Consider the following 57671-nt stretch of genomic DNA (forward strand, 5'->3'; position numbering starts at 1 on the left):
CCTGATCCATCTCGATCAGGAACAACTCCTTGCGGGTCTGCTTGCGCTTGCCGGCGTACTCGGCATCGGCGAAGGTCATCTGTTTCATCATTGAAAAGCTCGGCGACTGGTGTCCGGTGATTTTGCCAAATCAGGAAGTCTTTTTCAGAGTTTCCCTAGGGGCACTAAGGCCTCTAGGGGCAGAACGGATTGCGAGTGTTCTGACCAAATATGCAAATCAACCAATGGCAGTTGATGCGCCCCGCTCAGCGGGTGCGAACGAGGCAAAAGTTTTTAACGTCGTTACCAGGGCGACGTGGCGGACCGTTGCAGATCGATAGGGATCGCTTGGGACGAGCGATTTTTAACATGCGAGCATGTCCGATAGCAACTCGCATGCTCCTCTCCTTGCTTGGGTAGGTATTGACCCGACCAAGGGCAAAGCTGGCAGAGCATTTAGCTCTTTATCGAGTCCAAATAGTTGGCCCATGTCTGCATCATTTCGCGCCGCTCTGGCAGAAATGAGGTTCGGTCGTAAGCACGTCCTAGTGGGTTTTTTACCGTGTGAGCAAGCTGATGCTCTAGGAGGTCGGGGCGAAACCCCAGCACCTCAGCGCCTATGGTTCTCGCGGTCGCACGAAAGCCGTGCCCAGTCATTTCGTCTCCGCTGATGTCCATGCGGCGTAACGCGCTGAGGACGGCATTGTTCGACATCGGTCGGTCGCCTCCTCGGGCTGAGGGGAATGCATATCGATGTCTGCCTGTGAGTGGTTTCAGCTCGCGCAGAACAGCGATTGCTTGCTGGCTTAGGGGAACCAAATGATCCGGGCGATCCTGCTTGGTGACAGTGAGCCCTTTCATCTTGTGGCCGGGAATCAGCCATTCGCCAGCATCCAGATTAACCTCCGACCACTCCATGTGTCGAAGGTCTCCGGGTCGGCAGAACAGCAACGGAGCCAGTTTTAACGCACAACAAACAGGCATCGTTCCGCTGTAGCTATCCAGTGCTTTAAGCAGAGCGCCGAGCTTTTCCGGGTTGGTCACGGCAGCAAAGTGTTTCACCCGCTTGGCTGGGAGCGTACGTGAGAGATTCCCGATCTGGTTGGGTGGGGTGATGCCGGCAGCTTCGGCGAACTCGAAAATCTGTTTGTAGATCTGGGCAACACGACGCGCCGTCTCGCGAGCGCCGCGCTTGATGATGCGCTGCAGGTTTTCGACCAGCATGGGCGTGCTGATGCTGCTGATCGGGAGTTTTCCCAGCCAGGGGTAGGCATTGAGCTCAAGGCGCTGCCGCACCGTGCGGGTGTATTCCGGATCCCAGGATGACTCGCGAACACTGAGCCACTGCGTGGCAACCGACTCAAAGGTGTGCTGGTGATCAAGCTGGCTGACCACCTTGGCCATACGCCGTTGCAGCAAAGGGTCTTGGCCGCCAGCAAGCTGAACACGAGCGTCATCACGTTTGCGCCGGGCCTCCTGCAGGCCGACCTCAGGATAAACACCCAGCGCCAGGCGCTTTTCCTTTCCCAGAAAACGGTATTTCAAGCGCCAGTAACGGCCTCCGTTGGGCTGCACTTCAAGGTACAGACCCTGTTCGTCGTATAGCCGATAGGGCTTGTCCTGGGGCTTAGCGTTGCGGCAGTTGGTGTCTTTCAGGGGCATTGGGGGCACATCCTCTCCGAGCGAGCTGATGAGCGTTTTATGCCCCCATATATGCCCCCGTCAACCGTGGGATGCCCTGGGATTAGGTGGGAAAACGCGGGCAAGAAAAAAGCCGTAAAGCTTTGATTTCTCTAGGCTTTACGGCTTTTCTGGGTCTTCCTGGGAAGACTAAATGGTGGAGCCGGGGGGATTTGAACCCCCGTCCGCCAGTACTCCGCTGTCGGTACTACATGCGTAGCCGTGTCTATTAAGTTAACCCTCAGCGACCCGACGGGCAGGGTGCTTTGGGCGAGTTGTGTAAGTTTTAGCCGATTCGTCCACAACGTACTGCACGGCGATTCCGTTCTATATGACAATCACTTTGGGTTTACGGACATCCCCTCATGATTGCTGGACCCGAAGGTACCAGAAGCTCAGGGTCTAAGGCTGCTTACGCAGCGATAGCGAATTCCTGGCCGTAGTTTTCGTCATTGGCAACTATAGAAGTTGCAACAGTGGATTTACGAGTTCTGTTACCAACTCGGCATGCACCTAAAGTTTCGCAACCGGCGTCGAATCCTAAACGGCCCCGAACCTGCCGCTCCGTGAAGCTGGAGGAGCAGCAGGCATTCGCAGTGTACGCCAATCCGCGTCTGAGGCCAACCCGAAGGTTGGCCGCACGCGACAATTACTGTTGATCGCCTTTGGTGTTGTTCTGCAATTTCTGAAGAGCCTGGGTGGTCAGCGAGATGCAATTCTTGCTGCCTTCCTCGGTGCCTTTGGCTTGTTCGGTCGTGGCCTGCTTGACGGTGGCGTCGATGTCGTTTTCCATGCTTTTGCTCATCTGCTCGGTGCTGACTTTCGCATCCTTGATTTTTTGCAGATTGACCTGGCAAAGGTCTGGCTGGCTATCTGCAAACACCGGAGAGGCCAACATCGCAGCGGAAATGAACAAGCCAGCAAGTGCGGTGCGCTTCATGTGTATCTCCTTGAACGTAGGGTCTCGGTGCCGCTGGACAGTCGCGGCCAGGCCGAGTCGGTGGATGGCCCAGCGGAGCCGGGCCTATTCAAGTGACTATAGCGATGCGCAGGAATTCGATTTTTCTTCGAGTCCCGCGGCAAGGCCCTCTCCCTCAGCGGGTTTGGGGCGGGTGACACGGTCAACCAGATAGACCAGTCCGTGGTAGTCGATTGCGCCGTGTTGTGTAAGACCTATCTCGCAGGTGCGGCTGGTGGAAATCCCTTCGCTGCAATGCTGTACCGCGTCCTTCAGTGAGCGCAGCGAGTGGGCGTTCAGCTCTGGCGTGGAGAAGCCTTTGTCGCCGGCGAAACCGCAACAATGGATGCCTTCCGGGATGACCACGTTTTTACTGCATTGGCGCGCCAGGTCGATCAGCGCCTGGCTTTCGCCAAGGTGCTGCGTGCTGCACGTGACGTGCACGGCGATGGGCGCCTCTTGGGGAGTGAAGTCGAGTCGATCCATCAAGTGGGTGCGGATGAAACGCACCGGGTCATACAGGTCCAGGCGCACGTCGCCAAGGTCCTGGACCAGCCGCAATGTGCAGGGGCTGGTGTCACAGTAGATGGGGTCGAGCCCGCCGCGACTGGCGTGCAGCAAGGCGCCGATCAGTTCCTGGCGCTTATGCTCGGCCTGTTCTGTGTAGCCTTTGGACGCAAAGGGCTGGCCGCAGCAGAGGCTGTCCACATTGTCTGGAAAGACCACTTGATAACCGGCCTTTTCCAGCAGGCCGCGGGTCTTGTCGTACAGCGACATCTGCTCTTTGTCCTTCGCCGTTGGGCCCATGACCCGCGACACGCATGCCGCCAGGTACACGACTCTCGGGCGCTCGTCCGACACGGTGACGCTTACGCGGATGGCCTTTTCCGGCTGGGGCATGGCGTTGGTCCACTGTGGCACCTGGCCCTTGGACAGGTGCGTCAACGAGGCCGACAGTTTCGCCAGGCGAGGCGCGCCCAGCAGCATGCGTGCGCCGTTGGCGACGTGCAGGGCGAAGCGTGCGCCTTGCAGTGTGGTGGCGAAATTTCCTTCAATCCAGTTGGCGGTTTTCGTCTTCGTCGCGTCACGGCTGCGCAGTTTTTTCACCAGTTCGCCGGTATTGATGCCGACCGGGCAACGTTGTGCACACAGGCCCGTGGCGGCGCAGGTATCGATGCCCTGGTATTGGTAGGCACGTTCCAGTTCGGTGGTGTCGGTGCCTGCGCGTTTCTTCGCTTGGATATCCCGCCAGATCACGATGCGCTGGCGCGGGCTCAAGGTCAGGTCCTTGGACGGGCACACCGGCTCGCAAAAACCGCACTCGATGCACTTATCCACAATCTCATCGGCGGCCGGCAGCGGTTTGAGGTGCTTGAGGTGGATTTGCGGATCTTCGCTGAGCACCACGTCCGGGTTGAGGATGCCGTTGGGATCGAGCAGGCGTTTGAGCTGCCACATCAATTGGTAGGCGTCGCTGCCCCACTCCAGCTCGACGAACGGCGCCATGTTGCGCCCAGTGCCGTGTTCGGCTTTCAGCGAGCCGCCGAACTCCACCGCCACCAACTGCGCCACCTCATCCATGAACGCCTGGTAGCGTGCGACTTCTTCAGGGTTGTTGAAGCCTTGGGTGAAGACGAAGTGCAGATTGCCTTCCAGTGCGTGTCCGAAAAGGATCGCTTCGTCGTAGTGATGTTTGTCGAACAGTTCGATCAGGCGGTTCACGCCCAGGGCCAGTTGTTCCACCGGGAAGGTCACGTCTTCGATGATTACCGTGGTCCCGGTTTTACGTACCGCACCCACGGCTGGAAAGGTGTCTTTGCGGATCGCCCAGAGCCGGGCGTTTTCCCGTGGGTCTTCGGTAAAATCAACCTGTTTTTCCACCGGGAAACCGGCCAGGGCGGCCATGATCCGGGCCAGCTGTTCTTGCAGTAGCGATGAGGACGCGGCGCGGGATTCGATCAGCAAGGCGCAGGCATTGGTCGACAGATGCTGTACGAAATCTGGCATGCCCGGTTTCTCCTGCACCGAGCGCAGGCTGCGACGGTCCAGCAGTTCCACGGCCGAGACGGGCTGGCTTTTTAGCACGCTGACGGCGTTGCAGCAGGTTTCCACATTGGGGAATACGATCAGGGCCGAGGCTTTGTTCGGATGGTCGATGACGGTGTTGTAGGTCACCGCACTGATGAAGCCGAGGGTGCCTTCGGAGCCGACCAGCAGGTGGCTCAAGATATCCACAGGCTCGTCAAAATCCACCAGGGCATTGAGTGATAGGCCGGTGGTATTTTTCAGACGATATTTATGCCGAATTCGCGCAGCCAATTCAGTGTTGGCGCGGGTCTCGCGGCCCAGAGTCGCCAGGCGTTCCAGCAGTTCGCCATGGCTCGTACGAAAAGCCGCCACGCTGCTGTCGTCTTCGGTATCCAGGCGTGTGCCATCGGCCAGTACCAGGCGGATGCCGGCCAGGGTGTGATAGGTGTTCTGCGCCGTTCCGCAGCACATGCCGCTGGCGTTGTTGGCGACGATGCCGCCGATTTTGCAGGCGTTGATCGACGCCGGATCAGGGCCGATCTTGCGCCCGAAGGGGGCCAGCCAGGCGTTGGCCTGGGCGCCGATCACGCCGGGCTGCAAGCGGATCTGCGTGCCTTGTTCACGAATCTCGCGCCCGTTCCAGTTATCCCCCAGCACAATCAGCACCGAGTCGCTGATGGCCTGCCCGGACAGGCTGGTGCCGGCGGCGCGGAAGGTGACCGGCACCTGGTCGCGCTGGGCCAGTTTCAGCAGGGCAATCACTTCATCTTCGGATTCGACGCGTACCACCAGTTTCGGAATCAACCGATAGAAACTGGCGTCGGTACCGAAGGCCAAGGTCGACAGCGGATCGTCGAAACGTCGTTTTTGCGGAATCAGTTGCTGTACATCACGCAGGAAAGGGGCCGGAAGGGTCATTGGTCCTCCAGAATCAAAACCACCAGATCCTTCGGACCATGGGCGCCGTAGGCCAGGACTTGTTCGATGTCGGCGGTTTTCGACGGGCCCGATACCAGCAAGGCGTTGCTGGGCATGCCCTGGGCCCATGCGAATTCCTGCTGCACTTCATAGAAGTTGTCACGGATTTGGCTGGCTTTGAGCAGGGCGAAATGTACCGGTGGCACCAGGCTCATCAGCCGCGGTTCTTCCCGCGTTGGCCAGAGAATCAAGCTGCCGGTGGCGGCGATGGCGCCGAGGGTGCCGGTGAGGCTGGCGGGGGTGTCGTTGAACAACTCGGCCTTCCACTCTTCTACCGGGCGGTCGTAGGCCTTGAGGGTTGGCAGGTCCGGATGGTTCGCCCAGAACTGTGTGATTTTTTTCCCGTGCGCGGTGGTCGGGGCGATGAGCAGGCTCGGTAATTGTCGGTCGCGCAGCAATTGCGCGAGCAGGGCCGGCCAGCCTTCGTCGGATGTGAGGTGGATTTCGGTGTGCACCGCTTCCATCAGCTTGCGCAATTGCGGGATGCGCTCCTCGGGCGCATAGCGATAGGTTTGCGTCACCAGCTCGACGTCGAAGTTGTCGGCAACCGGCGTGGCGCCGGTCAGGCTTTTGCGCAGTTTGGCGAGGATATTGTCCTTGGCGCTCATCGGCGGTCTCCCGGCGGGTTCAGGTGTTCACGGGCCAGGTCATGCAATGAGCGGGCGGCGGGTTTGGGGGCGCTGTGGTTCTGGGTCCATGGGCCGACGTTTTTGGGCGTCAGGGCGCGCAGGCGCGTGGCGAGGAACCCGAACAGCCGATACAACCGTGGCGAGCTGTTGAGCCGAGCCCAGGCATTCCAGGTGAAGCGTTCCTTGGGTGAGTACTTGCTGCCCTGGCCGCGCATCACTTGATGGGGGCTGTCCGGCGCCTTGACGTTTTCTTCGCGCAGCCGTCGCAGCAAAGCCGGGATCGGAATTTTCACCGGACACACTTCACCGCAGGCGCCGCACAGTGAAGAGGCGCTCGGGTGGTCCGGCACCTTGGCCAGGCCGACCATGTGCGGCGTGATGATTTTTCCGATAGGCCCCGGGTAAACCTCGCCGTAGGCATGACCGCCGATTCGGGTATAGACCGGGCAATGATTCATACAGGCGCCGCAGCGAATGCAGTTCAGCGTCTGGCGCAATTCGCTGTCGGCAAACGCCTGGCTGCGACCGTTGTCGAGCAGGACCAGGTGGACTTCCTGGGGACCGTCCAGTTCGTCAGCCTTGCGCGGGCCGGAGATCATGTTGACGTAGGTGGTGATCGGCTGGCCGAGGGCCGAACGGGTCAGTAGCGAGAGCAGTGGCACGACGTCGCGCAGGTTCTCGACGACTTTTTCGATGCCAGTCACGGCAATATGCACCGGCGGCACGGTGGTGGACATCCGCCCGTTGCCTTCGTTTTCCACCAGCAACAGCGTGCCGGTTTCGGCGACGGCGAAGTTGACGCCGGAGACGCCGATGTCGGCCTCGAAGAATTTCTGCCGCAATACCTTGCGACCGATCTGAATGAGTTGGTCAACGTCCTTGGTGTACTCCACGCCGAGTTTGTCGTGGAACAAGGACGCGACCTGACCGGCATTCTTGTGGATCGCCGGCATAATGATGTGTGAAGGCTTCTCGTGGTCGAGCTGGACGATGTATTCCCCCATGTCGGACTCGAGACATTCAATGTCCCGAGCCTCGAGGAAATGGTTCATTTCCATCTCTTCGCTGACCATCGATTTGCCCTTGATCACTTGCCGCGCCTCGTGAGCGCGGATGATCGAGAGGACGATGCCGTTGGCTTCGTCCACCGTTTCCGCCCAGTGCACGTTCACACCGTTGCGGGTCAGGTTGCTTTCAAGTTGCTCGAGCAGGTCGGGCAACTTCGATAACGCACGGGCGCGGACAGCATTGCCCAGCACGCGCAGGTGTTCTCTTTCGTGGGCATCGCTGAAGGACGTTGCCCGTTTGGTCATCAGTGAATCCATCGCGCTGCGAAAGTTGTTTCGCAGTTGCGTGTCGTCCAGGGCCTTGTGGGCTCGGGCGCGAAAATCTTCCTGCACCTCAACGGTCGGAATCAGCGTCGGTGTGCTCATGCGACACCTCCGCTACGCTGCCAGAGGAAGCTCGCCAGGTGCTGGCCGCGTAGCGCCTCCTGCTGTTTTTCCAGGGCGCCGTTGATGTTCATCAAGCAGCCGCAGTCGGCGCTGACGACCTGATGCGCGCCGGATTCCTTCAGCGCTCGGGTCTTGTCGGCCACCATCGCGCCGGAAATATCCGGCATACGGACGCTGAACGTCCCACCAAAGCCACAACATTCGCTTTCGTGGCTGTGTTCGACTCGTTCCACATTGCGCAACTGCGCCAATAAGGCACGGCCGTGCAGGTGGGTATTCATTTCACGCCGTGCCGAGCAGGACGTGTGCAGCGCAACCTTCACCGGCTTGCCGCTGTCGTTCAACTGCACCTTGCAGACAAACAGCAGGAATTCGGCCAGTTCATAGGTCCGGGCGGCCAGGGCCTGGACCTGTTTGAGCGTGTCGGGCTCGTCCTTGAACAGGTCGGCGTAATGCTCGCGCAGCATGCCGGCGCAGGAGCCCGAGGGCACGACCACCGGATAGTCTTCGGCGAACAAGGCCAACTGCGCCCGTGCCACCGTCCGCGCTTGCTCGGTGTAGCCCGAGGTGTAGGCCGGTTGGCCGCAGCAACTTTGCCCTTGCGGGTAGTCCACCCGGATCCCTTCGCGCTCCAGCAGATGAATCGCATCCATCCCGGCTTCGGGATAGAACAAGTCCACCACGCACGTGCCGAACAGGTAGACCCGTTGCGGTTTCTCGCTGGGGTACTGCCGCGGTTCGGGCACTGGCGGGGCGACACGGGTCGCGTTCGGCACGGCGTTGTAAAAAAGCTCGCTCATCAGGCGTGTCTCCGGGTGGTCCCGGTTCTCCGTCCGCTGAGGCTGCTGAATATAGACAGGAAATCTTTCAGCAGCCTTGCAGACCCGGTGGTGATTGGCAGACGCCGAGTCACGGTTCGGCGTCGGTTTTCCAGTGTTATGTGTAGGACTTAATGAACCAGCATGCCGGTAAACCAGTAGGCCTGGGCCAGCGTGATCAGGCCGACAATCGTTGCAAAGAATAGGCTGTGTTTGAGGGTGAAACGGAACAGATCCGATTCCTTGCCCACCAGCCCGGTCGCGGCGCACGCCACCGCGATCGATTGTGGCGAGATCATTTTGCCGGTCACGCCGCCGCTGGTATTGGCCGCGACGAGCAAGGTGTCGTGGACGCCGATCTGGTGCGCGGTGGTGGCTTGCAGCGAGCTGAACAGCGCGTTGGACGACGTATCGGAACCGGTCAGGAATACACCCAGCCAACCCAGGAACGGCGAGAAGAACGGGAACGCCGCGCCCGTGCCGGCCAGCACCAGGGCCATGGTCGACGACATGCCCGAGTAGTTGGTGACGAAGGCGAACGCCAGCACCATGCCGATGGACAGGATCGGCCAGCGCAGCTCGAACAGTGTCTCTTTAAAAGTGGTAAGACCAGTTCTGATGTTGATGTTCAGCACCAGCATCGAGATCAGTGCGGAGAAGAAAATCGCCGTGCCGGTGGCGGAAATCGGATCAAGCTTGAACACGGCCGGAAGGGCGGTGGGGTTGAGCACGATGGGCGCGACCTTGATCACCATCTGGTCCAGATGCGGGATGGCGAAGTTGAACACCCAGCCGTACATCGAGCCGCCAGCGGCGAACATCGCCTTGAACGGCTTGAGGGTCCAGATCGTCACCAATACGGTCAGGATCAGGAACGGCGACCAGGCCTTGATGATTTTCCCCAGGCTGTAGGGCGAAGCCACGGTGCTGCGCGGTTGGCCGAAACCGCCGACGTTGGCGGTGACCGTTGCGCTGGAGGTGGCGCCGGCAATCTGGGCGCCAGCGGTGCGCTTGGGCTGCCAGACTTTCAGGAACAGCGTCAGGGAAATCAGGCTGGCCAGGGCGGAGGTGATGTCCGGCAGTTCCGGGCCAATGAAGTTGGAGGTGAAGTACTGGGTGATGGCGAAGCTCAAGCCTGCTACCAGCGCAGCTGGCCAGGTTTCCCGCACGCCGCGCAGACCGTCCATCATGAACACCAGCCAGAACGGCACGAACAACGACAGCAAGGGCAACTGGCGACCGGTCATGGCGCCGATCTTGAAGGCGTCGATCCCGGTGACCTGACCGGCCACGATGATCGGAATGCCCAGCGCACCGAACGCTACCGGTGCGGTGTTGGCGATCAGGCACAGGCCCGCGGCGTACAGGGGGTTGAAGCCCAGGCCGACTAGCAGGGCGGCAGTGATCGCCACCGGAGCACCGAAACCGGCGGCACCTTCCAGAAATGCGCCGAAGCAAAAGCCGATCAGCAGCACTTGCAAGCGTTGGTCATCGGTAATCGACAGCACCGAGCTGCGAATCACCTCGAACTGGCCGCTCTTGACCGTCAGTTTGTAGAGGAATACGGCGGCGACGATGATCCAGGCGATGGGCCATAGACCGTAGGCAAAGCCATAGCCGGCGGCGGCAAAGGCCATGTCGGCGGGCATATTGAACGCGAAAATCGCCACGGCAATCGCCAGGGCCAGGGTGACGCCGCCGGCCACATGCCCCTTGAGGCGAAACACCGCCAGGGCCAGGAAGAAAAAGACGATGGGAATGACGGCCGCGAGTGCGGACAAGCCGAGACTGCCGAGCGGATTGTAGAGCTGTTGCCAGGTTTGCATGGTGGGTGGGCCCCTAATTGTTGTTGGTCAGGCACTGATCAGCGCTTTGGATAATTGGTAATACCAATTTACAAGCGCTGTTGGCTAGGGTAAAAGCCTTGGTTGTCGTGTGTCAATTTGCCGCCCTGAAACTTTCGTCGAATAAGCGGTGCAGAGGGCATCTGATCCGGTGGTGAAAACGGCTTTTGATGGGTGTGGATAAGCCCCGGATGGGCCAGAATAGAGAGCCCGGCGAGCCGTCGGGATCGTGGAGAATTGAGTTATGGGGTTTGATCAGATTCGTCAGCGCCGTTTGTCTGACGATATTGTCGAGCGGCTTGAAGGCATGATCCTTGAGGGCACGCTCAAGTCGGGTGAGCGGCTGCCGGCCGAACGGACCCTGGCTGAGCAGTTCGGTGTGTCACGCCCTTCGTTGCGCGAGGCGATCCAGAAACTGGCGGCCAAAGGCTTGTTGGTCAGTCGCCAGGGCGGCGGCAACTATGTGGTGGAGTCGCTGGGCTCGACGTTCAGTGATCCGCTGCTGCAGCTTTTGGAAAGCAATCCCGAAGCGCAGCGTGACTTGCTGGAGTTCCGTCACACCTTGGAAGCGTCCTGTGCTTATTACGCGGCGCAGCGGGCCACGGAGGTGGACCGCGAGCGGCTGACGGCGGCATTCGACGAACTGCAGGACTGTTACTCGCGTCACGAGGAGGTGAGCCGGGTGGAGGAGGGCGCGGCGGATGCCCGGTTTCACCTGGCGATTGCCGAGGCCAGTCATAACGCGGTGTTGCTGCACACCATCCGCGGCCTGTTCGACCTGCTCAAGCGCAACGTGGTGACCAACATCGGCGGTATGTACAAGCAGCGCAGTGAAACCCGCGACATGTTGATCAGCCAGCACCGGGAGTTGTACCAGGCGATTATGGCCGGGCACGCCGAACAAGCGCGGGAAGTGTCCAGCCGGCATATCTTGTATGTGCAGGAGGTTTTGGAAGAGGTGCGTCAGGAAGTGCAGCGCGTGGCGCGGGCGGAGCGGCGTAAAGGCATGTAGTCAGTTAGTGCTGTGGTGGTTGGGTGATCGCATTCGCGAGCAAGCCCGCTCCCACATGGGATTTATGCTCGATCATCATTGTGTGATCGGCGCAGGATCCATGTGGGAGCGAGCTTGTCTGACACATCAATGTCGCCGGTGTCGTCATCGCGAGCAAGCTCGGTTCCCGCTGTCGATCCCGGGCTAGTCTTCCTTGCCCTTGTTGCGCACCGCGCGCTGCAGCTCGCGGCCGGCATCGCGTTCGCGTTCGGTGTCGCGCTTGTCGTATTCCTTCTTGCCCTTGCCCAGGGCAATTTCGCACTTGATCAAGTGCTTGCTCCAGTACAGCGACGTGCAGACGCAGGTGTAGCCCTTCTGCTGCACGGAGGCGAAGAGCTTTTCCAGCTCGCGCTTGTTGAGCAGCAGCTTGCGTGAGCGTGTCGGGTCGGCGATCACGTGGGTGCTGGCGGTGGTCAGCGGCGTGAAATGGCTGCCCAGCAGCCAGGCCTCGCCGTCCTTGAGCAGCACGTAGCTGTCGACCAGTTGCGCCTTGCCGGCACGCAGGCTCTTTACTTCCCAGCCGGCCAGGACCATGCCAGCCTCGAAACGCTGTTCGATGAAGTAATCGTGTCGCGCCTTTTTATTTTGCGCGATGGTCCCTGTGGGGTGTTTCTTCTGTTTAGCCATAGGGGCGGCATTATAGGCAGTTGCGTGCGTGTCGGCTACGGTGAAGCAGCGTGCTTGAGCACGTTGAGTGAATCCCGGACAATGCGGCCTCTTTTTTGAATGCTTGGGCGTGATCACGATGTCGACAGACAAGGTTTCTGTCCACGGCAGTTGGGCTAGCCGCTGGGTCTTTATATTCGCTGCAACCGGTTCGGCGGTGGGGCTGGGCAGTATCTGGAAATTCCCCTACATGGTCGGCGTCTACGGTGGCGGTGCCTTCGTACTGATGTTCCTGGCGTGCATTGCGTTGATCGGCGCGCCGGTCATGCTGGCCGAAACCCTGATCGGTCGTCGGGCCCGGCAAAGCCCGGCCAATGCCCTGAAGGTGCTGGCGGTGGAAGCAGGGCATTCGGCCAAGTGGTCGTGGGGTGCCTTCGCCGGGATGATCACGGCGCTGTTGATCCTGTCTTTCTATAGCGTGGTCGGTGGTTGGTCGCTGGATTACATCATCGACATGGGGCGTGGGGATTTTCAGGGTGTGACGCCTGATCAGGTAGGCGCCTACTTTGGCAATGTGATTGCCGATCCCTGGAGGCTGACCCTCTGGCACACGATTTTCATGGTGCTCTCGGCGGTGGTGATTGCCCGGGGCGTGGTGGCCGGGCTTGAACGCAGCCTGCGGATCATGATGCCGTTGCTGTTCGTGATGATCCTGGTGCTGCTGGGTTACAGCATGACCACTGGGCATTTCATGGAAGGCGTGCATTTCATGTTCGACTTCCAGCCGGAGAAAGTCATGGAGGGCCTGCTGCCGGCCATGGGGCATGCGTTTTTCTCCCTGAGCGTCGGGGTCGGTTCGATCATGATCTATGGCGCCTACATGCCCAAGAATGCGTCCCTGACCCGGACCGTTGTCGGTGTCGCGCTGTTGGATACCTTCGTATCGTTGTTGGCGGGAGTGGCGTTGTTTCCGATTGTGTTCGCCTCCGGCCTGAACCCCAGTGAGGGGCCGGGGCTGATGTTTGTCAGCCTGCCTTTTGCCTTTGGCAACATGGCCTTCGGCCAAGTGATGGGCGTGGTATTTTTCCTCCTGGTAGCCATTGCGGCCTGGAGCTCGGCCATTTCCCTGTTGGAGCCCATGGTGGCTTACCTGGTTGAACGGACTCGGCTCAGTCGTGCCTGGGTGACCTTTTGGCTGGCCTTTACCTGCTGGTTTGTCGGTCTGGGTACGGTGTTTTCCTTCAATATATGGAAGCAGGCGAAGTTTTTCGTGAGCGAAGACGGGCTCTTCCACCTCTACCGGTGGGGCGCAGCCGGAGGGCTGGATTTCTTCGGCGTGATTGATTTCTTCACCTCACGGATCATGCTGCCATTGGGTGGTTTGTGTTTCGTCGTATTTGCAGGGTGGATCATGGGGCGTGAAGCGGTGCGTGATGAATTGTCGCTGCGTAGTCCAGTATTGTTTGGTTTGAGCCTGTTCTTGATGCGCTACGTGGCGCCCATCGGCATTCTTGTAGTGTTTGCCGCCCAGCTGTGGAAGTGACGCTTACATGACGACACATATTCAACGCTCGGCCTTGCTGCCCTACCCGGCGCAGGCGCTGTATGACCTGGTCAACGATGTGGCGAGCTACCCGGAGTTCCTGCCGTGGTGCTCATCGGCCGAGGTGCTGGAGAGCTCTGAAACGCATATGCGCGCCAGCCTCAACATTGCCAAGAGCGGCTTGAGCCAGCGCTTTGTCACGCGCAATACGCTGGTACCAGGGCAGTCCATCGAGATGAATCTGGAAGAAGGGCCTTTCAATCAGCTCCACGGTGTCTGGGTGTTCAAGCCTCTGGGCGAAAAGGCCTGCAAGATCAGCCTGGACCTGTCGTTCGACTACGCCGGCCCTCTGGTGCGGGCGACGCTGGGGCCGCTGTTCAATCAGGCCGCCAATACCCTGGTCGATGCGTTCTGCCAGCGGGCCAAGCAGAATGCAGAGCTCAGGCGTTGATTGAGGTAGAAGTGGTGTATGCCTCGGCGGAGCGCCAGGTCTTGCATGCATGCCTGGTGCAGGAAGGCTCGAGTGTTCGTGCAGCACTGCTGGCATCAGGCATTGGCGATGTGTTTCCGGAGCTGGACCTGGTGACTTGCCCGGTGGGGATTTTTGGCAAAGTGGTTGCCGATCCGGAGCGCCAGGTGGTGCAGGCGGCTGATCGACTAGAGATTTATCGACCGTTGTTGGCCGATCCGAAAGAAGTTCGTCGCTTGCGCGCGGCTAAGGCTGCCCAGGCGCGTCAATCGGAGCAATAACCTGGCTTGAATGACAGGCAATAAAAAAACCCGGCATGCCGGGTTTTTTTATTGCCGCAATTTATTGCGGCGAGGTGTCCAGGGGCTCTGGCGTCGGGACTGGTACAGTCTCGACCTGGTCCACGTCCTTCTGGATCTGGTCCAGCAACGAACCTGGCTTGGCCGGTTTTTCCGGTTTCGGCTGTTCGGCATTCTGGGCCGGGTCGGTCATGGTGTTGTCGCTATCCTTGCCCAGGATGGCCTCGTCACGGCTCACGCCAGGCATGAAATCGCCTGACAGGCTGACGAGTTGGTCGTTGGGGCTAAAGATAACGCTGATGCGTTCCTGTTGGCGCTCACCGCCGCCTGGCTGCAAGCTGTACAGGTAATCCCAGCGATCGGCATGGAACGTGTCGGTCAGCAGGGGGTTACCCATGATAAACCGTACTTGCCGGCGGGTCATTCCCGGGCGTAACTGGTCTATCATGTCCTGCGTGACGACATTGCCCTGCTGGATGTCGATTTTGTAAACCCCGGGGAATGAACAACCGGCGAGTGCGAGCAGTCCCACAAAGGTGAAACTGGTTAGCAAGAGCTTGGTGTTTTGCATCGGTGGGCGACTTCCACTATCTTGGCTGGGACAACGTAAACGCCGATCATACCCGCATTAAGAGAAGCTGCGAAGCAGCATCGCGAGAAAGCTGACCATGGTTGAAAATAGCGAACTACGCAAAGCCGGCCTCAAAGTGACCCTGCCACGGGTCAAAATTCTACAAATGCTCGATTCCGCCGAGCAACGCCACATGAGTGCTGAAGATGTCTATAAGGCGCTTATGGAGGCTGGTGAGGACGTCGGTCTGGCCACGGTTTACCGTGTTCTGACTCAGTTCGAGGCTGCGGGTCTTGTGGCTCGTCATAATTTCGATGGCGGTCATGCGGTCTTTGAATTGGCTGACGGGGAGCACCACGATCACATGGTGGACGTGGATACCCGTGAGGTCATCGAGTTCATCAGTCCGGAAATCGAAGCGCTGCAAAAAGAAATTGCTGAAAAGTATGGCTTCGAGCTGATCGATCACCATCTCGTCTTGCATGTGCGCAAGAGGAAGTAAGCTCGTTGTGTGAGCCCACAGCTCCCAAACGAAAGAAGGCGACCCTAGGGTCGCCTTCTTGCTGTGCGGTTTTTGTCAGGTTTTTACGGTAACGACCATTTTTTTCGCGTGGGCCAGGGATTCCTTAGTGAGGTCGATACCTCCGAGCATTCGCGCCACCTCTTCCACACGCTCGTTTTTGTTGAGCTTGGACACGGCGGTACGCGTGGCGTCTTCGCCACGTACCTTGTGCACAAATAAATGCTGGTGTCCCTGGGCGGCGACCTGGGGTAGGTGAGTCACCGTCAGCACCTGGCCGCGTTCCCCCAGCCGCCGAAGCAACTGGCCGACAATTTCCGCGGTTGGGCCACCGATGCCCACGTCCACTTCGTCGAATACCAGCGTCGGCACGCGAGAGGTCTGCGCGGTGATCACCTGGATGGCCAGGCTGATTCGTGACAGCTCGCCGCCGGAGGCGACTTTGGCCAGGGCCTTGAGCGGTTGCCCGGGGTTGGCGCTGACCAGCAGTTCCACTTGCTCCAGGCCATTGGGCTGGAGCTCGGCACCAGCGTTGGGGCGCAATTCTATGGTGAAGCGACCGCCCGGCATGCCCAGGCGCTGGATTTCCTGCTCCACGGCGCTGGCCAGCCCTGTTGCGGCGCGCTGCCGCAGTTCACTGAGCTCCTTGGCCTTTTCCTGGTAATGACGGGCATAAGAAGCCAGTTCGTCCCCCAGGCGCTCGATGGATTCATCGTTGGCGTTCAGGGTTTCCAGCTCTTCCAGCAGCCGCTGCTGGAGTTCGGCAACATCGGTCGGCTGGATGCGGTGCTTGCGCGCCAGTGTATAGATGGAGTCCAGGCGCTCTTCCAGGTATTGCAGGCGGGCCGGGTCGGCATCGAAATGATCGAGGAACCGATTCAGCTCCCCGACGGCTTCTTCGACCTGGATCTGCGCACTCGTCAGCAGGTTGGTCGCTTCGTTCAGGGTGCCCACCGAATTGTTCACGCTGGAGAGCCGGTTCAAGCTCGCTGTCAGTGCGTTGAGCACATTGCCTGAATCGCTCTCGCTGCATTGTTCGACCACTTGCCGGCAAATGCTCAGCAGGGTTTCGGCGTTGGTCAGGTTCTTGTGTTCCTGCTCCAGTTCTTCCAGTTCATTTTCACCCAGGGCCAGGTTCTCCAGCTCTTCGAGCTGGTAGCTCAACAACTGGTGACGGGCACGCTGTTCGTCACCGGAGTTGGAAAGACGATCCAGTTCCTGCCGGGTCTGGCGCCAGCGTTGGGCCGCCAGTTGGACCTGGCGGGCCAGGTCCGTGGCGCCGGCGTATTCATCCAGCAGGCGTCGATGGGTATCGGTCTTGAGCAGGGATTGGTGTTCGTGCTGGCTGTGAATGTCGATCAGCAGCTCGCCGAGGGCCTTGAGGTCGCCCAGGGGGCAGGGCGTGCCGTTGATGTAGCCTCGGGAGCGGCCTTCGGCGGTGATGACCCGGCGCAGGATGCACAGGCCGTCGGTGTCCAGGTCGCGTTCGGCCAGCCAGGCACTGGCCTCGGGGATGTCGAGCAAGTCGAACGTCGCCAGGATGTCGGCTTTATCCGCTCCGGGGCGAACCACGCCGCTGTCGGCGCGGTCGCCCAGCGTCAGGCCCAGGGCATCGAGCATGATCGACTTGCCAGCGCCGGTTTCACCGGTGATCACACTCATGCCTCGATCAAGTTCGAGGTCGAGGTGTTCGACGATGGCGTAGTTGTGTACGGACAGGTGCACCAGCATAAGGCCGCTCCCAGGCTTTAGGTCTGGTTATTTATACAGTGTTTTGTTTTGGCCTGACAATGCCCCTGCTTAGCTCGATTTGCGTGGACAGATGATTTTCTTAGCGCTAAGGGGAATGGTTATGCAGCGGTTTTTTGTAAGGTCAATTCGTCAGATGGCCCTTGAAGCTGCAAAACCCGGCCCCATATACCGGGGCAGAAGCGCGAGTTGAGCTCGCGGACGAAGTTGAGAGGAGAAATCTATGGCTGACGAACAGACGCAGGACACGCAAAATCTAGACGCCAATCAGGCTTCCCAGGATTCCGGTGAAGACCTGGCGGCACGTGTACAAGTGCTCGAGGAGCAACTGGCCGGTGCGCAGGATCAGGCGTTGCGTGTCGCCGCCGACCTGCAGAATGTCCGCCGTCGCGCCGAGCAGGATGTAGAGAAGGCTCATAAATTCGCCCTGGAGCGTTTTGCAGGCGACCTGCTGCCGATCATCGACAGCCTGGAGCGTGGCCTGGAGCTGTCCAACCCGGATGACGAAAACATTCGTCCGATGCGTGAAGGCATCGAGCTGACCCTGAAAATGTTCCAGGACACTCTCAAGCGTTATCAGCTCGAAACCCTTGATCCGCATGGTGAGCCCTTCAACGCCGAGCACCACCAGGCCATGGCGATGCAGGAAAGTGCTGATGTCGAGCCAAACAGTGTGCTGAAGGTTTTCCAGAAGGGCTATCTGCTTAACGGTCGTCTGCTGCGCCCGGCCATGGTCGTGGTCAGCAAGACGCCAGCGCCGGTTTCGCCTTCGATTGATGAGCAGGCTTGAAATCGGTCTTGGCGGCCCCATCTATAAGTCAAGCGTTTAAGTGCTACCGCAGTTAGCCACCACTGCTGCGGCAACAAAATCCAAGTTTCGGGAGAGTTAAGAACATGGGCAAGATTATCGGTATCGACCTGGGGACCACCAACTCGTGCGTCTCCGTGCTGGAAAACGGCAAGGCCAAAGTCATCGAAAACGCTGAGGGCGCGCGTACTACGCCGTCGATCATCGCTTACGCCAATGATGGCGAGATTCTGGTTGGCCAGTCGGCCAAGCGTCAGGCAGTGACCAATCCGCATAACACCCTGTACGCGGTGAAGCGTCTGATCGGTCGCAAGTTCGACGAAGAAGTCGTTCAGAAAGACATCAAGATGGTGCCTTACAAAATCGCCAAGGCTGACAACGGCGACGCCTGGGTTGAAGTGAACGGCCAGAAAATGGCGCCGCCACAGATTTCGGCTGAAATCCTCAAGAAAATGAAGAAAACCGCCGAAGATTACCTCGGCGAAGCGGTGACTGAGGCGGTCATTACTGTTCCTGCCTATTTCAACGACAGCCAGCGCCAGGCGACCAAAGACGCCGGCCGCATCGCGGGCCTCGACGTAAAACGTATCATCAACGAACCGACCGCGGCCGCTCTGGCCTACGGTATGGACAAGGCCAAGGGCGATCACACCGTGATCGTTTATGACCTGGGTGGCGGTACCTTCGACGTTTCCGTGATCGAAATCGCTGAAGTCGACGGCGAGCACCAGTTCGAAGTACTGGCAACCAACGGTGACACGTTCCTCGGTGGTGAAGACTTCGACATCCGCCTGATCGACTACCTCGTCGACGAGTTCAAGAAAGAAAGCGGCATGAACCTCAAGGGTGACCCGCTGGCCATGCAGCGCCTGAAAGAAGCCGCTGAAAAAGCCAAGATCGAACTGTCCTCGAGCCAGTCGACCGACGTGAACCTGCCGTATATCACGGCAGACGCCACCGGTCCTAAGCACCTGAACGTAAAAATCTCCCGTTCCAAGCTCGAAGCGTTGGTGGAAGACCTGGTTCAGCGCACCATCGAACCTTGCCGCATTGCGATGAAGGATGCCGGTATCGACGTTGGCGCCATCAACGACGTGATCCTGGTCGGCGGTCAGACCCGTATGCCGCTGGTTCAGAAACTGGTCACCGATTTCTTCGGCAAAGAAGCGCGTAAGGACGTGAACCCGGACGAAGCCGTTGCCATGGGTGCTGCTATCCAGGGCGCTGTTCTGGCCGGCGACGTGAAGGACGTTTTGCTGCTCGACGTCAGCCCGCTGACCCTGGGTATCGAAACCATGGGTGGCGTGATGACCGCGCTGATCGAGAAAAACACCACGATTCCTACCAAGAAATCCCAAGTGTTCTCGACGGCCGACGACAACCAGGGCGCCGTGACCATCCACGTGCTGCAGGGTGAGCGCAAGCAGGCTGCCCAGAACAAGTCCCTGGGCAAGTTCGACCTGGCTGAGATTCCACCGGCGCCACGTGGCGTGCCGCAAATCGAAGTGACCTTCGACATCGACGCCAACGGCATCCTGCACGTCGGCGCGAAAGACAAGGCCACTGGCAAGACCCAGTCGATCGTGATCAAGGCCAACTCCGGTCTGTCCGAGGAAGAAATTCAGCAGATGGTTCGCGATGCTGAAGTCAACGCCGAGGAAGACCGCAAGTTCGAAGAGCTGGCCAGCGCCCGCAACCAGGGCGATGCCCTGGTGCACTCGACTCGCAAAATGATCGCTGATGCTGGCGAGAAAGTGACCGCGGAAGAGAAAACCGCCATCGAAGCGGCTGTGGTTGCCCTTGAAGCTGCCGTCAAAGGCGACGACAAGGCGGCCATCGAGGCCAAGATCGAAGAGCTGTCCAAGGTCTCCGCGCCAGTGGCTCAGAAGATGTACGCCGAACAGGGTCAACCTGCCGAAGGCGCGGCTGCGCAGGACGAATCGGCCGAGAAAGCCGACGACGTCGTTGACGCCGAGTTCGAAGAAGTGAAAGACCACAAGTAATCGCTTGTTGGTCGACCGGTTGACTGCATTTGTGCGGTGGCTGGTAGGATGTCGCCGCGCGGGAGCTTGCTCCCGCGTTGGCGTGTCTGGAACCAGTGAATTTTTACAGCATGCGACAGTGTTCGGGTGTTGGCGGTGTGTTCGGGAATGCTCCTGCTTTCCGACGATGGACGCCGCGTTTTGGCCGGGGCCCTGGCTGAAAGATATATGACCAGGATCGTTGAATTGACGTGAGTTGGGTCCGGGCCTGTATTGGGGCTCAACGAGTTTGGCAAGGTTCAGGAGAGGTTTGCCAGACGTCCTATAAGAGTGCAAAGACTAATGGCAAAGCGTGACTTTTACGAAGTGTTGGGTGTCGAGCGGGGGGCCAGCGAGGCAGACCTGAAGAAGGCTTATCGTCGCCTGGCGATGAAGCACCACCCGGACCGTAATCCCGGCGACAAAGCGTCGGAAGAGATGTTCAAGGAGGCCAACGAGGCCTACGAAGTACTGTCCGATTCGAGCAAGCGCGCGGCTTACGACCAGTACGGTCATGCCGGCGTCGATCCAAGTATGGGTGGCGGTGGTGCCGGTTTCGGCGGTCAGAACTTTTCCGATATTTTCGGTGATGTGTTCAGCGATTTTTTCGGTGGCGGTCGCGGCGGTGCCCGTGGCGGCGCCCAGCGTGGCAGTGATCTGCGCTACACGCTGGAGCTGAACCTGGAAGAGGCGGTGCGCGGTACCACCGTCAATATCCGTGTTCCGACACTGGTCAATTGCAAGCCGTGCGATGGCTCGGGCGCCAAGAAGGGTTCTTCGCCCGTGACATGCCCAACCTGCGGCGGGATCGGCCAGGTTCGCATGCAGCAGGGCTTCTTCTCGGTGCAGCAGACCTGCCCGCGTTGCCATGGCCAAGGCAAGATCATTTCCGATCCGTGCGACTCCTGCCATGGCGAAGGGCGTGTCGAAGAGTACAAGACGCTGTCGGTCAAAGTGCCGGCGGGTGTTGACACCGGTGACCGCATTCGCCTGTCCGGCGAAGGCGAGGCGGGCGCCCTGGGCGGCCCGACTGGCGACCTGTATGTGGTCATCAACGTGCGCGAGCATGCGATTTTCCAGCGCGACGGCAAGCACCTGTTCTGCGAAGTGCCGATCAGCTTCGTCGATGCGGCCTTGGGTGGTGAGCTTGAGATCCCGACCCTCGACGGTCGCGTCAAGCTGAAAATTCCCGAGGGCACGCAAACCGGCAAACAGTTCCGGATCCGTGGCAAAGGCGTCGCGCCAGTGCGTGGCGGTGGTGCGGGTGATCTGATGTGCCGCGTGGCGGTGGAGACGCCGGTCAACCTGGGTCGGCGTCAGCGTGAGCTGTTGGAGGAGTTTCGCAGCTCGCTGGCGGATGACAACAGCCACTCCCCGAAAACCACCGGTTGGTTCGAAGGCGTGAAACGCTTCTTCGGCGACCTGTAAGGAGTTCGCATGCGACGTATAGCTGTGATGGGCGCTGCGGGGCGCATGGGGAAGGCGCTGGTCGAGGCGGTGCAGCAGCGCTCGCCGCTTTCCGGCCTGACGGCGGCCATCGTTCGGCCCGACAGCACGCTGGTGGGTGCTGATGCGGGTGAGCTGGCCTCCCTGGGGCGTATCGGCGTGCCGATGTCTGGCGGCCTGGAGAAAGTGCTCGACGAGTTCGATGTCCTGATCGATTTCACCCTGCCGGAAGTGATGCTGAAAAACCTTGCGATCTGCCGCAAGCACGGCAAGGCCATGGTGATCGGCACGACGGGGTTGGATGCCGCGCAAAAGCAGTTGCTGGCCGATGCGGGCAAAGATATTCCGATCGTGTTCGCCGCGAACTTCAGCGTAGGCGTGAACCTGTCGCTGAAGCTGCTGGACATGGCGGCTCGGGTCTTGGGTGACGATGCGGATATTGAAATCATCGAGGCGCATCATCGGCACAAGATCGACGCGCCTTCGGGAACGGCTTTGCGCATGGGTGAGGTGATTGCCGATGCGCTGGGGCGTGACCTGCAGGAAGTGGCCGTGTATGGGCGTCAGGGGCACACCGGTGCTCGTGAGCGCAGCACCATCGGTTTCGCCACTGTGCGCGGTGGTGATGTGGTGGGCGACCACACCGTGCTGTTCGCCACTGAAGGCGAGCGCCTGGAGATCACCCACAAGGCGTCGAGCCGGATGACTTTCGCCAAGGGTGCCGTTCGTGCCGCGCTGTGGCTGGATGGCCGCGAGCCTGGTTTGTACGACATGCAGGACGTTCTCGACCTGCGTTGATGCCCTTAAGTATGGGGTTCAGGTTATACTGAGCCCCCGTTTTACACCGCCTCGCGACGCCCTGTCGCATTCCCCTGCCTTTAAGGCTCATTAGCGGTGGACCAAAAAAGCCTTTTTCTGTAAGCTACAGCTTTAGTGTGTCCACTAAAAGCGCGCAGAATAATTCAGTGAACAAGCGGGGTGACGTGTCCATACGTCACTCCGCTTTTTTACAACCTGCGATCGCCCTTTCAGGCTTTATTTACGGGAGGTCTTCTTGACTAAGCCAGCCATACTCGCCCTTGCTGATGGCAGCATTTTTCGCGGCGAAGCCATTGGAGCCGACGGTCAGACCGTTGGTGAGGTGGTGTTTAACACCGCAATGACCGGCTATCAGGAAATTCTTACCGATCCTTCCTACGCCCAACAAATCGTTACCCTGACTTACCCGCACATCGGCAACACCGGCACCACGCCGGAAGACGCCGAGTCTGATCGTGTCTGGTCCGCCGGCCTGGTCATCCGTGACTTGCCGCTGGTAGCGAGCAACTGGCGTAACACGATGTCCCTGTCCGATTACCTGAAAGCCAACAATGTCGTGGCGATCGCCGGTATCGACACCCGTCGCCTGACCCGCATCCTTCGGGAAAAAGGCGCGCAGAACGGCTGTATCATGGCCGGCGACAACATTTCCGAAGAGGCGGCCATCGCCGCTGCCCAGGGCTTCCCTGGCCTCAAGGGCATGGACCTGGCAAAGGTCGTCAGCACCAAGAAGCAGTACGAATGGCGCTCCACGGTCTGGGACCTGAAGACCGACAGTCACGCGACGATCGAGGCTTGCGAGCTGCCTTACCACGTGGTGGCCTACGACTACGGCGTCAAGCTGAACATCCTGCGCATGTTGGTCGAGCGTGGTTGCCGCGTCACCGTAGTGCCGGCCCAAACCCCGGCTGCCGACGTCCTGGCCCTCAAGCCCGATGGTGTGTTCCTGTCCAACGGCCCGGGTGATCCGGAGCCTTGCGACTACGCGATCCAGGCGATCAAGGACGTGCTGGAGACCGAGATCCCGGTATTCGGTATCTGCCTCGGTCACCAGCTGCTGGCCCTCGCTTCGGGCGCCCAGACCTTGAAGATGGGTCATGGCCACCACGGTGCCAACCACCCCGTGCAGGACCTGGACACCGGCGTGGTGATGATCACCAGCCAGAACCACGGTTTTGCGGTGGACGAAGCCACCCTGCCGGCCAACGTGCGCGCGATTCACAAGTCGCTGTTCGACGGCACGCTGCAAGGTATCGAGCGTACCGACAAGAGCGCGTTCAGCTTCCAGGGCCACCCTGAAGCGAGCCCGGGCCCGAACGATGTGGCTCCGCTGTTCGATCGCTTCATCAACGAGATGGCCAAGCGACGCTGACCGCGAGAAGCCCGAGGGCGGCCCCGAGCGCGGCGGCCCCTTCGGGCGCTTCAAAGATTGTTCGACGGCCTAGCCGACTGACCTGCGGATTTGAGTGACAAACCCATGCCAAAACGTACAGACATAAAAAGCATCCTGATTCTCGGCGCTGGCCCGATCGTGATCGGCCAGGCCTGCGAATTCGACTACTCCGGCGCCCAGGCCTGTAAAGCCCTGCGCGAAGAGGGCTACCGCGTCATCCTGGTGAACTCCAACCCGGCCACCATCATGACCGACCCGGCCATGGCCGACGCCACCTACATCGAGCCGATCAAGTGGCAGACCGTTGCCAAGATCATCGAGAAGGAGCGCCCGGACGCGCTGCTGCCGACCATGGGTGGCCAGACTGCGCTGAACTGCGCCCTGGACCTGGAGCGCGAAGGCGTCCTGGAGAAGTTCGGTGTGGAAATGATCGGCGCCAACGCCGACACCATCGACAAGGCCGAAGACCGTTCGCGCTTTGACAAGGCGATGAAATCCATCGGCCTGGACTGCCCGCGTTCGGGCATCGCCCACAGCATGGAAGAGGCCAACGCCGTCCTGGAGCGCCTCGGCTTCCCGTGCATCATCCGTCCGTCCTTCACCATGGGCGGCACCGGTGGCGGTATCGCCTACAACCGTGAAGAATTCGAAGAAATCTGCGCCCGTGGTCTCGACTTGTCGCCGACCAAGGAACTGCTGATCGACGAATCCCTGATCGGCTGGAAAGAATATGAAATGGAAGTTGTCCGCGACAAAAAGGACAACTGCATCATCGTCTGCTCCATCGAGAACTTCGATCCGATGGGCGTGCACACGGGTGACTCGATCACCGTCGCACCAGCCCAGACCCTGACCGACAAGGAATACCAGATCCTGCGTAACGCCTCCCTGGCGGTCCTGCGTGAGATCGGCGTGGAAACCGGCGGTTCCAACGTCCAGTTCGGCATCTGCCCGAACACGGGTCGCATGGTGGTCATCGAGATGAACCCGCGGGTATCCCGTTCGTCGGCCCTGGCTTCCAAGGCCACCGGTTTCCCGATTGCCAAGGTCGCTGCCAAGCTGGCCGTGGGGTACACCCTGGACGAATTGTCGAACGACATCACCGGCGGCAAGACCCCGGCGTCCTTCGAACCGTCCATCGACTATGTCGTTACCAAGCTGCCACGTTTTGCCTTCGAGAAGTTCGCCAAGGCCGATGCCCGCCTGACTACCCAAATGAAGTCGGTCGGTGAAGTCATGGCCATCGGCCGGACCTTCCAGGAATCCCTGCAGAAAGCTCTTCGCGGTCTGGAAGTGGGCGTCTGCGGTCTCGATCCGAAGCTGGACCTAGCCGACCCGGAAAGCATGGGCGTGCTCAAGCGCGAGCTGACCGTGCCGGGCGCCGAGCGTATCTGGTACGTGGCCGATGCCTTCCGTGCCGGCATGACCGTCGAGCAGATCTTCGGCATGAACATGATCGACCCTTGGTTCCTGGTACAGATCGAAGATCTGATCAAGGACGAAGAGCGGGTCAAGACCCTGGGCATGTCCAGCATCGACCGCGACATGATGTTCCGCCTCAAGCGCAAAGGCTTCTCCGACATGCGCCTGGCCAAGTTGCTGGGTGTGACCGAGAAGAGCTTGCGCGCGCATCGCCACAAGCTGGAAGTGTTCCCGGTCTACAAGCGCGTCGACACTTGCGCGGCCGAGTTCGCCACCGACACCGCGTACCTGTACTCCACGTACGAGGAAGAGTGCGAAGCTGCGCCATCGACTCGCGACAAGATCATGATCCTGGGTGGCGGTCCTAACCGGATCGGCCAGGGCATCGAGTTCGACTACTGCTGCGTACACGCGGCACTGGCCCTGCGCGATGACGGTTACGAGACCATCATGGTCAACTGCAACCCGGAGACCGTCTCCACCGACTACGACACTTCCGATCGGCTGTACTTCGAGCCAGTGACCTTGGAAGACGTGCTGGAAATCGTTCGTGTCGAGAAGCCAAAAGGCGTGATCGTCCAGTACGGCGGCCAGACCCCGCTGAAACTGGCGCGCGCCCTTGAAGCCGCCGGCGTGCCGATCATCGGCACCAGTCCGGATGCGATCGACCGCGCCGAAGACCGTGAGCGCTTCCAGCAGATGGTCGAGCGCCTGAACCTGCGCCAGCCGCCAAACGCTACCGTGCGCAGCGAAGACGAAGCGATTCGTGCCGCCGCCAAGATCGGTTACCCGCTGGTGGTGCGTCCGTCCTATGTGCTGGGCGGCCGTGCGATGGAAATCGTCTATCAAGAAGACGAGCTCAAGCGCTACCTGCGCGAAGCGGTCCAGGTCTCCAATGACAGCCCGGTGCTGCTGGATCACTTCCTCAACTGCGCCATCGAAATGGACGTGGACGCGGTCAGCGACGGCAAGGACGTGGTGATTGGCGCGATCATGCAGCACATCGAACAGGCGGGCGTTCACTCCGGTGACTCCGCTTGCTCGCTACCGCCTTACTCGCTGCCGGCGCACATCCAGGACGAGATGCGCGATCAGGTCAAGAAAATGGCCCTGGAGCTGGGCGTCATCGGCCTGATGAACGTGCAACTGGCCCTGCAGGGTGAAGACATTTACGTCATCGAGGTCAACCCGCGCGCTTCCCGGACCGTGCCGTTCGTCTCCAAGTGCATCGGTGTTTCCCTGGCGATGATCGCTGCACGGGTCATGGCTGGCAAAACCCTGAAGGAACTGAATTTCACCAAGGAAATCATTCCGAACTTCTACAGTGTGAAAGAGGCGGTCTTCCCGTTCGCCAAGTTCCCTGGCGTCGACCCGATCCTCGGCCCGGAGATGAAGTCCACCGGTGAAGTGATGGGTGTGGGCGATACCTTCGGTGAAGCCTTCGCCAAGGCTCAGATGGGCGCCAGCGAAGTGTTGCCGACTGGCGGCACGGCGTTCATCAGCGTGCGTGATGACGACAAGCCACTGGTTGCAGGCGTGGCCCGTGATCTGATCAACTTGGGCTTCGAAGTGGTCGCCACTGCCGGTACTGCCAGGCTGATCGAAGAGGCAGGCCTGAAAGTGCGTCGTGTGAACAAGGTGACCGAGGGGCGTCCGCACGTGGTCGACATGATCAAGAATGACGAAGTCACGCTGATCATCAACACCACCGAAGGTCGTCAGTCGATTGCTGACTCCTATTCCATTCGTCGCAATGCACTGCAGCACAAGATCTACTGCACCACGACCATTGCTGCGGGCGAAGCGATCTGCGAAGCGCTCAAGTTCGGTCCCGAGAAGACTGTGCGTCGCTTGCAGGATCTACATGCAGGATTAAAGGCATGAGCATAACCAAGTACCCGATGACTGTTCAGGGCGCGAAGGCCCTGGAAGAAGAGCACGCTTTGCTGACCAAGGTCGAGCGCCCGCGCTTGAGCCAGGCTATTGGTGAGGCGCGCGAGCTCGGCGATCTCAAGGAAAACGCCGAATACCACGCAGCCCGAGAGGAGCAGGGGATGGTCGAGGCGCGCGTCCGTGATATCGAAGGTCGCATGCAGAATGCGGTGATCATCGATGTCACGACGATCCCGCACACCGGCAAGGTGATCTTTGGCACTACCGTGGAAATCGCCAACGTCGAGACCGATGAAAGCGTCACTTACCAGATCGTTGGTGAGGACGAGGCAGACATCAAGCTCGGCAAGATATCCGTTGGTTCGCCCATCGCTCGCGCCTTGATTGCCAAGGAAGAGGGCGATGTGGTGGCGGTGAAGACGCCTGGTGGTGTCATTGAGTATGAGATTGTCGAAGTCCGTCACATCTGAACGAAGACGCCCGCTGCGAGCGGGCGCCATGATCTGGCAGCTCACCCAGATGTTGTGGGTGGGCGGCGTCTGGTTATTGCACGTCGGTTTGCTGCCGGTGCTGGGTCGAGTAGGCCTGGCACCGCTGCTCATCGATGAAATCGCAGGCATGCTGACGGCGCTGCTGGTGGGTTTTTCCGCGGCGTGCGTAATGTTTCAGGCTTTGGTGCTGGTTCAGGCTGAGGGCCTTGCCAGTCTATGGCGCGACATTCGCGGGCAAGTGTTGCTCATGTCGTTGTACGCGTGCGGGATGTTCTTTGCGGTGCATCTGGGCTGGCCGGAGGCGAGCCAGTGGCAGGTATTCAGTTACCTGGTGCTGGGTTTTTCCGGATTAGTGCTGGTGTTGCAGCCGGTTCCCGGGTGGAGCGGCGGGGTGTGCGAGGCACACCCTTGACCCTTTGGCATCACTTGAAGCGGTGAACGTTCGACAGTTGCTTGTTGACGCTGAAGTTCTTGCGGTAAATCAGCGCCATCTTGCCGATGACCTGCACCAGGTCTGCCTTGCCGGTCTTGCACAGTTCGGCAACGGCAGCCAGGCGGGCTTCGCGGTCGAGGATGTTGAGCTTGATCTTGATCAGCTCATGATCGCTCAAGGCGCGTTCCAGTTCGGCGAGTACACCTTCCGTCAAACCGTTGTCAGCCACAGTCAAAACCGGTTTCAGATGGTGGCCAATGGATTTGTATTGTTTCTTCTGCTCTTGAGTGAGCGGCATAATCTGACCTCTGCGTCTGATCTTGTAAAAAGCGGCGGCCAGTTTACCCGAGCAAGTCCGGGACCGCCCACTTAATCACGACCCGTTTTATTTTTTAGAGGTGGCCCGTGGCCCGTTCCAAGACTAGCCAGAACTGGCTCAGAGAGCATTTCAACGATCCGTACGTCAAAATGGCGCAAAAAGATGGTTATCGCTCTCGCGCCAGCTATAAATTGCTGGAGATCCAGGAAAAGGATCGCCTGATCCGTCCAGGCATGACCGTGATCGACCTCGGCGCGGCGCCGGGCGGTTGGTCCCAGGTGACCAGTCGTCTGATTGGCGGTCAGGGTCGCTTGATCGCTTCCGACATCCTGGAAATGGACAGCATCCCTGATGTGACCTTTATCCAGGGCGATTTCACGGAAGACGCTGTGTTGGCAAAAATCCTGGAGGCTGTCGGAAATACGCAGGTTGACCTTGTGATTTCCGATATGGCCCCCAATATGAGTGGATTGGCGGCTGTCGACATGCCTCGTGCAATGTTCCTCAGCGAACTGGCTCTGGATCTTGCCGGGCGGGTTTTGCGTCCTGGTGGTGACTTTTTGATCAAGGTCTTCCAAGGAGAAGGCTTCGACGAATACCACAAGGGCATCCGTAAATTGTTCGACAAGGTGCAGATGCGCAAGCCATTGTCGTCCCGTGACCGTTCTCGCGAGCAGTATCTGCTGGCGCGGGGGTTTCGCGGTGTTGAAGGCGCAGCCAGTGATGAGCGTCTTTGACGGGGGCGATAGTTTTTTTTGTCTCGCATTGAAAAAGTCGCGTAACGAAAATTACGCGGTCAAAGTTTCACAAAGGGTTACAGACGGCGCCTGCCAGAGTCGTAGGTAATGTAGTAAGTTAGGCCGGTGAATATCATGCGAAGCGCGCGCCAGTAGCGGAGCTTGCTTCAGAGGGTAGTTAATTGAACGATATGGCAAAGAATCTGATCCTGTGGTTGATCATCGCCGCTGTCCTTGTGACCGTGATGAACAACTTCTCCAGCCCTAACGAGCCGCAGACCCTCAACTATTCCGACTTCATCCAGCAGGTCAAGGATGGCAAGGTCGAGCGCGTAGCCGTTGATGGCTATGTGATTACCGGTAAGCGCACCGATGGCGACAGCTTCAAGACCATTCGTCCGGCAATTCAGGACAATGGTTTGATCGGCGACCTGGTGAACAATCATGTGGCGGTCGAAGGCAAGCAGCCTGAGCAGCAAAGCATCTGGACCCAACTCCTGGTCGCCAGCTTCCCGATTCTGGTGATTATTGCCGTGTTCATGTTCTTCATGCGCCAAATGCAGGGCGGCGGTGGAGGCAAGGGCGGGCCGATGAGCTTTGGTAAGAGCAAGGCCCGTCTGCTTTCCGAAGATCAGGTGAAAACCACCCTGGCCGACGTCGCGGGTTGCGACGAAGCCAAGGAAGAAGTGGGCGAGCTGGTCGAGTTCCTGCGTGATCCGGGCAAGTTCCAGCGCCTGGGTGGTCGTATTCCGCGCGGCGTGCTGATGGTGGGTCCACCGGGTACCGGTAAAACCTTGCTGGCCAAGGCGATTGCCGGTGAAGCCAAGGTGCCGTTCTTCACGATTTCCGGTTCCGACTTCGTCGAAATGTTCGTCGGTGTGGGCGCCAGCCGTGTTCGCGACATGTTCGAGCAGGCCAAGAAACACGCGCCATGCATCATCTTCATCGACGAAATCGACGCCGTCGGTCGCCACCGTGGTGCCGGCATGGGGGGTGGTCACGATGAGCGTGAGCAGACCCTCAACCAGTTACTGGTGGAGATGGACGGTTTCGAAATGAACGACGGCATCATCGTGATTGCCGCCACCAACCGTCCTGACGTGCTCGACCCCGCGCTGTTGCGCCCAGGTCGTTTCGACCGCCAGGTCGTGGTGGGGCTGCCGGATATTCGCGGCCGCGAACAGATTCTCAAGGTTCATATGCGCAAGGTGCCAATGGGTGACGACGTCGCACCGGCTGTCATCGCGCGTGGTACGCCGGGCTTTTCCGGTGCCGACCTTGCGAACCTGGTCAACGAGGCGTCGCTGTTTGCTGCTCGCACCGGCAAGCGTGTTGTGGAAATGAAGGAATTCGAGTTGGCCAAGGACAAGATCATGATGGGCGCAGAGCGCAAATCCATGGTCATGTCGGAGAAAGAAAAGCAGAACACTGCGTATCACGAGGCAGGTCACGCGATCGTCGGTCGTGTCGTGCCTGAGCATGATCCGGTCTACAAGGTCTCGATCATCCCGCGCGGCCGTGCCCTGGGCGTGACCATGTTCCTACCGGAAGAGGATCGCTACAGCCTGTCCAAGCGTGCATTGATCAGCCAGATCTGTTCATTGTACGGCGGCCGTATCGCTGAAGAGATGACGCTGGGCTTTGATGGTGTGACCACTGGCGCGTCCAACGACATCATGCGTGCCAGCCAGATCGCCCGGAATATGGTTACCAAGTGGGGGCTGTCCGAGAAGTTGGGGCCGCTTATGTATGCCGAAGAAGAAGGGGAAGTGTTCCTCGGTCGTGGTGGCGGTGGCCAGCATGCAAGCTTCTCCGGCGAGACGGCCAAACTGATCGATTCTGAAGTGCGCAGCATCATCGATCAGTGCTACGGCACTGCCCGGCAGATTCTCACGGACAACCGTGACAAGCTCGATGCCATGGCCGATGCCCTGATGAAGTACGAAACCATTGATGCCGAGCAGATCGATGACATCATGGCCGGTCGCGTACCTCGCGAGCCTCGTGACTGGACAGGTGGTACTGGTACCTCCGGTACACCTCCAGCTGTACAGGGTGAGCGTCCGGAAACACCGATTGGCGGTCCGGCCGCTGATGTCTAAGGCTTGAAATGACTTCTGTTCAGTCCTCGACCCGGTTGCCTTGCGGCAACCGGGTTCTTGATTTGGCCCATGCGCATGTCATGGGCATTCTCAATGTCACGCCTGATTCCTTTTCTGATGGTGGTCGATTCAGTCAGCTCGATGCTGCGCTGCGGCATGCCGAGGCCATGGTGGTCGCGGGCGCAACGCTGATCGATGTGGGTGGCGAATCGACCCGGCCGGGCGCGCGTGCGGTCTCGCCTACCGAAGAGCTGGAGCGAGTGGCGCCGATTGTCGAACGCATCCATCGTGAACTTGATGTCATTATCTCGGTCGATACGTCCACGCCTGCGGTCATGCGTGAGACTGCGCGGCTGGGGGCGGGCTTGATCAATGATGTTCGGTCCTTGCAGCGCGATGGTGCCCTGGATGCTGCAGCGGCCACCGGGTTGCCGGTGTGCCTGATGCATATGCTCGGCGAGCCGGGGACCATGCAGAATGACCCGCACTATGATGATGTGACCAGGGAAGTGGGGGAGTTCCTGATGGAGCGTTTGGACCAGTGTGCTGCCGTGGGCATTCCCGCCGAGCGGATCATTCTTGATCCCGGATTCGGCTTTGCCAAGACACTGGCTCACAACCTGAGTCTGTTCAAACATATGGAGGCCTTGCATGCCTTGGGGCGGCCCCTGTTGGTTGGGGTCTCACGAAAGAGCATGATAGGTAATGCCTTGGGCCGCCCGGTAGGCGAGCGCCTATATGGCGGTCTCGCGCTGGCTGCGTTGGCCCTTGCCAAAGGTGCGCGCATATTGCGCGTACACGATGTGGTCGAAACGATGGATATCGTGCGGATGATCGCAGCTGTGGATTCAGCCGAATAAGAATGACGGAGCACTTATGAGCAAGAAATACTTTGGCACCGACGGTATTCGTGGTCGGGTCGGCGAATACCCTATTACCCCTGATTTCATGCTCAAGCTCGGCTGGGCGGCCGGCATGGCGTTCCGCAAAATGGGCGCTTGCAAGGTGCTGGTCGGTAAGGACACGCGAATTTCCGGCTACATGTTCGAATCGGCCCTCGAGGCCGGTCTGACGTCGGCGGGCGCCGATGTGATGCTGCTGGGCCCGATGCCGACGCCGGCCATTGCCTACCTGACGCGTACGTTTCAGGCGCAGGCGGGCATCGTGATCAGTGCCTCGCACAACCCTCATGATGACAACGGCATCAAATTCTTCTCCGGTCAGGGTACCAAGCTGCCGGATGATATCGAGCTGATGATCGAAGAACTGCTGGACACGCCGATGACGGTGGTTGAGTCGAGCAAGATCGGCAAAGTGTCGCGGATCAACGATGCATCGGGTCGCTACATTGAATTCTGCAAAGGCAGTGTGCCGACCGGTACCAGTTTTTCCGGCCTGAAAGTCGTCGTCGATTGCGCCCACGGGGCAACCTATAAAGTTGCGCCGAGCGTCTTTCGCGAGTTGGGCGCCGAGGTGGTGGTGCTTTCCGCCCAACCGAATGGCCTGAACATCAACCATAACTGTGGCTCCACTCATACCGAGGCGTTGCAGGCTGCGGTGCTGGCTGAGCAGGCCGATCTAGGGATCGCCTTCGATGGCGACGGTGATCGGGTCCTGATGGTTGATCACACCGGTACGGTGGTCGACGGTGACGAGCTGTTGTTCATCATTGCTCGCGACCTGCATGGGCGTGGCAAGCTGCAGGGCGGTGTGGTGGGTACGTTGATGAGCAACCTCGGGCTTGAGCTGGCTCTGGCGGACCTGGATATCCCGTTCGTGCGAGCTAACGTGGGTGACCGCTACGTGATCTCGGAGCTGCTGGAGCGCAACTGGGTGATCGGGGGCGAGAACTCCGGCCATATCGTGTGCTTTGACCATACCACCACAGGGGATGCGATCATTGCGGCCCTGCAAGTGTTGATGGCGCTCAAGGCGCGTAACGAAGGGCTCGCACAATCGCGCCAGGCATTGCGCAAATGCCCGCAAGTATTGATCAACGTGCGTTTCGGTGGCGGTGTAAATCCTCTTGAGCATGCGAAGGTCAAGCAGGCCAGTGAGCGTGTGACGCAGGCGATGGCGGGGCGTGGGCGTGTGTTGTTGCGCAAGTCCGGCACAGAGCCTTTGGTGCGTGTCATGGTCGAAGGAGAGGAAGAAACTCAAGTTCGCGGTTATGCCGAAGAGCTGGCAAAGCTGGTTACTGAAGTTTCTGCCTGAATTCGGCTTGCCAGTCATGAATCGGTTGGGTAACATCTGCGCCCACTTTGACCGACGAGGTACAGCATGCGTCGCCCTATGGTAGCTGGTAACTGGAAGATGCACGGTACCCGCGCCAGCGTCGCTGAGCTGATCAATGGCCTTCGTCATCTGGCCTTGCCAAGCGGTGTTGATGTCGCGGTATTCCCGCCTTGCCTGTATATCAACCAAGTGGTTGATGGCTTGAAAGGTAAATCGATTTCGGTCGGTGCGCAGAATTCTGCGGTGGAATCCATGCAAGGTGCGCTGACCGGCGAGATTGCGCCGAGTCAGTTGGTGGATGCAGGTTGCTCCCTGGTCCTGGTCGGGCATTCCGAGCGTCGCCAGATCATGGGTGAGCAGGATAAGGTCTTGATCCGCAAGTTTGCTGCGGCTCAGGCCTGCGGTCTGACTCCGGTGCTGTGTGTGGGGGAAACCCTCGAGCAGCGTGAGGCTGGCAAGACCCTTGAAGTTGTCGGGTGTCAGCTGGGCAGCATCATCGAGGATTTGGGTGTCGGTGCTTTTGCAAAGGCAGTCATTGCTTACGAGCCGGTCTGGGCCATTGGTACCGGGCTGACTGCTTCGCCGCAACAGGCGCAGGATGTGCACGCAGCCATCCGCGCACAGTTGGCGGCAGAGAATTCTGAGGTGGCACGAGGTGTGCGGCTTCTATACGGCGGCAGCGTGAAGGCGGCCAATGCGGTCGAACTGTTCGGCATGCCGGATATCGATGGGGGGCTCATTGGTGGAGCGTCCCTGAATGCAGATGAGTTCGGTGCGATTTGTCGCGCCGCGGGAAACTGAAAAAATGCTGGAAACAGTCGTAGTCGTTTTTCATCTGCTGGGTGCGCTGGGCGTAGTTGCTCTCGTATTGCTGCAGCAGGGTAAAGGTGCGGATGCTGGTGCGTCTTTCGGTGCAGGTGCTTCAAATACTGTGTTCGGAAGCCAAGGTTCCTCTACCTTTCTTAGTAAGTTTACTGCTATACTTGCCGCCGGTTTCTTCATGACCAGCTTAGGGTTAGGTTACTTTGCTAAAGAGAAAGCTCAAGAGCTGACTCAAGCAGGTTTGCCAAACCCAGCGGTACTGGAAGCGCCAAAGCAACAGCCGGCTTCTGATGATGTCCCGGTGCTTCAAGAGCAAAAGTTGGCCAATCCGGCGACTGACGTACCTCCAGCTCAAGAGCAGAAGTAAGAAGGTTTCAAACGTTGTATTGCCGAGGTGGTGGAATTGGTAGACACGCAACCTTGAGGTGGTTGTGCCCATAGGGTGTAGGGGTTCGAGTCCCCTTCTCGGTACCAATTATCAGGAGAGCCCGCGATTGCGGGCTTTCTTGTAGGTGGAAGGGTTACATTGACCCTGTAAGGGATCGGTCGTATACTTCCGCCCCAGCTTTGTCGCGGGATGGAGCAGTCTGGTAGCTCGTCGGGCTCATAACCCGAAGGTCGTCGGTTCAAATCCGGCTCCCGCAACCAGTTTCAGGGGCCCCTTCCAAGGGGCTTTTTGTTAGCTGGACACTTTATAACGCCGCTGTTCGACGGCGTTTCAGGGATGGGCGATTCGCCCATTTTTTTTTATTTGCACAGCATGCACAAACATGCACGAGGGGGTTCAGGTGTCGAGCAAGCTAGAACAGTTGCAGGCCTTGTTGGCCCCGGTGGTCGTGGCCCTTGGCTATGAATGCTGGGGTATTGAGTTTTCGGCTCAAGGTCGCCACTCACTGTTGCGCGTTTATATCGATAAGGAAGGCGGCGTGTTGGTGGATGATTGCGCCATCGTCAGCCGTCAGATCAGCGGTGTACTGGATGTTGAAGATCCAATCACCTCCGAATACACCCTTGAGGTTTCCTCGCCAGGCATGGAGCGCCCCCTGTTCACACTTGAACAGTTCGCTTCGTTTGCCGGTGAACAAGTGAAGATCAAGCTGCGCTCGCCTTTCGAAGGACGGCGCAACTTTCAAGGCCTTCTGCGCGGTGTAGAAGAGCAGGACGTCGTGGTGCAGGTAGATGACCATGAGTTTCTGTTGCCGATCGATATGATCGACAAGGCCAACATTATTCCCAGTTTTGACTGATACGTGCCAGATACTGCGGATCCCGCGGATCCAATGGCTTGCGAAAGGCGAGGCGTACGATGAGCAAAGAAGTACTGCTGGTTGTTGAGTCGGTATCCAATGAAAAGGGCGTACCGGCTAACGTTATTTTTGAAGCGCTGGAGCTGGCCCTGGCCACTGCTACCAAGAAGCGGTTTGAAGACGAAGTTGATTTGCGTGTGGAAATCAATCGCCACACTGGTGCCTACGAGACGTTCCGTCGCTGGACGGTGGTCGAGGAAGCCGACCTGGACGATCCGGCTATCGAAACCTGGCCGAGCAAGGTTGCTGAAACGCATCCGGGAGCCAAGGTCGGTGATGTAGTAGAAGAAAAAATCGAGTCCATTGAGTTCGGTCGCATCGCTGCACAGACTGCCAAGCAGGTTATTGTGCAGAAGGTTCGCGAAGCTGAGCGCGCGCAAGTCGTCGACGCTTATCGCGAACGCCTGGGGGAAATCATCTCCGGCACCGTGAAAAAAGTCACCCGCGACAACGTGATCGTCGACCTGGGCAACAACGCCGAAGCGTTGCTGGCTCGCGAAGACATCATCTCTCGCGAAACTTTCCGGGTCGGCGTGCGTTTGCGTGCGTTGCTCAAGGAAATCCGCACCGAGAACCGCGGCCCGCAGCTGATCCTGTCGCGTACCGCGCCGGAAATGCTGATCGAGTTGTTCCGCATCGAAGTGCCGGAAATAGCTGAAGGCCTGATCGAAGTCATGGCCGCCTCCCGTGATCCGGGTTCGCGTGCCAAGATCGCGGTCCGCTCCAAGGACAAACGCATCGACCCGCAAGGCGCCTGTATCGGCATGCGTGGTTCGCGTGTCCAGGCCGTATCCGGCGAGTTGGGCGGCGAGCGTGTGGACATCGTCCTGTGGGACGACAACCCGGCTCAGTTCGTGATCAATGCCATGTCGCCTGCTGAAGTGGCGGCAATTATCGTCGACGAAGATGCCCACGCCATGGACATCGCCGTTGGCGCAGACAATCTGGCTCAGGCCATCGGTCGCGGTGGTCAGAACGTGCGTCTGGCCAGCCAGTTGACTGGCTGGACCCTGAACGTGATGACCGAATCGGACATCCAGGCTAAGCAGCAAGCTGAAACTGGCGATATCCTGCGCAACTTCATCGAAGAGCTTGAAGTCGATGAAGAGCTGGCGCAGGTGCTGGTGGATGAAGGCTTTACCAGCCTGGAAGAGATTGCCTACGTACCGGTGGAGGAAATGCTCAACATCGACGGCTTTGACGAGGAGATCGTCAACGAGCTCCGCGCTCGGGCCAAGGATCGTTTGTTGACCAAAGCCATCGCTACTGAGGAAAAGCTGGCAGACGCCCATCCGGCCGAAGACCTGCTCTCGCTTGAGGGCATGGACAAGGATTTGGCGATGGAACTGGCGGTGCGCGGCGTAATTACCCGCGAAGACCTGGCCGAGCAGTCTATTGACGATCTGCTCGACATCGACGGCATTGACGATGATCGTGCCGGCAAGTTGATCATGGCCGCCCGAGCCCACTGGTTCGAGTAATTAGGCGCGGCCTGAGGAGAGAAGTGCATGACGCAAGTCACGGTGAAACAACTGGCCGATGAGGTCAAAACACCGGTAGAGCGCCTGTTGCAGCAGATGCGTGAGGCAGGTCTGCCGCACACCGCCGCCGAGGAACATGTGACCGACAGTGAGAAGCAGTCCCTGCTGACTCACCTGAAGAGCAGTCACAAGGCGAAAGTGGAAGAACCGCGCAAGATCACTCTGCAGCGTAAAACCACCAGCACCCTGCGTGTTGCCGGTAGCAAAAGTATCAGCGTTGAAGTGCGCAAGAAGAAAGTCTTCGTACAGCGCAGCCCGGAAGAAATCGAAGCCGAGCGCAAACGTGAACAGGAAGAACGTCGCGCAGTAGAGAATGCTGCTCGTCAGAAGGCTGAAGAAGAAGCCAAGCGTCGCGCCGAAGAAGAAGCGCGTCGCCAGCCTGCTGCAGCGCAAACGGCTCAGGTAGCATCCGCCGAGGCTGTTGCCTCGGTAGCCGAGCCTGTGCGCGAAGCCGCTCCGGTCGTGGCGCCAGCGCCGGCTCCGGCCGATACTCGCAAGCGCGACGAACAGCGTCGTCCGGACAAGCCACGTGCCGACGACAACCGTCGTGGCAGTGGCGATGGTGAGCGCAAGAACGCGCCTCATCGTGCTTCGGTCAAGGAAAAGGCACCAGCACCTCGTGTTGCGCCACGTACCACCGACGAGGAAAGCGACAGCTTCCGTCGTGGCGGTCGCGGCAAGGCCAAGCTGAAGAAACGCAACGCCCACGGTTTCCAGAGCCCTACCGGCCCTGTCGTGCGCGAAGTGAAGATCGGCGAGACCATCACTGTGGGCGATCTGGCCCAGCAGATGTCGGTCAAGGCTGCTGAAATCATCAAGTTCATGTTCAAGCTGGGTACGCCAGCCACTATCAACCAGGTACTGGACCAGGAAACTGCCCAGCTGGTTGCTGAAGAGCTGGGCCACAAAGTGACCCTGGTCAGCGACACCGCCCTGGAAGATTCCCTGGCCGAGTCCCTGAAGTTTGAAGGTGAGGCGGTTTCCCGTGCACCGGTCGTGACCGTCATGGGTCACGTTGACCACGGTAAAACGTCCCTGCTCGACTATATTCGTCGTGCGAAGGTGGCGGCTGGTGAGGCTGGCGGCATTACCCAGCACATCGGTGCCTACCACGTTGAAACCGACCGCGGCATGGTGACGTTCCTCGACACCCCGGGTCACGCCGCGTTTACCGCGATGCGTGCCCGTGGTGCCAAGGCAACTGACATCGTGATCCTGGTGGTTGCAGCGGACGACGGCGTGATGCCGCAAACCATCGAAGCCGTTCAGCATGCCAAGGCTGCTGGCGTACCGCTGGTGGTTGCAGTGAACAAGATCGACAAGCCGGGTGCTGATCTCGATCGCATCCGCAGCGAACTGTCGGTTCACGGCGTGACCTCCGAAGAGTGGGGTGGCGACACTCCATTCGTTCCGGTCTCGGCGAAGATGGGTACCGGCGTTGACGAACTGCTCGAAGCCGTTCTGTTACAAGCCGAGGTTCTGGAATTGACCGCTACGCCTTCGGCTCCTGGCCGTGGTGTGGTTGTTGAATCGCGCCTCGACAAGGGCCGTGGCCCGGTGGCGACCGTCCTGGTTCAGGACGGTACGCTGCGCCAAGGCGACATGGTCCTGGTCGGCTCGAACTATGGCCGCGTGCGCGCCATGCTCGACGAGAACGGCAAGCCCATCAAAGAAGCCGGTCCGGCTATCCCTGTCGAGATCCTCGGCCTGGATGGCACCCCGGACGCTGGCGACGAGATGAGCGTTGTGGCTGACGAGAAGAAAGCCCGTGAAGTGGCTCTGTTCCGTCAAGGCAAGTTCCGCGAAGTCAAACTGGCTCGTGCTCACGCTGGCAAGCTGGAAAATATCTTCGAGAACATGGGCCAGGAAGAGAAGAAGACGCTCAATATCGTCCTCAAATCCGACGTCCGTGGCTCGCTGGAAGCGTTGAACGGCGCCTTGAATGGCCTGGGTAACGACGAAGTGCAAGTGCGTGTGGTCGGTGGCGGTGTCGGTGGTATCACCGAATCCGATGCCAACCTGGCCCTGGCCTCCAACGCTGTACTGTTTGGCTTCAACGTGCGTGCCGATGCCGGCGCTCGCAAGATCGTCGAGCAGGAAGGCCTGGATATGCGTTACTACAACGTGATCTACGACATCATCGAAGACGTCAAGAAAGCCCTCACCGGTATGTTGGGCAGTGATGTTCGCGAGAACATCCTGGGTACCGCTGAAGTGCGTGACGTGTTCCGTTCGCCGAAGTTTGGCGCGATCGCCGGTTGCATGGTGATCGAGGGTGTTGTTCACCGTAACCGTCCGATCCGTGTACTGCGTGAAGACATCGTGATCTTCGAAGGCGAGCTGGAATCCCTGCGCCGCTTCAAGGATGACGCTTCCGAAGTACGTGCCGGCATGGAATGCGGTATTGGCGTCAAGAGCTACAACGACGTCAAGGTCGGCGACAAGATCGAAGTCTTCGAGAAGGTCCAGGTTGCTCGCAGCCTCTAACTCGCGCACTTCAAGAGCCGCACCGGGCAGCCGCATGAACATGCTGCCTGGCTGGCGGACTCTAAACGCAACGCCCGGTCTGGCTTTTGCCAGGCCGGGCGTTTGCCGCTTTCAGACCTTGCGGGTTTCACCGCAGGGCAGTAACAGGTAACAAGACATGGCAAAAGAATACAGCCGTACCCAACGAATCGGCGATCAGATGCAGCGCGAGCTGGCCCAACTGATCCGTCGCGAAGTCAAAGACCCGCGCGTCGGCCTGGTCACCATTACCGCAGTGGAAGTCAGTCGTGACGTCGGTCATGCCAAGATTTTCATCACCGTGATGGGCCAGGACAGCGCCGAAGAAATCGCCCAGAGCATCAAGGTGCTCAACTCGGCTGCCGGCTTCCTGCGTATGCAGCTGGCCCGGGAGATGAAGCTGCGCAGCGTCCCACAGCTGCACTTCCACTACGACGAAAGCGTCGTGCGTGGTGCGCATCTGTCGGCCCTGATCGAACGCGCCGTGGCCGAAGACAGTCAGCACCCGGTTGCGGCTGAACCCGAAGACACCAAGGAGTAATCGGTGGCTCAGGTCAAACGTATCCGTCGTAACGTCAGCGGTATCATCCTGCTCGACAAGCCGCTGGGGTTCACCTCCAACGCGGCGTTGCAGAAGGTTCGCTGGCTGCTCAACGCTGAAAAGGCCGGGCACACCGGTAGCCTCGATCCGCTGGCCACTGGCGTGCTGCCGCTGTGCTTTGGCGAGGCGACCAAGTTCTCCCAGTACCTGCTCGATTCCGACAAGGGCTATGAGACCCTGGCGCAACTGGGTAAGACCACTACCACGGCGGATGCCGAAGGTGAGGTTTTGCTCGAACGCCCGGTGACCGTTGGTCAGGCCGATGTCGAAGCGGTGTTGCCGGGTTTTCGTGGGCAAATCAGTCAGATACCGCCGATGTACTCCGCTTTGAAGCGCGATGGACAGCCGCTGTATAAACTGGCCCGTGCAGGCGAAGTAGTGGAGCGTGAACCGCGTTCTGTTACTATTGCGCGCTTGGAATTGCTGGCCTTTGACGGTAATACTGCGCGGCTGGCCGTGGATTGCAGCAAGGGCACCTATATCCGGACCCTGGTGGAGGATATTGGTGAACAGCTTGGCTGTGGCGCGTACGTGGCAGAATTGCGACGGACCCAGGCCGGGCCTTTCGCGTTGGCCCAGACGGTTACGCTGGAAGAGCTTGAAGCGGTACATGCCGAAGGTGGCAATGAAGCGGTCGACCGTTTCCTGATGCCATCGGACAGCGGGTTGCTGGATTGGCCGCTGTTGCAGTTCTCGGAACACAGTGCGTTCTACTGGCTCAACGGCCAGCCGGTACGTGCCCCGGACGCGCCGAAGTTCGGCATGGTCCGGGTACAGGATCACAACGGTCGTTTCATCGGTATCGGTGAAGTGAGCGAAGACGGGCGCATTGCGCCGCGTCGACTGATTCGGTCGGAATGACCGGAACCAGCCTGCGTAACAGCAGGTTGGCGAGTGTGGCTGTTAACAGGCACGGTCACTACTCATTTATAGATACAGGGATTTGTCCCTGGCCTGTTGAAGCTGTTTCCTTGAAACAGTTTCCTGACTAAAAGGATTGCCTCATGGCTCTCGACGTTCAAGAAAAAGCTCAAATCGTAGCTGACTACCAGCAAGCTGTTGGTGACACTGGTTCGCCAGAAGTGCAAGTTGCACTGCTGACCCACAACATCAACAAACTGCAAGGTCACTTCAAGGCCAACGGTAAAGATCACCACTCCCGTCGTGGTCTGATCCGCATGGTAAACCAGCGTCGTAAGCTGCTGGACTACCTGAAAGGCAAGGACGTGAGCCGTTACAGCGCTCTGATCGCTCGCCTGGGTCTGCGTCGCTAATCAGCGATTGCGCTAGAGGTTGGTTGTCTGTCGTGCGTCAGTGGGTTTCCCGCTGGCGCATGGCAGGCTCCCAGCCTCAAGTTTTATCTGGATACACGTTTTACCCTGGACAGACGTCGGGCCGATTCCCGTCATTGCCCAAGAATTTCGCAAGAAGACAAGTTCCCCAAGAGCCACAAAGAAGGTAGGACACCGTGAACCCGGTAATCAAAAAATTCCAGTTCGGTCAGTCGACCGTTACCCTCGAGACTGGCCGTATCGCCCGTCAGGCCTCCGGCGCAGTGCTGGTCACCGTTGACGACGACGTCAGCGTATTGGTGACCGTTGTCGGTGCCAAGCAAGCCGATCCAGGCAAGGGCTTCTTCCCGCTGTCTGTTCACTACCAGGAAAAGACTTACGCTGCCGGTAAGATCCCTGGCGGTTTCTTCAAGCGCGAAGGCCGTCCTTCCGAGAAAGAAACCCTGACTTCCCGACTGATCGACCGTCCGATCCGTCCGCTGTTCCCAGAAGGCTTCATGAACGAAGTGCAGGTTGTCTGCACCGTCGTGTCCACCAGCAAGAAAACCGATCCGGACGTCGCTGCGATGATCGGTACCTCGGCTGCCCTGGCGATTTCCGGCATTCCTTTCGATGGCCCGATCGGCGCTGCCCGCGTCGCGTTCCACGAAAGCACCGGCTACCTGCTGAACCCGACCTACGAGCAACTGAAAGCCTCGAGCCTGGACATGGTCGTGGCCGGTACTTCCGAAGCCGTGCTGATGGTTGAATCCGAAGCCAAAGAGCTGACCGAAGACCAGATGCTGGGCGCCGTGCTGTTCGCCCACGACGAATTCCAGGTGGTGATCAACGCCGTCAAGGAACTGGCCGCTGAAGCCGCCAAGCCAACCTGGGCCTGGGCTCCGCAAGCCGAGGCCACCGAGCTGCTGGGCTTGATCCGTGCCGAGTTCGGCGAAGCGATCTCCCAGGCCTACACCATCACCGTCAAGGCCGACCGTTATGCACGCCTGGGCGAGCTGAAAGACCAGGTCGTTGCCAAGCTGTCTGGCGAAGAAGGCCAGCCATCGGCCAGCGACGTCAAAGCTGCTTTCGGTGAAATTGAATACCGCACCGTTCGCGAAAACATCGTCAACGGCAAGCCACGTATCGACGGTCGCGACACCCGTACCGTACGTCCGCTGAACATCGAAGTCGGCGTTCTGCCAAAGACCCACGGTTCGGCACTGTTCACCCGTGGCGAAACCCAGGCGCTGGTCGTTGCAACACTGGGCACCGCCCGTGACGCGCAACTGCTGGACACCCTGGAAGGCGAAAAGAAAGACCCGTTCATGCTGCACTACAACTTCCCGCCGTTCTCGGTGGGCGAGTGTGGTCGCATGGGTGGCGCCGGTCGCCGCGAAATCGGTCACGGTCGTCTGGCCCGTCGTTCGGTCCAGGCTATGCTGCCTGCCGCTGACGTGTTCCCGTACACCATTCGCGTGGTATCGGAAATCACCGAGTCCAACGGTTCGAGCTCGATGGCCTCGGTCTGCGGCGCTTCCCTGGCCCTGATGGACGCCGGTGTGCCGATGAAGGCGCCAGTTGCCGGTATCGCCATGGGGCTGGTTAAAGAGGGCGAGAAATTCGCCGTCCTGACCGACATCCTGGGTGACGAAGACCACCTGGGTGACATGGACTTCAAAGTGGCCGGTACCGCCAAAGGCGTCACCGCACTGCAGATGGACATCAAGATCAAGGGCATCACCGAAGAGATCATGGAAATCGCCCTGGGCCAGGCCCTGGAAGCGCGCCTGAACATCCTCGGTCAGATGAACCAGATCATCGGTCAGTCCCGTACCGAACTGTCGGAAAATGCTCCGACCATGATCGCGATGAAAATCGACACCGACAAAATCCGTGATGTCATCGGTAAAGGCGGCGCGACCATCCGTGCGATCTGCGAAGAAACCAAGGCTTCGATCGACATCGAAGACGACGGTTCGATCAAGATCTTCGGCGAAACCAAGGAAGCGGCAGAAGCAGCACGCCAGCGTGTCCTGGGTATCACCGCAGAGGCCGAGATTGGCAAGATCTACGTCGGCAAGGTTGAGCGCATCGTCGACTTCGGCGCGTTCGTCAACATCCTGCCGGGTAAGGACGGTCTGGTTCACATCTCCATGCTGAGCGATGCTCGCGTCGAGAAAGTGACCGACATCCTCAAAGAAGGTCAGGAAGTGGAAGTGCTGGTACTGGACGTGGACAACCGCGGCCGTATCAAACTGTCCATCAAGGACGTCGCAGCAGCCAAGGCATCGGGCGTTTAATCACCCCGTCGCCTAACCGCTGAACAAGCAAACGCCCCGACTGGTTCGGGGCGTTTTGCTGTGCGGTGAAAATCCCTGTGTCGCGGGTTGCCTGGCCACAGGGGACGGTGCTAGGTTTAGCCACCGCCCGTGTAGCTCAGTCGGTAGAGCAGCGCACTCGTAACGCGAAGGTCGCAGGTTCGATTCCTGTCTCGGGCACCATCCCCCTTGTTATTTCACTTTCCTGCTCAGTTCCTCGACCGTACGTTTGAGCTGATCCATCTCGCGATCCTGATCGCTGAGCTCGCGTTTCAGGGACGAAATCTCGCTGTTGCTCGAACTCGAGCTGGAGCTGCTTTTGCGCTTGAGTTCTTCCACTTGCTTGCCCAGATCGTTCAGGTCGCGTTCCTGTTCCTTGATGGTGCGCTTGAGCTCGTCAATCTCCTTGCTGCTGGAGGTGGAGCTGGAGCCACTGGTGCGCTTGAGTTCTTCGAGCTGGCGGGCCTGCTCACTGAGGACGCGTTTCTGGTTTTCCAGTTCCTCGGCGTTGTTCTTCACGGTTTTTGGCAGGTTTTCCAAGGCGCTGACGTTGACGTTAGTCTTGACGAGTACGAACTTATCAAATCGGTTAAAACGAAGGGCAGGAATGGTGTCGTGGGAAGACGGCATATCGGAGGAGACTTCAACAGCCGCTTGGGCAGCGCCGGTCAAGGTCAGACTGCCGAGCAGCAGGGTCGCGGTAGCAAGCCGGGTCAACGAACGTTTCGAAAAGCTGCGCATCACTGGAGTTCCTTGTGAAGTGCCGGCATGGCACATGGCTATGACTGGTTGTTTTGACAGATGTTCCCAAGCTCCCCTGATTTTCCATGCGCATGGTTTTTTGTGGGATAGGTGTAAAGAACCGTGTAAATCGTCGGCAAAACGTCCTATATTCATTGCCTGCATGTGCATCGCCCAGCAGTTTTCAGATGATCCCCGAATGGTTCTGAAGGCCAGATAAACCGGGCTTCACACGGTTTTTTGCGTCAGAGAGATCCTTGATGATCCAGATCCATCTTCCATTCCTCCGATCAACGAGAACGCCATGACCGCTAAAGAACTGACGCAAGAAGCCAGACACGAAGAGGCCCTGCGAAAATACGCCCTGGACACGCCTCAGTTACTGGACGAAATCAAGGACCTGAGCGCCGACGATCAAAAAGACCAGATCCAATGGGCGTTCGAAGACGAGGCCGAGGCCCAGGGCCTGCAGCCTTGGGAGTTGACGCTCAAGTACACCAGCACAGCTGAAGAGTTCGAGGTGCAGCGCCTTGCGCTGCACAAGGAAGCGGCCGAGGTGCTGGGTGTGGAATGGGATGAGTACTGCGAGATGAACAATCTGGTGGTCTGAAAAAAAACGCCAGCCTTCAAGGCTGGCGTTTTTTGTTGTCAGAGGCTCAAGCGCATCGACAGATCCACTGCCTTCACATCTTTGGTCATCGCGCCGATCGAGATGTAGTCCACCCCCGTCTCGGCAATCGGGCGCAACGTGCTTTCGTTGATCCCGCCGCTGGCCTCCAGCTTCGCCTTGCCGCCATTGAGGCGTACGGCTTCACGCATGTCGTCCAGGCTCAGTTCGTCGAGCATGATGATGTCGGCGTTGGCCGCCAGGGCTTCTTTCAATTCCGCCAGGCTTTCGACTTCGACTTCTACCGGTTTGCCCGGTGCGATCTTGTGGGCGGCAGCAATGGCCTGGGCGATCCCGCCGCAGGCGGCGATGTGGTTTTCCTTGATCAGGAAGGCATCGTACAGGCCAATGCGGTGGTTGTGGCAGCCACCGCAGGTGACCGCGTACTTCTGGGCCATGCGTAACCCCGGCAGGGTCTTGCGGGTGTCCAGCAGCTTGACCTGGGTACCGGCGACAAAGTCGGCCAGGTAACGGGCCCGCGTGGCAACGCCGGACAGCATTTGCACGAAGTTCAGTGCGCTGCGTTCGCCGGTCAGCAGCGAGCGGGCCGGGCCCTCCAGGTGGAACAGCGCTTGATCGGGGGTGACCCGCTCGCCGTCGCGCACTTGCCAATGCACCGCGACACGCGGGTCCAGTTGCCGGAACACCGCATCGACCCAGGCGGTGCCACTGATGATCGCCGCGTCGCGGGTGATGATGGTGGCCTTGGCCAGGCGTTCGGCGGGGATCAGTTGCGCGGTGATGTCGCCGCTGCCGATGTCTTCAAGCAACGCACGGCGCACGTTGGCTTCGATTTCGGCGGTCAGATCGGCGAGGCGTAGATTCGGCATAACGGGCTCCACAAACAAAGTGGCCTGATTATAGGGTGTCGAACCCCGCATTTGGTCGCGTCCTCGCAACATTTCCTCATTCCCCGGGTCACTTATTGCGTCGTATTTCGAGATGGGTCGCAGAGTGTGCTGGTACGACGGGGTTCTTTTACCTGATAATCCGCCTTTTGATTGACGTCATAGCTTTGACGTTATGAGCCGCAGAAAGCCGTTGCAGGAGGCCAGGATGCACAACGACGGGAATGTAGTGCCTTTGCACAAGGTCGCTACCGATCAGGCGAACCCTTCGCCGCTCGCCCGCCTGCCTGTGATTCTGCTTCAGGTTCGCGACAAGGCCGCCCAGCAGTTGCGCCAGGGCTTGCAGGGACTGTTCGATAATGCCGACGACACGTTGTTTGAAATGGCTGACCGGGCGCGCGACGACATTGAGCAGAACCTGTACTTTGAGGCCATGCGGGACCTGCGCCTGAAGCGCAAAAGCATCGAACGTGAATTCATGGAGCAGTTTTTCGGGACCTTCGTCAGCCTTGCCCAATACGACTTGACCCACGTCACCTTGGCGCCTGCCCTGGCGCCGGACAGCCAAGCCCAGCGCTCCCAGGACGACCTGGAGCGCCATCTGGCGGTCGAGGCGATGGTCACTCGGGTGCTCAGGCGCGATGGCGTGTCGTTGGAACAACTGACGGCCCGGCTCGGAGTGTTGCTGGCCCGACCGCTGGCCAATCAGCACAATCCCCTGAGCCCGGCCTTGCTGTGCGAGAAATTCCTGCAGGCCGGGCGCAACCTGGGCGTGGAAATCAAGGTCAAGCTGATCCTGCTCAAGCTGTTCGAGCGTTATGTGCTCAGCGATTGCGACCAACTCTATACCGAGGCCAACCAGTTGCTGGCCGCCACAGGCATCCTGCCAGAGCTCAAGGTTACGCTGACGCGCCGGGCGTCGGATCGCACCGAGGATAACCCCGGGCCCAACGCCGAGATGGCTGCCAAGCCCAGCGATGCCGAGGTTGATGACAGCGTGCAGGAAGTGTTCGCCGCCTTGCAGAAACTGTTGATGCAGGTGCGTGGCTCTGTGGCGCCGACCCTGGAGCCCAGCGTTGCGCCCCAGCCGATTTCTACCCGTGACCTGCTGCGACTGCTCTCTCATTTGCAGCAATACGTGCCGGCGCCTACCGTTCACGACGAGTTCGATTTGCGTAGCCAGCTCGAACAGCTGCTGACCCGGGTCAGCGTCAGGAGTGGCAAGTCCCGGGTGGTCGAAGGCGCCGATGAAGACGTGATCAACCTGATCTCGATGATGTTCGAATTCATCCTCGACGATCACAACCTGCCAGACTCCTTCAAGGCTCTGATCGGCCGTCTGCAAATCCCGATGCTCAAGGTCGCGGTGCAGGACAAGAGCTTCTTCAGTCGCGGCAATCATCCGGCCCGGCGACTGCTTAACGAAATCGCAGCCGCGGCCATGGGCTGGGGTGATTGCGACGATCATCAGCGCGACAGCCTGTACCTGCGCATCGAGCAGGTGGTGCAGCGTTTATTGAATGATTTTGTCGATGACCCGGCGATTTTCTCCGAACTGCTGGCCGACTTCCTGGCCTTCACCAGTGACGAGCGGCGCCGCAGTGAACTGCTCGAACAGCGCATCCGCGATGCCGAAGAGGGCCGAGCCAAGGCCGAACTGGCGCGTCACCGAGTCGAAGGGACGCTGAACCTGGTGATGATGGGCAAAGTCTTGCCGCAAGCCGTGGTGGAGTTCGTGCAACACGCCTGGAGCCAAGTGTTGCTGCTGACGTGCTTCAAGCATGGCAAGTATTCCGCCGAGTGGCAGGCCGACGTTTTGACCCTGGAGCAATTGATCTGGAGTGTCCGGCCTCACGACGAATCCGGTGCCGGCCTGCGTTTACTGGCGATGGTGCCCGAACTGCTCAAAGCCCTGCGTGAAGGCTTGAATCGCTCGGCGTTCGACCCGTTCGCCACCAGCGAGTTTTTCAGTGAACTGGAAGCCCTGCATGTGCAGGCCCTCGAGCGCATGGGCCAAGCGACGGAACAGGCCCAGTCGTTCACTTCACCGGTTATGGTCGAGGTGCTGGAAAAAATCGTCTTGCGTCCCCCTCAAAAGTCGGCGGGGGAGAGCGTGGCGGTGCATTTGCCGGCTGATGACGTGGGCCTGCTGCAGGTCGACCAGTTGCACCTGGGGAGCTGGGTCGAGTTCCAGGAGGACGATGACAACACCCTGCGTTGCAAGCTGGCGGCGATCATCGAGGCGACCGGCAAATATGTCTTCGTCAATCGCACTGGCCTCAAGGTGCTGGAGCACGGCCGTAGCAGCCTGGCCCTGGAGTTTCGCCGGGGGGCGGCGCGGCTGTTGGACGACACCCTGTTGTTCGACCGGGCGTTGGAGTCGGTGCTGGGCAATCTGCGCCAGCTCAATCGCGGCAAGTGATCGCGCTGCCCGGTCCGATCACGGCATACTGGCGGCATTCACTGTCGTCATCGAAGGAACCTGTATGCAGTTGGACTCCGCGAGCGGTTGGTGCGAGGGGGTGCGTCATTGCCCATCGCCCAACTTCAATGCGCGCCCCGAAGGCGAAATTTCCCTGCTGGTGATCCACAACATCAGCTTGCCACCGGCGCAATTCGCCACGGGCAAGGTGCAGGATTTCTTCCAGAATCGTCTGGATGTCACGGAACATCCCTATTTTGTCGGTATCGCCGACCTGCGCGTCTCTGCACATTTTCTGATCGAGCGTGACGGCGCCGTGACCCAGTTTGTCTCTTGTCTGGATCGCGCGTGGCATGCCGGTGTCTCGTGCTTCGAGGGGCGTGAGACCTGTAACGATTTTTCCCTGGGCATCGAGCTTGAGGGCACGGATGATCTGCCGTTCACCGACGCGCAATATGCCGCATTGGTGGACCTGACCCGGCAGTTGCAAGCGGCGTTCAGGGCGATCACTGTGCAGCGTATCTGCGGGCACAGCGACATCGCACCGGGGCGCAAGACCGATCCGGGACCGGCATTCGACTGGGTGCGCTATCGCGCGGCCCTGACAGAAGGGGAAGGACAATGAGTTTTCTGGTGTTGCTGCTGGCCGTCTGGATCGAGAAGTTCTCGGCCTTGCGCCAGCGAGTCCAGCGCGACGGTGGTTGGCTGCACGAGCTGAACAAGCTCGAGGCGGGCCCACGTTGGGTTAACCGACCGTGGTGGGTGCTGACGGTGATGGTTTTGCTACCCGTGGCGCTGTTGGCGTTGTTGCTGTGGGTGCTGGAACCGGTGGCCTACGGTCTGTTGGCGCTGCCGGTGCATTTGCTGGTGGTGATTTACAGCTTGGGGCGCGGCGATCTGCTGGCCGGCCTCGGGCCGTTTCGCGACGCGTGGCGTCGGGAAGACCTGCAAGCGGCGGCCCATGTGGCCAAGCGCGACCTGGACATTGAAGCCGATGACGGTGAGCAGTTGCTGGAGCGGGTCCAGGGGCATTTGTTGTGGCAGGCCTACCAGAGCTTTTTCGCGGTGATTTTCTGGTACTTCGTGTTGGGCCCGGTCGCAGCCTTGAGTTATCGGCTGCTGGCGCTCGCCGCCGAGCACAGCCAGAACCCCGGCGTGGCCGAGCGGGCCGCGCACATGCGCCATGCCTTCGATTGGGTGCCGGTGCGGTTGCTGGCGGCGAGCTTCGCTCTGGTGGGGAATTTCGTCGCGGTCAGCCGGGTCATGCTGCATGAGCTGTTGAACTGGAACATCAGCGCCGCCGCCCTTATCGACAAAGTCGGTCTGGTGGCCGGCGAGATCACCAGGCCCGTCGCCGGGCCGGACGGCATCAACAGCCTGGATCGCCTCTGGGAATTGCTGCTGCGTGCGGCGGTGCTCTGGTATGCCGGGTTTGCGTTGTGGACGGTGTTGGCCTGATCAATGTAAGGGCTGTGGTTAGGCGCTTTTGTGGCAAGGGCGCTTGCTCCCGCTCTGTAGGAGCTGGCGAAGCCTGCGATTTTTTGATCTTTTGATCTTTTGATCTTTTGATCTTTCGCTTGAGATTCAAGTGTTTTTGGAAAGATCGCAGCCTCGTTGCACTCGACAGCTCCTACGCAGCTCCTACACCGTTAACCTTAAGTTACAAAACTCCCCGTCGATTTAGGCTATACAAGGACAGCGCCCGAATAGTGGCTTTCTGCTGTCTTCGTGCGCGAGCCCATAACAATAAGAACACTACCGGGAGACTTCCTTGTGAAGAGTTTGCTCTGGCCCGCCGTCGCGCTGATGAACCGCCTGAGCTTCGGCATGAAGTTCAGCCTGATCAGCGTGCTGTTCCTGTTGCCAATGCTGGTGACCAACTTCTTTCTGGTGCGCGATTCCTATCGGGAATTTCAGGGCACGCAAGTGGAGCTGCAAAGCCTCGACCTGCTGGGCAGCAGCCTGATCCTGCGCAGGGACCTGGAAACCCTCTACAACCTGGTACAGATCAATGCCAGCCTGGGCCAGTCCGGCAAGGCCGGTGATGTCGAAGCGAAGATCGGCAGCCTGGAACAACAAGTCCTCGCGCGCCTGCAAGGCATGACCTCCGTGACCATCGAGCCTGAGCAGATCAGTGCCTTCGAGGCCAAACGTGACGAGATGATCGGTGCTTACAAGACCCAGAAGGCCGAAAGCTCCCTGCAGAGCAAAAGCGCACTGATTGGCAAGTTGCTCAACAACGCCCAGATGTTCAGCCAGATCATCGCCAGCCAGGCAGGGCTGAGCCGCGACAGCCAGAGCGACATCCGTCAGCTCAGTGAGCTGATCATCAGCACGACCCCCAAGGTCACCCAGATCCTCGGCGAAGGCCGGGCGCTGGGTGCGTCCTCGTTGGGGCTGGGGTTTCTCAATTCGGCGTCGAGCACCCGTTTCGACGAGTTGCTGTCACAGATCGAAAAGCTCCAGGGTGAATATGACTTGAAACTGCAGGATGCCTTGGGTTCCAGCAAGGTCGCCGGGCAGGCCTTGGCCGATCAGGCCAATGGCAGCAAGAGCACCCTTAAGAAGGCCAGTGAACTGATTGAAGAGCAGGTGGTGATGGCCGACACGCTCGATGCGCCATGGTCGGCATTTTATCAGCAAGTCAGCGGCCTGATGGAGCAGACCTACCGGCTGAACGAGGCGACCCAGGGCTTCCTGGGAGTCCAGTTGCAGCAGCGCCTGGAGCAGAACCGCAGCCATATGGTGCTGCAAGCCGTGGCGCTGGTGCTGGTGTTCCTGTTGATTTTTTACCTGTACGCCGGTTTCTACGCCTCGACCCGTACCACGCTCCAGCACCTGGGCCAAATGATGGACAAGGTGGCGGCGGGGGACATGACGGTCAATTTCGCCGCCCGCAGCAAGGATGAACTGGGCGAGTTGGGTGAAGTGTTCAACGGTACGGTGGCGAAGATCCATGACCTGATCGAACAGGTCGGCCGCACCGTTGCGCAAGTCGAGCGCCAGGCCGGGCAGGTGGAAACGGTTTCGGCCCAGAGCAACCAGGCCGTCGCCGGTCAGCGCAGCCAGATCGAACTGGTGGCCACGGCGATGAACCAGATGTCGGCCACGGCCCAGGAAGTGGCCCGCAGTGCCGCCGCTGCCGTGAGCAGTGCCCACAGTGTGAACGACGAAACCCTCAGTGGGCGAGGGCTGGTGGAGTCCCAACAGGGCAGCATCGTCCGCTTGGCCAGCGAGATCGATCAGTCAGTGCAGGTGATCAATCAACTGGCGACCGACAGCCAGGCGATCAGCCGCGTGCTGGATGTGATCAAGAGCATCGCCGAGCAGACCAACCTGCTGGCCCTCAATGCCGCTATTGAGGCAGCCCGGGCCGGTGAGCAGGGACGCGGCTTCGCGGTGGTGGCCGATGAAGTGCGGACCCTGGCCAAGCGAACCCAGCAATCGACCGAAGAAATCGAAGCGATGATCGCCCGCCTGCACGGCGGTGTCGGCGCCGCGGTCAAGGCGATGGGTACCAGTCATGAGATGGCCAGCGGCACGGTCGGCCAATCGGAAAAGGTCCAGATGGCCCTGGAAAATATCCTCGGTGCCGTCGGCATGATCGTTGACCAGAATCAGCAGATCGCCGCCGCTGTAGAGCAGCAGACGGCCGTGGCCCATGACATCGACCAGAACATCGTCGAGATCAACCGCGCCGGCGAACGCACCGCTGAAGGTGCCCATCAGACCGAAGACGCCAGCCGTGAATTGTCTGCCCAGGTGGTGCAGCTCAAGCAGTTGATCAATGCGTTTCGGGTGTGATTCCGAGGCCCACCACCGAACCAATGTAGGAGCGGGCTTGCTCGCGAAAGCGGTGTGTCAGTCGACAAATGAGTTGTCTGACACTCCGCTTTCGCGAGCAAGCTCCCACAGGGGGGTGTCACCAGTTGAACAATTGGCGGGCATTGGCCGTGCTGGCCTCAGCCAATCGTTCCGAGCTGATACCCATGATCCCGGCCAACGCCTCACAAATCGCCGGCAAATGCGCCGGGCTGTTACGTTGGCCGGGGAACATCGCCGGGGCCATGTCCGGGGAGTCGGTTTCCAGTACCACCGCGTCCAGCGGCAAGTTCGCCAGCACCCGGTGCATGCGTAACGCCTGGGGCCAGGTCGCGGCGCCGCCCAGGCCGAGCTTGAAGCCGAGTTTGATGTACTCACGGGCCTCTTCAAGGCTGCCGGCGAAGGCGTGGATGATTCCAGCGCGTTTGGGCCCCATGCGCTTGAGGGTCGCGATCACGTCGGCATGGCTGCGGCGCACATGGATCAGCGCTGGCAGTTCGAACTCCACCGCCTGTTGCAGTTGTGCTTCGAACAGCGCCTGCTGGTGTTCGCGGTCCAGGGTCGGGATGTAGTAATCCAGGCCGATTTCCCCCACGGCACACAATTGCCGGTGTCCGGCCAGGCGGCTCAGCCACTCGCGCAGCAGCGTCACGTCCTCGGGTCGGTGCTGATCGAGATACAGCGGGTGCATACCCAGTGCGGCATGCAGGTCCGGGTCGCTTTGCACCAGGTCCCAGACCCGCTGCCAGTTGTCCCGGTACACGCCCAGTACCACCATTTGCCGCACGCCCAAGGCGCGGCTTTCGGCCAGCAGTGCCGGGCGGTCCGCGTCAAAATCTGGAAAATCCAGGTGGGTGTGGGTGTCGATCAACTCCATGCATCAATCCTGAAGAAGCGTCAGCCTTGGTGAATACGCTGCTTGAACGTCCGCGCAATGGCCTGCACGCCTGGCTGGTAGTCATCGTTTTCGATGGCCGCCAGGGCCAGTTCCAGGGCTTTGTCGGCGATCAGTTGGTGCTGCTGGGACATGGCATTGACCGGCAGGGGCAGGAAATCCAGCAACTGCGTGTCACCAAACGTGCCCAGGCGCAACGGTCGCGACTTGAGCGGGAAATCGTGCAGGGCGTCGAACACCCCTTGCAGCAGCACGTAGGATGTGGTGATCAGCGCATCGGGCAGATGCCCCAGGCGCGCGAGCATTTCATCCATCAATTGGCGGCCGCATTCACGGCTGAACGACTCACCATGCTCGATCAGCACCTGGCCCTCGAACCCGGCCAAGGCTTCGCTAAAGCCTGCGGTCCGTTCCTGGCTGATGCTCAGCTCGGGACGAGCGCTGATCAGCGCAATTTGCCGAGGGTGGGTCTCCAGCAGGCTACGAGTCAGTTGCAGGCTGGCCTGGCGATCGTCGCTGATCACCGAGCAGAACCGCGCAGGGTTCATGACCCGGTCGATGGCGATGATGGGAATGCCCTTGGCCTGCAACTGTTGGTAGCTGTCGTCTCCGGCCGGTAGGCAACTGGCCACGATCAGTGCATCGCAGCGGCGGGCGCGGAACAACTGCAACAGTTGCCGTTCGCTGTCGGGGGCGTCGTCGGAACTGGCGATCAGCAACTGGTAGCCCCGCGCCCGTGCGCCTTGCTCCAGCAGCTTGGCGATGCGTGCGTAACTGGGGTTTTCCAGGTCCGGCAGGATGAAGCCCAGGGTACGGGTGTGGCGGCTGCGCAGCCCGGCGGCCTGGGGATTGGGCGTAAAGCCATGTTCCTGGACCACCGCTCGCACCCGTTCGACGGTGGCGCTGCTGATGCGTTGTTGTTCGGCCTTGCCGTTGATGACGTAGCTGGCGGTGGTCACGGAGACACCGGCCAGTTGGGCAATATCACTGAGTTTCAACCCGGTTTTCCTTGTTTTTTCGAGTTAGCCCCGACGATAAGGGGCATCCTACCCGATTCAAGCTGACGGTCACCGTCCAAGCGCTTACGACAAGTTGCACTTCAAGGATGAGAGATTATCGAGTAACGTGCCAATCTTTCTAGATTAAACGTTTCAGCAAGCGTATTTTCAAGCCTAGCAGGATTTTTCGGCCTTCTGCCGCGATCACGCCAAAAGTCATCCTGCGGGGCTAAGCTGATTCATTCAAAACAATACCTGGCGCCAACCGAACGCCAAAAAGGAGAAAGCATGCTCGAGCTCACTCTAGAGCAGATATCCATGGCTCAGACGGCTGTGGATAAAGACGCTGCACTGCAACTGCTCGCCGACAAACTGGTGGCCGATGGCTTGGTGGCTGAGGGTTACCTCGCCGGCTTGCAGGCTCGCGAAACCCAGGGCTCGACCTTTCTCGGCCAAGGTATTGCCATCCCCCACGGCACCCCGCAGACCCGCGACCTGGTCTACTCCACCGGCGTGCGCCTGCTCCAATTCCCGGAGGGCGTGGACTGGGGCGATGGTCAGATCGTTTACCTGGCGATCGGTATCGCGGCCAAGTCCGACGAACACCTGCGCCTGTTGCAACTGCTGACCCGCGCCCTGGGCGAGACTGACCTGGGCCAGGCCCTGCGCCGTGCCGGTTCCGCCGAAGCGTTGCTGAAGCTGCTGCAAGGCGCGCCGCAGGAACTGGCCCTGGATGCCCAGATGATCGGCCTCGGTGTGTCGGCTGACGATTTTGAAGAGCTGGTATGGCGCGGTGCCCGCTTGCTGCGCCAGGCCGATTGCGTGAGCAATGGCTTTGCCGGGGTGTTGCAGCAAGTCGATGCGCTGCCCCTGGGCGATGGCTTGTGGTGGCTGCACAGCGAACAGACCGTCAAGCGTCCGGGCCTGGCTTTCGTCACGCCGGACAAGCCCATCCGCTACCTGGGTCAACCGCTGAGCGGTCTGTTCTGCCTCGCCAGCCTCGGCGAGGCTCACCAAGCCTTGCTGGAAAGGCTTTGCGCCTTGCTGATCGAAGGCCGCGGTCACGAGCTGGGTCGCGCCACCAGCAGCCGCAAGGTGCTGGAAGTGCTCGGCGGCGAATTGCCCGCCGACTGGCCCAGCGCGCGCATCGGCCTGGCCAATGCCCATGGCCTGCATGCACGCCCGGCGAAGATCCTCGCCCAGTTGGCGAAAAGCTTTGAAGGCGAGATTCGCGTGCGCATCGTCGACGGCCAGGACAACGCCGTGTCGGCCAAGAGCCTGAGCAAGCTGTTGAGCCTGGGTGCCCGCCGCGGTCAGGTTCTGGAATTCATCGCCGAGCCGAGCATTGCCGCCGATGCGTTGCCGGCACTGCTGGCGGCCATCGAAGAAGGCCTTGGCGAAGAAGTTGAACCGTTGCCGCCACCGAGTGCGCCGCGGGAAACCGTGATGGCCGAAGTGGCGACAGTCGTGTTGGCGCCCGAATCTGGCAGCCTGATCCAGGCCGTCGCCGCCGCACCGGGCATCGCCATCGGCCCGGCCCACATCCAGGTATTGCAGGCCATCGACTACCCGTTGCGCGGTGAATCGGCGGCCATCGAGCGCGAGCGCCTGCAAAACGCCTTGAACCAGGTGCGCCGCGATATCCAAGGCCTGATCGAACGCGCCAAGGCCAAGGCCATCCGCGAAATCTTCATCACCCACCAGGAAATGCTCGACGACCCGGAGCTCAGCGACGAAGTCGACACCCGCTTGAAGCTGGGCGAGAGTGCGCAAGCGGCGTGGATGGGGGTGGTCGAAGCCGCCGCGAAAGAACAGGAAGCGTTGCAGGACGCCTTGCTGGCCGAACGTGCCGCTGATTTGCGAGACGTCGGCCGTCGGGTGCTGGCGCAACTGTGCGGCGTCGAAACCCCGAATGAACCCGATCAACCCTACATTCTGGTGATGGACGAAGTCGGCCCGTCCGACGTGGCGCGCCTGGACCCAACGCGTGTGGCGGGGATTCTCACCGCCCGTGGCGGCGCCACCGCCCACAGCGCCATCGTTGCCCGGGCCTTGGGCATTCCGGCGCTGGTGGGCGCCGGTGCGGCGGTATTGCTGCTGGCGCCGGGCACGTCCTTGTTGCTGGATGGCCAGCGCGGTCGTTTGCACGTGGACCCAGACGCCGCCACCTTGCAACGGGCTGCAGAAGAACGCGACACCCGCGAGCAGCGCCTCAAGGTCGCGGCCGAGCAGCGTCACGAACCGGCGCTGACCCGTGACGGCCATGCCGTGGAAGTGTTTGCCAACATTGGCGAAAGCGCCGGCGTTGCCAGCGCAGTGGAGCAGGGCGCCGAAGGCATTGGCCTGTTGCGCACCGAACTGATTTTCATGGCCCACACCCAGGCGCCGGACGAAGCGACCCAGGAAGCCGAATACCGCAAGGTCCTCGATGGCCTGGCCGGTCGGCCGCTGGTGGTGCGCACCCTCGATGTGGGTGGCGACAAGCCGCTGCCGTACTGGCCGATCGCGAAAGAAGAAAACCCGTTCCTTGGCGTGCGTGGCATCCGCCTGACCTTGCAGCGTCCGCAGGTCATGGAAGCGCAACTGCGTGCCCTGTTGCGCTCGGCGGACAGTCGTCCGCTGCGGATCATGTTCCCGATGGTGGGCAGCGTCGATGAATGGCGCCAGGCCCGGGACATGACCGAGCGCTTGCGCCAGGAAATCCCCGTGGCGGACCTGCAACTGGGGATCATGATCGAAGTGCCGTCCGCCGCATTGCTGGCCCCGGTGCTCGCCAAGGAAGTCGACTTTTTCAGCGTCGGTACCAACGACCTGACGCAATACACCCTGGCGATCGACCGTGGTCACCCGACCCTTTCGGCCCAGGCCGATGGCTTGCACCCGGCGGTGCTGCAACTGATCGACATCACCGTGCGCGCCGCCCATGCCCATGGCAAATGGGTCGGTGTGTGTGGCGAACTGGCGGCCGATCCGCTGGCGGTGCCGGTGCTGGTGGGCTTGGGTGTGGACGAGCTGAGTGTCTCGGCCCGCAGCGTTGCCGAGGTCAAGGCGCGGGTCCGCGAATTGAGCCTGGCGCAAGTACAAACCTTGGCTCAAGAGGCCTTGGCCGTGGGCAGCGCCGATGACGTGCGCGCATTAGTGGAGGCGCTGTAATGGCGAAGATTCTTACCCTGACCCTCAACCCGGCGCTCGACCTCACGGTGGAGTTGGCGCGCCTGGAGCCGGGCCAGGTCAACCGCAGCGACGCCATGCACGCCCACGCCGCTGGCAAGGGCGTGAACGTGGCCCAGGTGTTGGCCGATCTCGGTCATACGCTGACGGTCAGTGGCTTTCTGGGCGAAGACAATGCCCAGGTGTTCGAGACGCTGTTTGCCCAGCGTGGTTTTGTCGATGCTTTTATCCGTGTACCAGGCGAAACTCGCAGCAATATCAAACTGGCTGAGCAGGACGGACGCATCACTGACCTCAACGGCCCGGGCCCGGTGGTTGATGAAGCCGCACAGCAGGCCTTGCTGGCGCGCCTTGAGCAACTCGCCCCCGGTCACGACGTGGTGGTGGTGGCAGGCAGCTTGCCCCGGGGCGTCAGCCCGCAGTGGCTGCTGGCCTTGATCACGC

At 59.9% G+C, this 57671-nt stretch carries 48 protein-coding genes, 3 tRNA genes and 1 other RNA gene (1 of these 52 running past the window's edge); 36 read left to right on the top strand and 16 right to left on the bottom strand.

Annotated elements, in window-relative coordinates:
- Positions 1-435: 435 nt before the first annotated feature.
- The 8 genes from AACY31_RS20975 to AACY31_RS21010 form a co-directional block, all read right to left on the bottom strand.
- A complete protein-coding gene (locus AACY31_RS20975) occupies positions 436-1641 on the bottom strand; it encodes a tyrosine-type recombinase/integrase (RefSeq protein WP_339505045.1) in 1206 nt (401 codons plus the stop codon).
- A 173-nt stretch (positions 1642-1814) separates the two neighbouring features.
- Positions 1815-2211, bottom strand: a transfer-messenger RNA (tmRNA) gene (gene ssrA, locus AACY31_RS20980).
- A gap of 97 nt (positions 2212-2308) precedes the next feature.
- The gene (locus tag AACY31_RS20985; RefSeq protein WP_339479181.1) at positions 2309-2599 is read right to left on the bottom strand and encodes a hypothetical protein; all 291 of its coding nucleotides are present in this window, start codon (positions 2597-2599) and stop codon (positions 2309-2311) included.
- Between the two features lie 96 nt (positions 2600-2695).
- A complete protein-coding gene (locus AACY31_RS20990) occupies positions 2696-5563 on the bottom strand; it encodes an FAD-binding and (Fe-S)-binding domain-containing protein (RefSeq protein WP_339479179.1) in 2868 nt (955 codons plus the stop codon).
- Entirely contained in the window at positions 5560-6231 is a 672-nt protein-coding gene (locus tag AACY31_RS20995) for a LutC/YkgG family protein (protein ID WP_339479178.1), read from the bottom strand. Before AACY31_RS20995 ends, AACY31_RS20990 begins: the two co-directional genes overlap by 4 nt.
- Positions 6228-7685, bottom strand: coding sequence for a LutB/LldF family L-lactate oxidation iron-sulfur protein (locus AACY31_RS21000; protein ID WP_339491780.1), 1458 nt, complete (start codon positions 7683-7685; stop codon positions 6228-6230). Before AACY31_RS21000 ends, AACY31_RS20995 begins: the two co-directional genes overlap by 4 nt.
- Positions 7682-8506, bottom strand: coding sequence for a (Fe-S)-binding protein (locus tag AACY31_RS21005; RefSeq protein WP_339479175.1), 825 nt, complete (start codon positions 8504-8506; stop codon positions 7682-7684). The genes AACY31_RS21000 and AACY31_RS21005 overlap by 4 nt, the downstream gene beginning before the upstream one ends.
- 149 nt (positions 8507-8655) lie before the next feature.
- Positions 8656-10350, bottom strand: coding sequence for a lactate permease LctP family transporter (locus tag AACY31_RS21010; protein ID WP_339479174.1), 1695 nt, complete (start codon positions 10348-10350; stop codon positions 8656-8658).
- A 262-nt stretch (positions 10351-10612) separates the two neighbouring features.
- Between AACY31_RS21010 and AACY31_RS21015 the strand changes: the two genes are divergently transcribed.
- Positions 10613-11380: an FCD domain-containing protein gene (locus AACY31_RS21015; protein WP_339479172.1), complete on the top strand. Its 768-nt coding sequence runs from the start codon at positions 10613-10615 to the stop codon at positions 11378-11380.
- Positions 11381-11563: 183 nt separating this feature from the next.
- On the opposite strand, the gene smpB is transcribed toward AACY31_RS21015, so the two are convergent.
- The gene (smpB, locus tag AACY31_RS21020; RefSeq protein ID WP_003197663.1) at positions 11564-12046 is read right to left on the bottom strand and encodes an SsrA-binding protein SmpB; all 483 of its coding nucleotides are present in this window, start codon (positions 12044-12046) and stop codon (positions 11564-11566) included.
- 118 nt (positions 12047-12164) lie between these two features.
- On the opposite strand from smpB, the gene AACY31_RS21025 reads away from it, so the two are divergent.
- Genes AACY31_RS21025 through AACY31_RS21035 form a run of 3 tightly spaced genes read left to right on the top strand, consistent with a single transcriptional unit; the run spans position 12165 to position 14318 of the window.
- Positions 12165-13568: a sodium-dependent transporter gene (locus AACY31_RS21025; RefSeq protein WP_339505047.1), complete on the top strand. Its 1404-nt coding sequence runs from the start codon at positions 12165-12167 to the stop codon at positions 13566-13568.
- Positions 13569-13575: 7 nt separating this feature from the next.
- A complete protein-coding gene (locus AACY31_RS21030) occupies positions 13576-14019 on the top strand; it encodes a type II toxin-antitoxin system RatA family toxin (RefSeq protein ID WP_339479170.1) in 444 nt (147 codons plus the stop codon).
- A complete protein-coding gene (locus AACY31_RS21035; protein ID WP_339479169.1) occupies positions 14016-14318 on the top strand; it encodes an RnfH family protein in 303 nt (100 codons plus the stop codon). The genes AACY31_RS21030 and AACY31_RS21035 overlap by 4 nt, the downstream gene beginning before the upstream one ends.
- Before the next feature lie 61 nt (positions 14319-14379).
- Here AACY31_RS21035 and AACY31_RS21040 read toward each other — a convergent pair whose 3' ends face one another.
- Positions 14380-14907 (bottom strand): outer membrane protein assembly factor BamE, encoded by a 528-nt coding sequence (locus AACY31_RS21040; protein ID WP_339479168.1) that lies wholly within the window; start codon positions 14905-14907, stop codon positions 14380-14382.
- 97 nt (positions 14908-15004) lie between these two features.
- Between AACY31_RS21040 and fur the strand changes: the two genes are divergently transcribed.
- Positions 15005-15409, top strand: coding sequence for a ferric iron uptake transcriptional regulator (gene fur / locus AACY31_RS21045; protein ID WP_230150441.1), 405 nt, complete (start codon positions 15005-15007; stop codon positions 15407-15409).
- Between the two features lie 75 nt (positions 15410-15484).
- Here fur and recN read toward each other — a convergent pair whose 3' ends face one another.
- On the bottom strand, positions 15485-17158 hold the full coding sequence (gene recN / locus AACY31_RS21050; RefSeq protein ID WP_339491778.1) for a DNA repair protein RecN: 1674 nt from the start codon (positions 17156-17158) through the stop codon (positions 15485-15487).
- Positions 17159-17399: 241 nt separating this feature from the next.
- Here recN and grpE point away from each other — a divergent pair, with 241 nt between their 5' ends.
- From grpE to AACY31_RS21090, 8 genes are all read left to right on the top strand, one after another.
- Positions 17400-17966, top strand: coding sequence for a nucleotide exchange factor GrpE (gene grpE, locus AACY31_RS21055; RefSeq protein WP_013692249.1), 567 nt, complete (start codon positions 17400-17402; stop codon positions 17964-17966).
- Between the two features lie 104 nt (positions 17967-18070).
- The gene (dnaK, locus tag AACY31_RS21060) at positions 18071-19987 is read left to right on the top strand and encodes a molecular chaperone DnaK (protein WP_339479162.1); all 1917 of its coding nucleotides are present in this window, start codon (positions 18071-18073) and stop codon (positions 19985-19987) included.
- Positions 19988-20308: 321 nt separating this feature from the next.
- Positions 20309-21433: a molecular chaperone DnaJ gene (dnaJ, locus tag AACY31_RS21065; protein ID WP_339479161.1), complete on the top strand. Its 1125-nt coding sequence runs from the start codon at positions 20309-20311 to the stop codon at positions 21431-21433.
- A 9-nt stretch (positions 21434-21442) separates the two neighbouring features.
- Positions 21443-22249 carry a 4-hydroxy-tetrahydrodipicolinate reductase gene (gene dapB / locus AACY31_RS21070; protein WP_003197696.1) on the top strand — a complete coding sequence of 269 codons (807 nt, stop codon included), beginning with the start codon at positions 21443-21445 and terminating at the stop codon, positions 22247-22249.
- 256 nt (positions 22250-22505) lie between these two features.
- Positions 22506-23642 (top strand): glutamine-hydrolyzing carbamoyl-phosphate synthase small subunit, encoded by a 1137-nt coding sequence (gene carA / locus AACY31_RS21075; protein ID WP_339479159.1) that lies wholly within the window; start codon positions 22506-22508, stop codon positions 23640-23642.
- Between the two features lie 105 nt (positions 23643-23747).
- Complete coding sequence (gene carB / locus AACY31_RS21080) at positions 23748-26969, top strand: carbamoyl-phosphate synthase large subunit (protein WP_339479158.1); 3222 nt, start codon at positions 23748-23750, stop codon at positions 26967-26969.
- 2 nt (positions 26970-26971) lie between these two features.
- The gene (gene greA / locus AACY31_RS21085; protein ID WP_339479203.1) at positions 26972-27448 is read left to right on the top strand and encodes a transcription elongation factor GreA; all 477 of its coding nucleotides are present in this window, start codon (positions 26972-26974) and stop codon (positions 27446-27448) included.
- 28 nt (positions 27449-27476) lie between these two features.
- Positions 27477-27881 (top strand): MFS transporter, encoded by a 405-nt coding sequence (locus AACY31_RS21090; RefSeq protein ID WP_339505048.1) that lies wholly within the window; start codon positions 27477-27479, stop codon positions 27879-27881.
- Between the two features lie 10 nt (positions 27882-27891).
- Here the strand turns inward: AACY31_RS21090 and AACY31_RS21095 are convergent, their stop codons facing one another.
- Complete coding sequence (locus AACY31_RS21095; RefSeq protein ID WP_003197704.1) at positions 27892-28200, bottom strand: YhbY family RNA-binding protein; 309 nt, start codon at positions 28198-28200, stop codon at positions 27892-27894.
- Between the two features lie 107 nt (positions 28201-28307).
- Between AACY31_RS21095 and rlmE the strand changes: the two genes are divergently transcribed.
- From rlmE to AACY31_RS21175, 16 genes are all read left to right on the top strand, one after another.
- Entirely contained in the window at positions 28308-28958 is a 651-nt protein-coding gene (gene rlmE / locus AACY31_RS21100) for a 23S rRNA (uridine(2552)-2'-O)-methyltransferase RlmE (RefSeq protein ID WP_060739222.1), read from the top strand.
- A 191-nt stretch (positions 28959-29149) separates the two neighbouring features.
- On the top strand, positions 29150-31060 hold the full coding sequence (gene ftsH / locus AACY31_RS21105) for an ATP-dependent zinc metalloprotease FtsH (RefSeq protein ID WP_339479153.1): 1911 nt from the start codon (positions 29150-29152) through the stop codon (positions 31058-31060).
- 8 nt (positions 31061-31068) lie between these two features.
- On the top strand, positions 31069-31920 hold the full coding sequence (gene folP, locus AACY31_RS21110; RefSeq protein WP_339479151.1) for a dihydropteroate synthase: 852 nt from the start codon (positions 31069-31071) through the stop codon (positions 31918-31920).
- A 16-nt stretch (positions 31921-31936) separates the two neighbouring features.
- Positions 31937-33274, top strand: coding sequence for a phosphoglucosamine mutase (glmM, locus tag AACY31_RS21115; RefSeq protein ID WP_339479149.1), 1338 nt, complete (start codon positions 31937-31939; stop codon positions 33272-33274).
- A gap of 66 nt (positions 33275-33340) precedes the next feature.
- Complete coding sequence (gene tpiA / locus AACY31_RS21120) at positions 33341-34096, top strand: triose-phosphate isomerase (RefSeq protein ID WP_339479147.1); 756 nt, start codon at positions 33341-33343, stop codon at positions 34094-34096.
- Between the two features lie 4 nt (positions 34097-34100).
- Positions 34101-34484: a preprotein translocase subunit SecG gene (gene secG, locus AACY31_RS21125; protein ID WP_339479201.1), complete on the top strand. Its 384-nt coding sequence runs from the start codon at positions 34101-34103 to the stop codon at positions 34482-34484.
- 21 nt (positions 34485-34505) lie between these two features.
- Positions 34506-34591 (top strand) — tRNA-Leu (locus AACY31_RS21130).
- Positions 34592-34688: 97 nt separating this feature from the next.
- Positions 34689-34765: transfer RNA gene (locus AACY31_RS21135), tRNA-Met, on the top strand.
- A 140-nt stretch (positions 34766-34905) separates the two neighbouring features.
- Positions 34906-35364, top strand: a complete 459-nt coding sequence (rimP, locus tag AACY31_RS21140; RefSeq protein ID WP_013692254.1) for a ribosome maturation factor RimP — start codon at positions 34906-34908, stop codon at positions 35362-35364.
- A 59-nt stretch (positions 35365-35423) separates the two neighbouring features.
- On the top strand, positions 35424-36905 hold the full coding sequence (gene nusA, locus AACY31_RS21145) for a transcription termination factor NusA (protein WP_003177868.1): 1482 nt from the start codon (positions 35424-35426) through the stop codon (positions 36903-36905).
- Between the two features lie 27 nt (positions 36906-36932).
- Entirely contained in the window at positions 36933-39452 is a 2520-nt protein-coding gene (infB, locus tag AACY31_RS21150) for a translation initiation factor IF-2 (RefSeq protein ID WP_339479144.1), read from the top strand.
- 157 nt (positions 39453-39609) lie between these two features.
- Positions 39610-40011 carry a 30S ribosome-binding factor RbfA gene (rbfA, locus tag AACY31_RS21155; RefSeq protein WP_003177871.1) on the top strand — a complete coding sequence of 134 codons (402 nt, stop codon included), beginning with the start codon at positions 39610-39612 and terminating at the stop codon, positions 40009-40011.
- Positions 40012-40014: 3 nt separating this feature from the next.
- Positions 40015-40932, top strand: coding sequence for a tRNA pseudouridine(55) synthase TruB (gene truB / locus AACY31_RS21160; RefSeq protein WP_339479142.1), 918 nt, complete (start codon positions 40015-40017; stop codon positions 40930-40932).
- A gap of 143 nt (positions 40933-41075) precedes the next feature.
- Complete coding sequence (gene rpsO / locus AACY31_RS21165; RefSeq protein ID WP_003197723.1) at positions 41076-41345, top strand: 30S ribosomal protein S15; 270 nt, start codon at positions 41076-41078, stop codon at positions 41343-41345.
- Positions 41346-41539: 194 nt separating this feature from the next.
- Positions 41540-43645 carry a polyribonucleotide nucleotidyltransferase gene (gene pnp / locus AACY31_RS21170; protein ID WP_339479140.1) on the top strand — a complete coding sequence of 702 codons (2106 nt, stop codon included), beginning with the start codon at positions 41540-41542 and terminating at the stop codon, positions 43643-43645.
- A gap of 125 nt (positions 43646-43770) precedes the next feature.
- Positions 43771-43846 (top strand) — tRNA-Thr (locus tag AACY31_RS21175).
- Positions 43847-43855: 9 nt separating this feature from the next.
- On the opposite strand, the gene AACY31_RS21180 is transcribed toward AACY31_RS21175, so the two are convergent.
- A complete protein-coding gene (locus tag AACY31_RS21180; RefSeq protein ID WP_339479200.1) occupies positions 43856-44404 on the bottom strand; it encodes a hypothetical protein in 549 nt (182 codons plus the stop codon).
- Between the two features lie 304 nt (positions 44405-44708).
- Between AACY31_RS21180 and AACY31_RS21185 the strand changes: the two genes are divergently transcribed.
- The gene (locus AACY31_RS21185; protein ID WP_339479061.1) at positions 44709-45014 is read left to right on the top strand and encodes a DUF6388 family protein; all 306 of its coding nucleotides are present in this window, start codon (positions 44709-44711) and stop codon (positions 45012-45014) included.
- 38 nt (positions 45015-45052) lie between these two features.
- Here AACY31_RS21185 and nadC read toward each other — a convergent pair whose 3' ends face one another.
- Complete coding sequence (nadC, locus tag AACY31_RS21190) at positions 45053-45901, bottom strand: carboxylating nicotinate-nucleotide diphosphorylase (RefSeq protein WP_339479060.1); 849 nt, start codon at positions 45899-45901, stop codon at positions 45053-45055.
- A gap of 226 nt (positions 45902-46127) precedes the next feature.
- Between nadC and AACY31_RS21195 the strand changes: the two genes are divergently transcribed.
- The 4 genes from AACY31_RS21195 (at position 46128) to AACY31_RS29025 (ending at position 52145) form a co-directional block, all read left to right on the top strand.
- Positions 46128-48341, top strand: a complete 2214-nt coding sequence (locus AACY31_RS21195) for a DUF1631 domain-containing protein (protein ID WP_339491773.1) — start codon at positions 46128-46130, stop codon at positions 48339-48341.
- 64 nt (positions 48342-48405) lie between these two features.
- Positions 48406-48966, top strand: coding sequence for a 1,6-anhydro-N-acetylmuramyl-L-alanine amidase AmpD (ampD, locus tag AACY31_RS21200; RefSeq protein WP_339479056.1), 561 nt, complete (start codon positions 48406-48408; stop codon positions 48964-48966).
- Positions 48963-49799: a regulatory signaling modulator protein AmpE gene (gene ampE / locus AACY31_RS21205; protein ID WP_339479055.1), complete on the top strand. Its 837-nt coding sequence runs from the start codon at positions 48963-48965 to the stop codon at positions 49797-49799. The genes ampD and ampE overlap by 4 nt, the downstream gene beginning before the upstream one ends.
- A gap of 1641 nt (positions 49800-51440) precedes the next feature.
- Complete coding sequence (locus AACY31_RS29025) at positions 51441-52145, top strand: methyl-accepting chemotaxis protein (RefSeq protein WP_445261573.1); 705 nt, start codon at positions 51441-51443, stop codon at positions 52143-52145.
- Positions 52146-52263: 118 nt separating this feature from the next.
- Here AACY31_RS29025 and AACY31_RS21215 read toward each other — a convergent pair whose 3' ends face one another.
- Positions 52264-53040: a TatD family hydrolase gene (locus AACY31_RS21215; protein WP_339479052.1), complete on the bottom strand. Its 777-nt coding sequence runs from the start codon at positions 53038-53040 to the stop codon at positions 52264-52266.
- Positions 53041-53060: 20 nt separating this feature from the next.
- Positions 53061-54056, bottom strand: a complete 996-nt coding sequence (cra, locus tag AACY31_RS21220) for a catabolite repressor/activator (RefSeq protein WP_339479050.1) — start codon at positions 54054-54056, stop codon at positions 53061-53063.
- A gap of 288 nt (positions 54057-54344) precedes the next feature.
- Between cra and ptsP the strand changes: the two genes are divergently transcribed.
- Positions 54345-57209, top strand: a complete 2865-nt coding sequence (gene ptsP, locus AACY31_RS21225) for a phosphoenolpyruvate--protein phosphotransferase (RefSeq protein WP_339479048.1) — start codon at positions 54345-54347, stop codon at positions 57207-57209.
- Positions 57209-57671, top strand: partial view of a 1-phosphofructokinase gene (gene pfkB, locus AACY31_RS21230; protein ID WP_339479046.1) — the 5' end (the start) only. 479 nt of this gene lie beyond the right edge of the window; only the first 463 of its 942 coding nucleotides appear in the window; its start codon is at positions 57209-57211; its stop codon lies off the right edge, out of view. Before ptsP ends, pfkB begins: the two co-directional genes overlap by 1 nt.

The sequence above is a fragment of the Pseudomonas sp. RL_105y_Pfl2_101 genome (assembly GCF_963970585.1).
Classification (GTDB): Bacteria; Pseudomonadota; Gammaproteobacteria; order Pseudomonadales; family Pseudomonadaceae; genus Aquipseudomonas.

Bases quoted from the DNA above. Each gene is read 5' to 3' on its own strand.
- fur (WP_230150441.1), top strand. From the start codon at position 15,005: ATGGTTGAAAATAGCGAACTACGCAAAGCCGGCCTCAAAGTGACCCTG.
- recN (WP_339491778.1), bottom strand. From the start codon at position 17,158: ATGCTGGTGCACCTGTCCGTACACAACTACGCCATCGTCGAACACCTC.
- AACY31_RS21030 (WP_339479170.1), top strand. From the start codon at position 13,576: ATGACGACACATATTCAACGCTCGGCCTTGCTGCCCTACCCGGCGCAG.
- AACY31_RS21195 (WP_339491773.1), top strand. From the start codon at position 46,128: ATGCACAACGACGGGAATGTAGTGCCTTTGCACAAGGTCGCTACCGAT.
- ftsH (WP_339479153.1), top strand. From the start codon at position 29,150: ATGGCAAAGAATCTGATCCTGTGGTTGATCATCGCCGCTGTCCTTGTG.
- glmM (WP_339479149.1), top strand. From the start codon at position 31,937: ATGAGCAAGAAATACTTTGGCACCGACGGTATTCGTGGTCGGGTCGGC.
- AACY31_RS20990 (WP_339479179.1), bottom strand. From the start codon at position 5,563: ATGACCCTTCCGGCCCCTTTCCTGCGTGATGTACAGCAACTGATTCCG.
- rbfA (WP_003177871.1), top strand. From the start codon at position 39,610: ATGGCAAAAGAATACAGCCGTACCCAACGAATCGGCGATCAGATGCAG.
- dnaJ (WP_339479161.1), top strand. From the start codon at position 20,309: ATGGCAAAGCGTGACTTTTACGAAGTGTTGGGTGTCGAGCGGGGGGCC.
- infB (WP_339479144.1), top strand. From the start codon at position 36,933: ATGACGCAAGTCACGGTGAAACAACTGGCCGATGAGGTCAAAACACCG.
- AACY31_RS20995 (WP_339479178.1), bottom strand. From the start codon at position 6,231: ATGAGCGCCAAGGACAATATCCTCGCCAAACTGCGCAAAAGCCTGACC.
- AACY31_RS21185 (WP_339479061.1), top strand. From the start codon at position 44,709: ATGACCGCTAAAGAACTGACGCAAGAAGCCAGACACGAAGAGGCCCTG.
- tpiA (WP_339479147.1), top strand. From the start codon at position 33,341: ATGCGTCGCCCTATGGTAGCTGGTAACTGGAAGATGCACGGTACCCGC.
- nusA (WP_003177868.1), top strand. From the start codon at position 35,424: ATGAGCAAAGAAGTACTGCTGGTTGTTGAGTCGGTATCCAATGAAAAG.
- AACY31_RS21040 (WP_339479168.1), bottom strand. From the start codon at position 14,907: ATGCAAAACACCAAGCTCTTGCTAACCAGTTTCACCTTTGTGGGACTG.
- carB (WP_339479158.1), top strand. From the start codon at position 23,748: ATGCCAAAACGTACAGACATAAAAAGCATCCTGATTCTCGGCGCTGGC.
- AACY31_RS20985 (WP_339479181.1), bottom strand. From the start codon at position 2,599: ATGAAGCGCACCGCACTTGCTGGCTTGTTCATTTCCGCTGCGATGTTG.
- grpE (WP_013692249.1), top strand. From the start codon at position 17,400: ATGGCTGACGAACAGACGCAGGACACGCAAAATCTAGACGCCAATCAG.
- ptsP (WP_339479048.1), top strand. From the start codon at position 54,345: ATGCTCGAGCTCACTCTAGAGCAGATATCCATGGCTCAGACGGCTGTG.
- AACY31_RS20975 (WP_339505045.1), bottom strand. From the start codon at position 1,641: ATGCCCCTGAAAGACACCAACTGCCGCAACGCTAAGCCCCAGGACAAG.
- dapB (WP_003197696.1), top strand. From the start codon at position 21,443: ATGCGACGTATAGCTGTGATGGGCGCTGCGGGGCGCATGGGGAAGGCG.
- ampD (WP_339479056.1), top strand. From the start codon at position 48,406: ATGCAGTTGGACTCCGCGAGCGGTTGGTGCGAGGGGGTGCGTCATTGC.
- AACY31_RS21090 (WP_339505048.1), top strand. From the start codon at position 27,477: ATGATCTGGCAGCTCACCCAGATGTTGTGGGTGGGCGGCGTCTGGTTA.
- AACY31_RS21010 (WP_339479174.1), bottom strand. From the start codon at position 10,350: ATGCAAACCTGGCAACAGCTCTACAATCCGCTCGGCAGTCTCGGCTTG.
- AACY31_RS21005 (WP_339479175.1), bottom strand. From the start codon at position 8,506: ATGAGCGAGCTTTTTTACAACGCCGTGCCGAACGCGACCCGTGTCGCC.
- smpB (WP_003197663.1), bottom strand. From the start codon at position 12,046: ATGGCTAAACAGAAGAAACACCCCACAGGGACCATCGCGCAAAATAAA.
- dnaK (WP_339479162.1), top strand. From the start codon at position 18,071: ATGGGCAAGATTATCGGTATCGACCTGGGGACCACCAACTCGTGCGTC.
- AACY31_RS29025 (WP_445261573.1), top strand. From the start codon at position 51,441: ATGTCGGCCACGGCCCAGGAAGTGGCCCGCAGTGCCGCCGCTGCCGTG.
- rpsO (WP_003197723.1), top strand. From the start codon at position 41,076: ATGGCTCTCGACGTTCAAGAAAAAGCTCAAATCGTAGCTGACTACCAG.
- folP (WP_339479151.1), top strand. From the start codon at position 31,069: ATGACTTCTGTTCAGTCCTCGACCCGGTTGCCTTGCGGCAACCGGGTT.
- ampE (WP_339479055.1), top strand. From the start codon at position 48,963: ATGAGTTTTCTGGTGTTGCTGCTGGCCGTCTGGATCGAGAAGTTCTCG.
- AACY31_RS21180 (WP_339479200.1), bottom strand. From the start codon at position 44,404: ATGCGCAGCTTTTCGAAACGTTCGTTGACCCGGCTTGCTACCGCGACC.
- AACY31_RS21015 (WP_339479172.1), top strand. From the start codon at position 10,613: ATGGGGTTTGATCAGATTCGTCAGCGCCGTTTGTCTGACGATATTGTC.
- nadC (WP_339479060.1), bottom strand. From the start codon at position 45,901: ATGCCGAATCTACGCCTCGCCGATCTGACCGCCGAAATCGAAGCCAAC.
- AACY31_RS21000 (WP_339491780.1), bottom strand. From the start codon at position 7,685: ATGAGCACACCGACGCTGATTCCGACCGTTGAGGTGCAGGAAGATTTT.
- secG (WP_339479201.1), top strand. From the start codon at position 34,101: ATGCTGGAAACAGTCGTAGTCGTTTTTCATCTGCTGGGTGCGCTGGGC.
- AACY31_RS21025 (WP_339505047.1), top strand. From the start codon at position 12,165: ATGTCGACAGACAAGGTTTCTGTCCACGGCAGTTGGGCTAGCCGCTGG.
- AACY31_RS21215 (WP_339479052.1), bottom strand. From the start codon at position 53,040: ATGGAGTTGATCGACACCCACACCCACCTGGATTTTCCAGATTTTGAC.
- AACY31_RS21095 (WP_003197704.1), bottom strand. From the start codon at position 28,200: ATGCCGCTCACTCAAGAGCAGAAGAAACAATACAAATCCATTGGCCAC.